47 protein-coding genes and 2 tRNA genes (2 of these 49 running past the window's edge) are annotated in these 57,671 nt (G+C 70.9%); 39 read left to right on the top strand and 10 right to left on the bottom strand.

Features of this window, described 5'->3' with window-relative positions; translation table 11 throughout:
• Nucleotides 1-906, top strand: partial view of a nucleotide sugar dehydrogenase gene (locus tag OG524_RS11965; RefSeq protein ID WP_361885189.1) — the 3' portion only. Its footprint begins 378 nt before the window's first position; 906 of the gene's 1,284 nt are visible here — the last part of the coding sequence; the start codon falls outside the window, past its left edge; the stop codon is at nt 904-906.
• 113 nt (nt 907-1,019) lie between these two features.
• On the opposite strand, the gene OG524_RS11960 is transcribed toward OG524_RS11965, so the two are convergent.
• Nucleotides 1,020-1,631, bottom strand: coding sequence for an acyltransferase (locus OG524_RS11960; RefSeq protein WP_405810149.1), 612 nt, complete (start codon nt 1,629-1,631; stop codon nt 1,020-1,022).
• Between the two features lie 341 nt (nt 1,632-1,972).
• On the opposite strand from OG524_RS11960, the gene rplU reads away from it, so the two are divergent.
• From rplU to OG524_RS11930, 6 genes are all read left to right on the top strand, one after another.
• A complete protein-coding gene (gene rplU / locus OG524_RS11955; RefSeq protein ID WP_405390868.1) occupies nt 1,973-2,293 on the top strand; it encodes a 50S ribosomal protein L21 in 321 nt (106 codons plus the stop codon).
• A 14-nt stretch (nt 2,294-2,307) separates the two neighbouring features.
• The gene (gene rpmA, locus OG524_RS11950) at nt 2,308-2,565 is read left to right on the top strand and encodes a 50S ribosomal protein L27 (RefSeq protein ID WP_056785490.1); all 258 of its coding nucleotides are present in this window, start codon (nt 2,308-2,310) and stop codon (nt 2,563-2,565) included.
• A gap of 140 nt (nt 2,566-2,705) precedes the next feature.
• Complete coding sequence (gene obgE, locus OG524_RS11945; RefSeq protein WP_405390869.1) at nt 2,706-4,142, top strand: GTPase ObgE; 1,437 nt, start codon at nt 2,706-2,708, stop codon at nt 4,140-4,142.
• Nucleotides 4,143-4,419: 277 nt separating this feature from the next.
• The gene (locus OG524_RS11940; protein WP_405390870.1) at nt 4,420-5,919 is read left to right on the top strand and encodes a D-ribitol-5-phosphate cytidylyltransferase; all 1,500 of its coding nucleotides are present in this window, start codon (nt 4,420-4,422) and stop codon (nt 5,917-5,919) included.
• A 226-nt stretch (nt 5,920-6,145) separates the two neighbouring features.
• Nucleotides 6,146-8,227: a hypothetical protein gene (locus tag OG524_RS11935; RefSeq protein ID WP_405810146.1), complete on the top strand. Its 2,082-nt coding sequence runs from the start codon at nt 6,146-6,148 to the stop codon at nt 8,225-8,227.
• A 198-nt stretch (nt 8,228-8,425) separates the two neighbouring features.
• A complete protein-coding gene (locus OG524_RS11930) occupies nt 8,426-9,652 on the top strand; it encodes a glycosyltransferase family 2 protein (RefSeq protein WP_405810144.1) in 1,227 nt (408 codons plus the stop codon).
• 33 nt (nt 9,653-9,685) lie between these two features.
• Here OG524_RS11930 and OG524_RS11925 read toward each other — a convergent pair whose 3' ends face one another.
• Nucleotides 9,686-11,110, bottom strand: a complete 1,425-nt coding sequence (locus OG524_RS11925) for a polysaccharide pyruvyl transferase family protein (protein ID WP_405390873.1) — start codon at nt 11,108-11,110, stop codon at nt 9,686-9,688.
• A gap of 332 nt (nt 11,111-11,442) precedes the next feature.
• Here OG524_RS11925 and proB point away from each other — a divergent pair, with 332 nt between their 5' ends.
• From proB to OG524_RS11900, 5 genes are all read left to right on the top strand, one after another.
• A complete protein-coding gene (gene proB / locus OG524_RS11920) occupies nt 11,443-12,561 on the top strand; it encodes a glutamate 5-kinase (RefSeq protein WP_405390874.1) in 1,119 nt (372 codons plus the stop codon).
• 129 nt (nt 12,562-12,690) lie between these two features.
• Nucleotides 12,691-13,176, top strand: a complete 486-nt coding sequence (locus OG524_RS11915; protein ID WP_405390875.1) for a hypothetical protein — start codon at nt 12,691-12,693, stop codon at nt 13,174-13,176.
• A gap of 69 nt (nt 13,177-13,245) precedes the next feature.
• On the top strand, nt 13,246-14,529 hold the full coding sequence (locus OG524_RS11910; protein ID WP_405390876.1) for a glutamate-5-semialdehyde dehydrogenase: 1,284 nt from the start codon (nt 13,246-13,248) through the stop codon (nt 14,527-14,529).
• 88 nt (nt 14,530-14,617) lie between these two features.
• Complete coding sequence (locus tag OG524_RS11905; RefSeq protein WP_405390877.1) at nt 14,618-15,211, top strand: hypothetical protein; 594 nt, start codon at nt 14,618-14,620, stop codon at nt 15,209-15,211.
• 652 nt (nt 15,212-15,863) lie between these two features.
• On the top strand, nt 15,864-16,988 hold the full coding sequence (locus OG524_RS11900) for a hypothetical protein (protein WP_405390878.1): 1,125 nt from the start codon (nt 15,864-15,866) through the stop codon (nt 16,986-16,988).
• Here the strand turns inward: OG524_RS11900 and OG524_RS11895 are convergent.
• Nucleotides 16,921-18,069, bottom strand: a complete 1,149-nt coding sequence (locus OG524_RS11895) for a M48 family metallopeptidase (RefSeq protein ID WP_405390879.1) — start codon at nt 18,067-18,069, stop codon at nt 16,921-16,923. The two genes, OG524_RS11900 and OG524_RS11895, sit on opposite strands and share 68 nt — an antisense overlap.
• Before the next feature lie 111 nt (nt 18,070-18,180).
• On the opposite strand from OG524_RS11895, the gene OG524_RS11890 reads away from it, so the two are divergent.
• The 9 genes from OG524_RS11890 (at nt 18,181) to OG524_RS11850 (ending at nt 23,236) form a co-directional block, all read left to right on the top strand.
• The gene (locus OG524_RS11890) at nt 18,181-18,333 is read left to right on the top strand and encodes a hypothetical protein (RefSeq protein WP_405390880.1); all 153 of its coding nucleotides are present in this window, start codon (nt 18,181-18,183) and stop codon (nt 18,331-18,333) included.
• Between the two features lie 84 nt (nt 18,334-18,417).
• Nucleotides 18,418-18,582 (top strand): hypothetical protein, encoded by a 165-nt coding sequence (locus OG524_RS11885; RefSeq protein WP_307127075.1) that lies wholly within the window; start codon nt 18,418-18,420, stop codon nt 18,580-18,582.
• Nucleotides 18,583-18,620: 38 nt separating this feature from the next.
• The gene (gene nadD / locus OG524_RS11880) at nt 18,621-19,238 is read left to right on the top strand and encodes a nicotinate-nucleotide adenylyltransferase (RefSeq protein ID WP_405390881.1); all 618 of its coding nucleotides are present in this window, start codon (nt 18,621-18,623) and stop codon (nt 19,236-19,238) included.
• A gap of 19 nt (nt 19,239-19,257) precedes the next feature.
• A complete protein-coding gene (locus tag OG524_RS11875; protein WP_405810139.1) occupies nt 19,258-21,027 on the top strand; it encodes an LCP family protein in 1,770 nt (589 codons plus the stop codon).
• Between the two features lie 83 nt (nt 21,028-21,110).
• Nucleotides 21,111-21,542, top strand: a complete 432-nt coding sequence (rsfS, locus tag OG524_RS11870; RefSeq protein ID WP_056785448.1) for a ribosome silencing factor — start codon at nt 21,111-21,113, stop codon at nt 21,540-21,542.
• Entirely contained in the window at nt 21,539-22,192 is a 654-nt protein-coding gene (locus OG524_RS11865; protein WP_384493013.1) for a histidine phosphatase family protein, read from the top strand. Before rsfS ends, OG524_RS11865 begins: the two co-directional genes overlap by 4 nt.
• 116 nt (nt 22,193-22,308) lie before the next feature.
• A tRNA-Ala gene (locus OG524_RS11860) sits at nt 22,309-22,381 on the top strand.
• A 405-nt stretch (nt 22,382-22,786) separates the two neighbouring features.
• Entirely contained in the window at nt 22,787-23,020 is a 234-nt protein-coding gene (locus OG524_RS11855) for a hypothetical protein (protein ID WP_033305681.1), read from the top strand.
• A 143-nt stretch (nt 23,021-23,163) separates the two neighbouring features.
• Nucleotides 23,164-23,236, top strand: a tRNA-Ala gene (locus tag OG524_RS11850).
• Nucleotides 23,237-23,299: 63 nt separating this feature from the next.
• Here OG524_RS11850 and OG524_RS11845 read toward each other — a convergent pair.
• Together OG524_RS11845 and OG524_RS11840 are read right to left on the bottom strand one after the other, a co-directional pair.
• Nucleotides 23,300-24,874, bottom strand: coding sequence for an NADH-ubiquinone oxidoreductase-F iron-sulfur binding region domain-containing protein (locus OG524_RS11845; protein WP_405390883.1), 1,575 nt, complete (start codon nt 24,872-24,874; stop codon nt 23,300-23,302).
• The gene (locus OG524_RS11840; protein ID WP_405810136.1) at nt 24,871-26,217 is read right to left on the bottom strand and encodes a hypothetical protein; all 1,347 of its coding nucleotides are present in this window, start codon (nt 26,215-26,217) and stop codon (nt 24,871-24,873) included. The genes OG524_RS11845 and OG524_RS11840 overlap by 4 nt, the downstream gene beginning before the upstream one ends.
• A 499-nt stretch (nt 26,218-26,716) precedes the next feature.
• Between OG524_RS11840 and leuS the strand changes: the two genes are divergently transcribed.
• The 7 genes from leuS to OG524_RS11805 all read left to right on the top strand — a co-directional run bounded on the left by leuS (nt 26,717) and on the right by OG524_RS11805 (nt 37,640).
• Nucleotides 26,717-29,590 (top strand): leucine--tRNA ligase, encoded by a 2,874-nt coding sequence (leuS, locus tag OG524_RS11835; RefSeq protein WP_405810134.1) that lies wholly within the window; start codon nt 26,717-26,719, stop codon nt 29,588-29,590.
• Between the two features lie 145 nt (nt 29,591-29,735).
• The gene (locus tag OG524_RS11830) at nt 29,736-30,428 is read left to right on the top strand and encodes a hypothetical protein (RefSeq protein WP_405390886.1); all 693 of its coding nucleotides are present in this window, start codon (nt 29,736-29,738) and stop codon (nt 30,426-30,428) included.
• Nucleotides 30,429-30,615: 187 nt separating this feature from the next.
• On the top strand, nt 30,616-31,461 hold the full coding sequence (locus OG524_RS11825) for a DegV family protein (protein WP_405810132.1): 846 nt from the start codon (nt 30,616-30,618) through the stop codon (nt 31,459-31,461).
• A 151-nt stretch (nt 31,462-31,612) separates the two neighbouring features.
• Complete coding sequence (locus tag OG524_RS11820; protein ID WP_405393230.1) at nt 31,613-32,821, top strand: helix-hairpin-helix domain-containing protein; 1,209 nt, start codon at nt 31,613-31,615, stop codon at nt 32,819-32,821.
• Nucleotides 32,818-35,346, top strand: a complete 2,529-nt coding sequence (locus tag OG524_RS11815) for a ComEC/Rec2 family competence protein (protein WP_405390888.1) — start codon at nt 32,818-32,820, stop codon at nt 35,344-35,346. Before OG524_RS11820 ends, OG524_RS11815 begins: the two co-directional genes overlap by 4 nt.
• 396 nt (nt 35,347-35,742) lie before the next feature.
• Entirely contained in the window at nt 35,743-36,537 is a 795-nt protein-coding gene (locus OG524_RS11810; RefSeq protein WP_405393232.1) for an arylamine N-acetyltransferase, read from the top strand.
• A gap of 218 nt (nt 36,538-36,755) precedes the next feature.
• Nucleotides 36,756-37,640, top strand: coding sequence for a YceI family protein (locus tag OG524_RS11805; protein ID WP_405390889.1), 885 nt, complete (start codon nt 36,756-36,758; stop codon nt 37,638-37,640).
• 84 nt (nt 37,641-37,724) lie between these two features.
• On the opposite strand, the gene OG524_RS11800 is transcribed toward OG524_RS11805, so the two are convergent.
• Nucleotides 37,725-37,970, bottom strand: coding sequence for a hypothetical protein (locus tag OG524_RS11800; protein ID WP_405390890.1), 246 nt, complete (start codon nt 37,968-37,970; stop codon nt 37,725-37,727).
• Between the two features lie 74 nt (nt 37,971-38,044).
• On the opposite strand from OG524_RS11800, the gene holA reads away from it, so the two are divergent.
• Complete coding sequence (gene holA, locus OG524_RS11795) at nt 38,045-39,034, top strand: DNA polymerase III subunit delta (RefSeq protein WP_405810130.1); 990 nt, start codon at nt 38,045-38,047, stop codon at nt 39,032-39,034.
• Nucleotides 39,035-39,353: 319 nt separating this feature from the next.
• Here holA and rpsT read toward each other — a convergent pair whose 3' ends face one another.
• Nucleotides 39,354-39,620, bottom strand: coding sequence for a 30S ribosomal protein S20 (gene rpsT, locus OG524_RS11790; protein ID WP_384492926.1), 267 nt, complete (start codon nt 39,618-39,620; stop codon nt 39,354-39,356).
• Between the two features lie 215 nt (nt 39,621-39,835).
• On the opposite strand from rpsT, the gene lepA reads away from it, so the two are divergent.
• The 4 genes from lepA to hemW all read left to right on the top strand — a co-directional run bounded on the left by lepA (nt 39,836) and on the right by hemW (nt 47,302).
• Nucleotides 39,836-41,710 carry a translation elongation factor 4 gene (gene lepA / locus OG524_RS11785; protein WP_384492925.1) on the top strand — a complete coding sequence of 625 codons (1,875 nt, stop codon included), beginning with the start codon at nt 39,836-39,838 and terminating at the stop codon, nt 41,708-41,710.
• A gap of 315 nt (nt 41,711-42,025) precedes the next feature.
• On the top strand, nt 42,026-43,915 hold the full coding sequence (locus OG524_RS11780; protein ID WP_405810128.1) for an AMP-dependent synthetase/ligase: 1,890 nt from the start codon (nt 42,026-42,028) through the stop codon (nt 43,913-43,915).
• 199 nt (nt 43,916-44,114) lie between these two features.
• Nucleotides 44,115-46,010 carry a SpoIIE family protein phosphatase gene (locus OG524_RS11775; RefSeq protein ID WP_405390893.1) on the top strand — a complete coding sequence of 632 codons (1,896 nt, stop codon included), beginning with the start codon at nt 44,115-44,117 and terminating at the stop codon, nt 46,008-46,010.
• 50 nt (nt 46,011-46,060) lie between these two features.
• Entirely contained in the window at nt 46,061-47,302 is a 1,242-nt protein-coding gene (gene hemW, locus OG524_RS11770) for a radical SAM family heme chaperone HemW (RefSeq protein ID WP_384492922.1), read from the top strand.
• 61 nt (nt 47,303-47,363) lie between these two features.
• Here the strand turns inward: hemW and OG524_RS11765 are convergent, their stop codons facing one another.
• The 3 genes from OG524_RS11765 to OG524_RS11755 all read right to left on the bottom strand — a co-directional run bounded on the left by OG524_RS11765 (nt 47,364) and on the right by OG524_RS11755 (nt 52,010).
• A complete protein-coding gene (locus OG524_RS11765; protein WP_405390894.1) occupies nt 47,364-50,255 on the bottom strand; it encodes a hypothetical protein in 2,892 nt (963 codons plus the stop codon).
• A 185-nt stretch (nt 50,256-50,440) separates the two neighbouring features.
• Nucleotides 50,441-51,259 carry a DUF3097 domain-containing protein gene (locus tag OG524_RS11760; RefSeq protein WP_405390895.1) on the bottom strand — a complete coding sequence of 273 codons (819 nt, stop codon included), beginning with the start codon at nt 51,257-51,259 and terminating at the stop codon, nt 50,441-50,443.
• Between the two features lie 25 nt (nt 51,260-51,284).
• Entirely contained in the window at nt 51,285-52,010 is a 726-nt protein-coding gene (locus OG524_RS11755; protein ID WP_405810125.1) for an MBL fold metallo-hydrolase, read from the bottom strand.
• Between the two features lie 165 nt (nt 52,011-52,175).
• Here OG524_RS11755 and hrcA point away from each other — a divergent pair, with 165 nt between their 5' ends.
• From hrcA to OG524_RS11725, 6 genes are all read left to right on the top strand, one after another.
• Complete coding sequence (hrcA, locus tag OG524_RS11750; RefSeq protein ID WP_405390897.1) at nt 52,176-53,192, top strand: heat-inducible transcriptional repressor HrcA; 1,017 nt, start codon at nt 52,176-52,178, stop codon at nt 53,190-53,192.
• Nucleotides 53,193-54,329 (top strand): molecular chaperone DnaJ, encoded by a 1,137-nt coding sequence (gene dnaJ, locus OG524_RS11745; protein WP_384492918.1) that lies wholly within the window; start codon nt 53,193-53,195, stop codon nt 54,327-54,329.
• A gap of 138 nt (nt 54,330-54,467) precedes the next feature.
• Nucleotides 54,468-55,541, top strand: a complete 1,074-nt coding sequence (locus OG524_RS11740; RefSeq protein WP_405390898.1) for a nitronate monooxygenase — start codon at nt 54,468-54,470, stop codon at nt 55,539-55,541.
• Nucleotides 55,538-56,284, top strand: a complete 747-nt coding sequence (locus tag OG524_RS11735) for a 16S rRNA (uracil(1498)-N(3))-methyltransferase (RefSeq protein WP_405390899.1) — start codon at nt 55,538-55,540, stop codon at nt 56,282-56,284. Before OG524_RS11740 ends, OG524_RS11735 begins: the two co-directional genes overlap by 4 nt.
• Nucleotides 56,285-56,779: 495 nt before the next feature.
• Nucleotides 56,780-57,139 (top strand): histidine triad nucleotide-binding protein, encoded by a 360-nt coding sequence (locus OG524_RS11730; RefSeq protein WP_405390900.1) that lies wholly within the window; start codon nt 56,780-56,782, stop codon nt 57,137-57,139.
• Between the two features lie 15 nt (nt 57,140-57,154).
• Nucleotides 57,155-57,671: the 5' portion of a ribonuclease Z gene (locus OG524_RS11725; protein WP_405810121.1), read on the top strand. 392 nt of this gene lie beyond the right edge of the window; only the first 517 of its 909 coding nucleotides appear in the window; it begins with the start codon at nt 57,155-57,157; its stop codon lies off the right edge, out of view.

Below are 57,671 nucleotides of genomic sequence, written 5' to 3'. Positions count from 1 at the left end.
ACCACCCGTACGCGCTGGGCGCCGATGCTCGCCGAGGGCTCCGGCCTGACCCCGGGCGTGGACTTCCACCTCGTCTTCTCCCCGGAGCGGGTGCTGACCGGCCGTGTCTTCGCGGACCTGCGCCGCTACCCCAAGCTCGTGGGCGGCATCGACGAGGCGTCCTCGCAGCGCGGTGTGGAGTTCTACGAGGCCGTGCTCGACTTCGACGACCGCGAGGACCTGCCGCGTCCGAACGGCGTCTGGGACCTCGGCACGGCGGAGGCCTCCGAGCTCGCCAAGCTCGCCGAGACCACCTACCGCGACGTCAACATCGGTCTGGCCAACCAGTTCGCCCGGTTCGCCGACAAGAACGACATCGACGTCAAGAAGGTCATCGAGGCCTGCAACAGCCAGCCGTACAGCCACATCCACCAGCCCGGCATCGCCGTCGGCGGCCACTGCATCCCGATCTACCCGCGGATGTACCTGTGGAACGACCCGGAGGCCACCGTCGTGCGCTCGGCCCGTGAGGCGAACGCCGCGATGCCGGAGTACGCCGTCGACCTGCTGGCCGCCGCCTACGGCGACCTGGACGGTGTCGGTGTGCTGGTGCTGGGTGCCGCCTACCGCGGCGGCGTCAAGGAGACCGCCTTCTCCGGAGTGTTCGGTGTGGTCGAGGCGCTGAAGGCGCGCGGCGCGGTGCCGTTCGTCTCCGACCCGATGTACACGGCCGACGAGCTGACCGCGCACGGCCTCGTGCCGCACGAGGGCCAGGCCGTCACCGCCGCGATCCTGCAGGCCGACCACGCCGAGTACCGCGAGCTGGCAGCCGCCGACCTGCCGGACGTCCGCGTCCTGGTCGACGGCCGTCGTACGACGGACCCGGCCAACTGGGCGGGCGTCCGCCGCGTCGTCATCGGCGGCTGACCGCTTCCGCGGCGCAGCCAGGAAGGCCCCGCCCGCGATGCGGGCGGGGCCTTCCTGGCTGCGCCAGGGGGCGCTGGGGGCTGTGGCAGGTACTCCCGGGGCCCGCGGGGCGGTCAGAGTGTCCCGGCGGCGCGTTCCATGAGGATGCCGTCGGTCTCGTCGTGCAGAGTGCCCGTCTGCGGGCACTCCCAGACCCCCGGCTCGCCCGCACGCTCGACGAGCTTCACCCCGGACCGGCCCACCCAGCCGATCCGGCGGGCCGGCACGCCCACGACCAGGCCGAAGTCCGGCACGTCCTTCGTCACGACGGCACCCGCCGCGACCATGGCCCAGGCCCCGATCCGTACCGGCGCGACGCAGACGGACCGTGCGCCGAGAGAGGCACCCTCGGCGACCTTCACACCCACGGCCTCCCAGTCGCCGCCGCGCTTCTGCTTGCCCTCGGGGTCGACGGAGCGCGGGTTGTGGTCGTTGGTGAGGACCACCGCGGGGCCGACGAAGACACCGTCGCCGAGCTCGGCCGGTTCGTACACCAGGGCGTAGTTCTGCAGCTTGACGTTGTTGCCGATCTGCACGCCGGTGCCGACGTAGGCGCCGCGGCCCACCACGCAGCCCTCGCCGAGCCGTGCCCCCTCACGGATCTGAGCGAGCTCCCAGACGCTGCTGCCGTCGCCGATCACGGCGCTCTCGTCGACCTGAGCGGTGGGCTGGACCCTGTAGTTCACGTGTTGCGCCTTCCGGAGAGCGGACTTGCCCGGCGAGCATACGATCCCGCGCCGCGTCCGTCCCCCGCGGTGTGCCGCGAGGGAGCGGAGCCCGCTCCCGGGGGTGCCGGCGGCCGGCCGGACACCGGTCATGACAGGGGAGGCGGGGCCCGGTTTGACCCCCCGGACACGGCCCCGTAGCCTTGACCCTCGGCGTGTTTCCATGCGCCTACCCCTGAGCACATCCCTCCCGGTGGATCCGTCCCCGGGGGAGGCCGCTCATCCTTCCGGACCGTCGCGGGCCTCGGCCTGCGCGAACGGCTGGCTTCAGGGGATCCGTTCCGAGTGAGAGAGAGATCCGCGTGTACGCCATCGTGCGCAGCGGTGGTCGCCAGCACAAGGTTGCTGTCGGCGACATCGTTGAGGTTGACAAGATTCCCACCGCCAAGGTTGGCGACACGGTCGAGCTCTCGACCCTGCTCGTTGTCGACGGCGACGCCGTGACCAGCGACCCCTGGGTCCTGGGCGGCATCAAGGTCCAGGCCGAGATCGTGGACCACCACAAGGGCGCGAAGATCGACATCCTTCGCTACAAGAACAAGACGGGCTACCGCCGTCGCCAGGGCCACCGCCAGCAGTACACGGCGATCAAGGTCACCGGTATCCCCGCGGCTGCGAAGTAAGGGACTGAGGAGACATGGCACATAAGAAGGGCGCATCGTCCACTCGGAACGGGCGCGATTCCAATTCCCAGCGGCTCGGCGTGAAGCGCTTCGGCGGTCAGGCCGTGAACGCCGGTGAGATCCTGGTCCGCCAGCGCGGCACCCACTTCCACCCGGGCACGGGCGTCGGCCGTGGCGGCGACGACACGCTGTTCGCGCTGACCGCCGGTGCGGTGGAGTTCGGTACCCACCGTGGCCGCAAGGTCGTGAACATCGTTCCCGTCGCTGCCTGAGTCAGGCAACGGCGAGGCGACACAGCACCTTCCGAGGGCGGATCTCAGCTTTCCCGGTAATCGGGGAAGCGGGTCCGCCCTCGGCGTGTTACGTCAAGAGACAATCCCGTATTTATCGGCAGTACCTGGAGGCACCAACCATGACCACCTTCGTGGACCGCGTCGAGCTGCATGCCGCCGCGGGTAACGGAGGCCACGGCGTGGCCTCCGTACACCGTGAGAAGTTCAAGCCGCTGGGCGGTCCCGACGGGGGCAACGGCGGGCGGGGCGGCGATGTGATCCTCGTCGTCGAGCAGGCTGTGACCACACTGCTCGACTACCACCACCACCCCCACCGCAAGGCCACGAACGGCCAGCCCGGCGCCGGTGACAACCGCTCCGGCAAGGACGGCCAGGACCTCGTGCTCCCCGTCCCGGACGGCACCGTCGTCCTCGACAAGGACGGCAACGTCCTGGCCGACCTGGTCGGCCAGGGGACCACCTTCATCGCGGGCCAGGGCGGCCGCGGCGGCCTCGGCAACGCCGCGCTGGCCTCGGCCCGCCGCAAGGCGCCCGGGTTCGCACTGCTGGGCGAGCCGGGGGAGAGCCGGGACATCGTCCTGGAGCTCAAGACCGTCGCCGACGTCGCGCTCGTCGGCTACCCGAGCGCCGGCAAGTCCTCGCTGATCTCGGTGCTCTCCGCGGCCAAGCCGAAGATCGCGGACTACCCCTTCACGACCCTCGTGCCCAACCTGGGTGTGGTCACCGCGGGCTCGACCGTCTACACCATCGCGGACGTCCCCGGGCTCATCCCGGGCGCCAGCCAGGGCAAGGGCCTCGGCCTGGAGTTCCTGCGGCACGTCGAGCGCTGCTCCGTCCTCGTGCACGTCCTGGACACCGCGACGCTGGAGTCGGACCGCGACCCGGTCTCCGACCTCGACATGATCGAGGAGGAGCTCCGGCTGTACGGCGGCCTGGAGAACCGGCCGCGCATCGTCGCCCTCAACAAGGTCGACATCCCGGACGGCCAGGACCTCGCCGACATGATCCGCCCCGACCTGGAGGCACGCGGCTACCGCGTCTTCGAGGTCTCCGCCATCGCGCACAAGGGCCTCAACGAGCTCTCGTACGCCCTCGGCGGGATCATCGCCGAGGCGCGCGCCACCAAGCCGAAGGAGGAGTCGACCCGGGTCGTCATCCGTCCCAGGGCCGTCGACGACGCGGGCTTCACGGTCCAGCGGGACGACGAGGGCATCTACCGCGTGCGCGGCGAGAAGCCCGAGCGCTGGATCCGCCAGACCGACTTCAACAACGACGAGGCCGTCGGCTACCTCGCGGACCGGCTCAACCGCCTCGGTGTCGAGGACGCACTGCGCAAGGCCGGCGCACAGGCCGGCGACGGCGTGGCCATCGGGCCCGAGGAGAACGCGGTCGTCTTCGACTGGGAGCCGAGCATGGCCGCCGGTGCGGAGATGCTCGGCCGTCGCGGCGAGGACCACCGCCTGGAGGCTCCGCGCCCCGCCGCGCAGCGCCGCCGGGAGCGGGAGTCCGAGCGCGACGACGCGCAGCGTGAGTACGACGAGTTCGACCCCTTCTAGACGCGGTGCCGGGCGCCCCTCCTCGCCGGGGGGCGCCCGGATTCACAGAGAACTGCCAGGTAGGGGGCAGTTCAGGGGCCGACGATGTGCGGATTGGGTAACACGTCTGTGGAGTCCGTCACTCCAGTTGCGGGCCCCACGGGGCCAACCTGCCTGGCCAGACAGTGAACTGCGGGTTTCCCGGAGGCGAGCAGCGGTATACGTCCGCCTTGCGAGACGGTCACGGAGAGTGCGACCATCACACTGTCTCCCCCTGTCGTCGCAAGGTAGGTCGTCTGTGTCTGTGCCGCATGAAGCCAAGCCCCGGACCACAGCGGTGGTGCTCGCCGGTGGTACCGGTCAGCGAGTGGGACTGTCGATCCCCAAGCAGCTGCTGAAGATCGCCGGTAAGGCAGTCATCGAGCACACGCTGACCATCTTCGAGAACGCCGAGGACATCGACGACGTAATCGTGCTGATGGCGCCCGGCTTCGTGCCCGACGTCGAGAAGATCGTCGCCAAGGCCGGACTGACCAAGGTCATCAAGGTCATCGAAGGCGGCAGCACCCGCAACGAGACCACCGAGCGCGCCATCGAGGCCCTCGGCGAAGGCCTCGCTGAGGGCGAGGACCGCAACGTCCTCTTCCACGACGCGGTCCGTCCGCTCCTGTCACAGCGCGTCATCAAGGACTGCGTGGATGCCCTCGACCGCTACCAGGCGGTGGACGTGGCCATCCCGTCCGCGGACACGATCATCGTGACCCGCACCCACGGCGAGGACGGCGAATTCATCACCGACGTCCCGGACCGGTCCCGGCTGCGCCGCGGCCAGACCCCGCAGGCGTTCAAGCTCTCCACGATCCGCAAGGCGTACGCGATCGCGGGCGGCGACCCCAACTTCCAGGCCACCGACGACTGTTCGGTCGTGCTGCGGTACCTCCCCGACGTACCGATCTACGTGGTCGCGGGCGACGAGTACAACATGAAGGTGACCCAGCCGGTCGACGTCTTCATCACCGACAAGCTCTTCCAGCTGGCCTCCACGGCTGCCCCACGCCAGGCCGGCGAGGCCGCCTACCGCGATCTGCTCTCGGGCAAGACCCTGGTCGTCTTCGGCGGTTCGTACGGCATCGGTGCCGACATCGCCACGCTCGCCGAGCAGTACGGCGCCAGCGTGTACGCGCTGGGCCGTTCCACGACCGGTACGCACGTCGAGAACCCGGAGCACGTCGACGACGCGCTGTCCAAGGCGTACGCGGACACCGGCCGCATCGACTACGTCATCAACACCGCGGGCGTGCTGCGCATCGGCAAGCTGGCCGAGACCGACAACACGACGATCCAGGAAGCGCTGAACGTCAATTACCTGGCGCCCGTCCAGATCGCCCGTGCCTCCTACAAGTACCTGGCGGAGACGCAGGGCCAGTTGCTGCTCTACACCTCCAGCAGCTACACCCGGGGGCGCGCCGAGTACAGCCTCTACTCGTCCACCAAGGCCGCCATGGTGAACCTCACGCAGGCACTCGCGGACGAGTGGGCCGGCGAGGGCATCCGGGTCAACTGTGTGAACCCGGAGCGCACCGCGACGCCCATGCGCACCAAGGCGTTCGGCCAGGAGCCGGACGGCTCCCTGCTCTCCTCCGAGGCCGTGGCGCGCACCTCGCTCGACGTGCTCCTCTCCGCGATGACCGGCCATGTCATCGACGTACGCCAGCAGGACCCGACGCGTGACGCCGCCGAATCCTCCGGATTCGAGCAGGCGTTGGCCTCGGTGTTGGACCGTCAGGAAGATGTGTAATAATTCTTGACAAATGGACTTTTTCGGGCCTCTGTGATCGCAGAAATGCGATCACAGAGGCCCGAGTGCGTGAAGCCGCATCTTCACATTTCCCTCCATACGTGAAACAACCGGCACCCCCTGGAGCAGGTCCTTCGTGATTTCGACAGCCATTCGCCTGGCCCGTGTGGGCAGTCGGTCAGAACTGGCGGCGGCGATACTGATGGCGCTGGGTTACCCCTGCGTCATGATTGCCGCGCTTCTCCCCGACATCTGGTTCTTCGCGGCGGCCACGGCTGTCACGTACGTCGCGGACTGGTATCTGCACCAGCGCGGCAGCTATCTGATCAACAGGCTCGGCAAGGTGCGGGCGGGGCTCTCCATCCGCTTCCTGCTCCGCCAGCTGATGATCATCCTGCTGCTGGCCCGGCTGGACCTCGCCGAGGAACCGCTGTTCTACGCGGCGGTCGCCTGCTTCCTCGTCTTCTACGGCCTGCAGGCCCCGCACGGCGCGCTGACGACCCTCATCCGGCTGCGCCGCACCATGCCGATCGTCACCCGCAACGTGGACCTGCACGCCGTCCGCATCCCCGACGCGCCGCCGCGCTCGCTGCTGCACCGCTCCGCCGAGAAGATGCTCCACCTCGACATTCCCGCGGTGGCCGGCATCCTGATCGCCGCGGGCACGGGCGAGGACCTCCTCGGGTACATCGGCGCCGGGGTCACCGTGCTCCTGGCCGTCGTCTACAACGCCCTGCTCGTCCCGTACCTGCGCAGGGCACGGCGGGTGCCGTCGGCCCCCGCCGTGCTCAAGGCCCTGGACACCTGGCTGCGTGAGTACCAGCCGACCGTCGTGCTCTACTTCTCCGGCTCGAACGAGTCCGCGTACCAGGGCAACATGTGGCTGGACACCATGGCGGCCGTCGAAGGACGCCCGCTGATCGTCATGCGCGAGCGCAACCTGGTCGCTCAGCTCGCCGACACCGCCGTACCCGTGCTCTGCATCCCCGCCGGGACGCACCTGATGAACCTGGACCTGTCCAGCGTCCGGGTCTGCCTGTATCCCGCCAACGTCGGCAAGAACATCCACATGCTGCGCGTCCCGACGATGAAGCACGTCTTCATCGGGCACGGCGACAGCGACAAGCTGGCCAGCGTCAACCCGTACTCCAAGGTGTACGACGAGGTGTGGACGGCCGGCCGTGCGGGCCGCGACCGGTACGCACTGGCTGATGTCGGCATCCGGGACGAGGACATCGTCGAGGTCGGACGCCCGCAGCTGGCGCCCATCGAGAGCTGGACCGGCACGACCAGGAACCCCATCCCGACGGTGCTGTACGCCCCCACCTGGGAGGGCTGGGACGACAACCCCGGCAACACCTCGCTGCTGCTCGCCGGTGAGAACATCGTCCGACGGCTGCTGGAGGCGGACAAGCCCGTCCGCGTCATCTACAAGCCGCACCCCTTCACCGGGATCCGCAGCGCCAAGGCCAAGGCCGTCCACGGCCGGATCAAGGCCCGGATCGCCAAGGCCACGCAGGAGCGCGCAGCCGACCCGCGCTGGGCGAAGGAGGCATCCTCGGCGGCGGCCGGACAGGGCGCTGCCAGGACCGAGCTGGCCAGGATCGAGTCGAGGCTGGCCGAGCTGGCACAGCCCGGCCGGTCCGGCGGCGACGAGTCGGAGGAGTCGCGCGTCGCGCTCGCCGACCCCGCACGCCAGGCCGCGATCGCCACGCTGCGGGCCGAGTGGAACGACGCCTACTGGCGCTCCTTCGGCTGGTGGGAGCACCGGACGGTGTCCGGCGCGCAGCCGAAGCTCTACGACTGCTTCAACCAGTCCGACGCCATGGTCTCGGACATCTCCAGCGTGGTCTCCGACTTCATCGCGAGCGGCAAGCCGTACGCGGTCACGGACTCGGGCGAGCTCGGCGTGGAGGAGTTCAAGCGCCAGAACACCGCCGTACGGGCCGCCGTCATCCTCTCCAACGGCGCCGAGGAGATCGGCGGGCTGCTGGACGCCGTCGCCGACGCGTCGGCGGACCCGCTGGCCGAGGCCCGCCACGAGCTGAAGAGCTACCTGCTGGGGCCGGACGAGCCGACCTCGATGGAACAGTTCAACGCCGCGGTGCGGGCGCTCGCGGCCAAGGCCGAGGCCCGCAACGCGGGCGTCGCCCAGCGGATCGGGGCGCAGGCCGCGCCCCTGCCCGACCCCGAGGCGGAGTCCAGCGGGGCCGGGGACGGGGTTGCGGAGGCGGTCGCGCAGGCCGAGGCCGCGGCCGATCCGGATGCCGATGCGGGAGTCGGCACAGGGCCTACCGTGGCTTGCTGACCGGCTGGTGTAATCCAGCCGTCATCCAGATGTTCGAAAGACGTCCCGATCGCGACGCAACCTACCTGACGGCCCGTCCGTCTCCTCTTGAGGAGGGGAACGAACGGGCCGTTCGGCGTATCTGTGACCGGAGCGCACGATGAGGCATCGAACTATCGTTTCTCCTGATTAGTGCGGATATGTGTGAACCGGGGAGCGATGACCACCAGCGAGCCAGATGTCAGCGTCGTCATAGGGGCCTACGAGGCGATGCCCTATCTGATCCGATGCCTGGAATCGGTCGAGGCGCAGACGCTTCCGGCCGGACGGATGGAGATCATCGCCGTCGATGACGGTTCGACGGACGGTACCGGGGAGTACCTCGAGGAATTCGCCGCCCGGACCGCGATACCGATGCGTGTCATCCGCCAGGAGAATTCCGGCGGGCCCAGCGGCCCGCGCAATGTCGGCCTCGGCCTCGCCCGCGGCCGGTACGTCTTCTTCCTCGACGCGGACGACTACTTCGGCGAGGAGGCCCTGGAACGAATGGTCTCCATGGGCGACCGGGCCGGCACGGACGTGGTGCTCGGAAAGGTCGTCGGGGTCAACCGCGGGGCGGCCAAGTCGATGTGGAAGGAAACCGTCGAACGGGCCGACCTCTATTCCTCCAACATCAAATTCACGCTGAGCGCCCAGAAGCTCTTCCGGCGGGAACTCCTCACGCGGCTCGGGATGACCTTCGACGAGGGCCTGAAGACGGGCGAGGACGCCCTCTTCACCATGGAGGCGTACCTGCGGGGCGACGGGGTCTCCGTCGTCGCCGACTACACCTGCTACTACCTGGTGGGCCGGGACGACGGCAAACACGTGACGAAGAGCGGCAGTTACCTGCTGCGCTTCGACTCGGCCCGGGCACTCATGGGGCTCATCGCCACTCACGTCCCGCCGGGGCCCGAGCGGGACGCGCTGATGGTCCGGCCCTTCGTCATCACCTTGCTCCCGCAGTTCGGGCCCGCTCTGCTGAAGCAGTCCGAGGCCGTACGGGAGGAGAAGATGCAGCTGGCGGCCCCGCTGCTGGACGCCTACTGGTCGGCGGGCCTGGGCCGTCGGCTCAAGGTCCACGAACGCCTTCGGCTGGCCTGTGTGTCGGCGGGCCGGCTCGACCTGCTCCTGGACGTCCTGCAGTTCATGCGGGACAAGCGCGAGCCCAAGGCCGTGTGCAAGGGCGTCCGGGGCCGGCTCTACCTGACCTACCCGCACTTCGGCGAGGAGGCGGTGCTGCCCGACGCCGCGTACGAGGTGACCGTGACCGAACGGATCGGCCGCCGGAGGATCGACGTGCCGGGGCGTCAGTCCACTGCCGTGTTCCTGCGGCGCCTGGCGCGCAAGGCGCGCAGGACGGCCCGGGCCACCCTGCACGTGCCACGCAGGACGCACAAGGTCTGAGCCCCGCGGAACGGCGGCAGTGGACGCGCGTCCTCACTGTTCGGGGCGCAGCAGCCTCCGGACGGGACGCCCGACCACACGCCTGGCGCGCCGGTAGGCCGAAGGCCACGCGGCGGCTCCGTCACCGGCCTGCACCTTGATGCTGACCGGGGAGGCCTTCTTGGCGAGCTGGCTCCGCAACTCGGTGTTCTGCTCGGTCAGTTCCTCCATCCGGCTCTGCATCCAGCTGAAGCGGCCGGCCAGAGACGCAGGGTCGCTGTCGATCCACGGGCTGACGCCGGGCGGGAGGGTGAGCTTGCTCATCTGCGCGTCGAACGCGGCACCGCCGTCACCGTGGGTGAAGGTGTTCTCCAGGCCGTTCTTCTCCATGAAACCGGTGAAGCGGAGGAAACGTTCCTTGTGGCCGTTCACGAGATCACCGAAGTCGGCCGCCGCGTACAGCTCGGCGGGGTCGATGTTCTTGGGGGTCTCGGAGATCTTGCGGTGCGGGATGCCGAAGTACCGGCACAGCTCCAGGGTCCGGGAGTCGCTGCAGAGCACGGTGCTCGGGACGCCCGCCAGCAGCGCCGCGATGTTGCCGTGGATGCGCGAACCGAAGGAGAAGTCGAACTCGCGCAGGTCGCTGATCCAGGTCGCCGGGTCGACGTAGAGCCGGACCTTGCCCTCGCGGTACATGGGGTGGGACGGGTGGGTCGGCATCGAGGTCAGCGCGCCGATCGGACTGGCCGTCTCCCGCCAGTGCAGCAGCTCGGCCTCAAGGAGGTTCTGCCCGACGAACCGCAGATGCGGATAGCGCTCGTGGGCCTGCCGGATGATGGCGTCGAGGCCGTGCGAACGGACGGCGCTGTGCGAGCCGTTCACCGAGACGCGGGACTCCGCGGTGAGCGTCTCGCTCTTCTTCTCCACCCGGAACGTGTCACCGTTCATGAACATGGAGGGGCAGCCGATGACCTCGACGTCCCGGAAGCCCATCTCCTTGAGGTACTGCTCCGTGAACTCGCCCCGCACGCCGATGGACGCGCTGCGGTTGAGCACCTCCGTGACGAATTCCCTGACCGTCGGCTCCATCGGCTTCAGCCGGGACGCGTTGTACTTGAGGTCGGCCTGGGCGCCGACCCCCAGCACGACGACCGGGATGCGCAGCTTCTTGATCAGCTGTGTCATCCGCTGCAGCGGGCGCTCGAACGTCGGGCGGAAGGCGTTCGCCAGGGGGACGACGAACGCGTCGTACTCCTCGTTGATCCGCGCGGCCTCGGACGCGACCGTGCGGATGCCGTTGGAGAAGACCTCTGCCCGCGGCGTCGTCAGGAGCTTGTGCGCCGCGTCGCTGAAGATCAGGTTGCCCGCGTTCGTCGCGAAGACATCTCTGTGGAGGGATTGTTCGAGTGAGGCCACATCGAAGGGGCTCTTGCCCGATCTGAGAAGAATGCGCTTTTTGCGGGTCGATTCATCAGTCACGCGTAAAGCCTAGCCCGATGAATGACCGGTGGAGATTACGTAAATGGCTCATTTCTGCGGTGTGCTGGAAGCCACCCGTGAGGGGCCCGATCCGGTAGGTGCGGCCGTTCGGGTGGGGCCGGGTGCGCGGAGGATGGTGCGGGCCGGTGCGGCGCGCGTTGTCCAGGTCCGTGCGGGTGCTGAGACGGTTCGGCACGTCCCCGGCGGCCTCGCGTAGATTGGGGGAGCCGAGCAGGACGACGTGATGGGGACGGGCGTACGTGTCAGGGGCAAGGGATTCCGAAGGCGCACTCCGCACACCCTCAGGGGACGGCGCGGGGCGGAGGCCGGGCGTGACCGACGCCCGCCGGATCGTGGTCAAGGTCGGATCCTCCTCGCTCACCACCGCGGCCGGCGGCCTGGACGCCGACCGGGTCGATGCCCTCGTCGACGTACTCGCCAAGGTCAGGAGCGGCGGGGAGCGTGAGATCGTCCTCGTCTCCAGCGGCGCGATCGCGGCCGGCCTGGCACCGCTCGGGCTCGTCCGCAGACCCAAGGACCTGGCCCGCCAGCAGGCCGCGGCCAGCGTCGGCCAGGGACTGCTCGTCGCCCGGTACACCGCCTCGTTCGCCCGCTACGGCGTACGCGTCGGCCAGGTGCTCCTCACCGCCGACGACACCAGCCGGCGGGCGCACTACCGCAACGCGTACAGCACCCTCGACCAGCTCCTGGAGATGGGCGCGCTCCCGGTCGTCAACGAGAACGACACCGTGGCCACCGACGAGATCCGGTTCGGCGACAACGACCGGCTGGCCGCACTCGTCGCCCACCTCGTCCACGCCGACCTCCTCGTCCTCCTCTCCGACGTCGACGGCCTCTACGACGGCGACCCCAGCACGCCCGGCACCTCCCGCGTCGCCGAGGTGGGCGGACCGGCGGACCTGGAAGGCGTCACGATCGGCAGCGCAGGCAAGGCCGGGGTCGGAACCGGCGGCATGGTCACCAAGGTCGAGGCGGCGCGGATCGCCACCGCCGCCGGAGTCCCCGTCGTCCTCACCTCGGCGAGCCGGGTCGCCGACGCCCTCGCGGGCCGCGACACCGGCACGTACTTCCACCGCACGGGGCGCCGTTCGGCCGACCGGCTGCTCTGGCTGGCCCACGCCTCGACCCCGCAGGGCGCGCTCACCCTCGACGACGGAGCCGTGAAAGCCGTCGTCGAACGCCGCACCTCGCTGCTGCCGGCCGGGATCAGCGCGGTCGAGGGCGAGTTCTCCGCGGGCGACCCGGTGGAACTGCGGGACCCGGCGGGCCGGGCCGTCGCCCGCGGACTCGTCAACTTCGACGCCAAGGAGATCCCCCAGCTGCTCGGCCGCTCCACCCGCGACCTGGCACGCGAACTGGGCCCCGCCTACGAGCGCGAGGTCGTACACAGGGACGATCTCGTCGTCCTCACGCCCCGCCTCTCCCCCTGAAACGGCCGAAAGTCCAGCCTTCGGGCGGAGACCTTCACCAAAACCGCCCCAAGCCCGGCCCCGGACTGGTCAACTTTGTCACGGGGACACAACGGGTCAGCACAGCTACACATTCACAGGAGGCCGCCGGTGAGACGAGCGCGCCCGGGGGCGCCGCCCCGCGGAACGGGCAGCCGTGCCCTGACCAGCGTCGGAGCAGGCGCCGACTTCGGCGGTCCGCCCACCGACCGGACCCTTGAGCAGGAACCGGTGGTGGTGAGCGAGGAACAGACCCGGTCCAAGCTGTGGCACATCACCCTCAGCGTCTCCGGCGGCGAGACTCCGCTGAAGGAGGTCAGACGCGGGCTGGAACAGCTGGCGCACGACCACCCGTTCCTGCTGACCAGCCGGTATGCCAACGACCACGCGGAAGTCCGCTACTGGGAAGAGGCGCGGGACCTCCACGACGCCGCTGCCGTCGCACTGCGGCTGTGGGGCGAACACCGTTCCAGTGCCGGACTCCCGCCCTGGGAGATCGTCGGCCTGGAGGTCATCGACCGTGAGACCTACCACCAGCGCGTCGCCGAGGGCTACGGTCCACCGCCGGCGGCCCCGGTCGGCGTGCACCCGTTCTGACGGCGGGCATCCGTCTCGCATCACGGGATACGTGACGGATGCCCGCAGTGTGCGCATTACCCTGCGGGCATGACCACGCTCTCGCCGTACGACAACATGTCCCCGGTCGTCCAGGCCGCCTACCGGGCACGCGCCGCCGCCGCCGACATCGCGCCACTCCCGCGCTCGGCGAAGGACGATGCGCTCCTGGCGATCGCGGACGCGCTCGAGGTGCGCACCGGCGAGATCGTCGAGGCCAACGCCGAGGACGTGGTGCGTGCCCGCGAGGCCGGGACGAGCGAGTCGATCGTCGACCGGCTGACGCTCACCCCCGAGCGGATCCGCGCGATCGCGGCCGACGTGCGCGATGTGGCGGCGCTGCCCGACCCGGTCGGCGAAGTCGTCCGCGGCTCCACCCTCCCCAACGGCATCGACCTGCGCCAGGTGCGCGTGCCGCTCGGGGTGGTCGGCATCATCTACGAGGCCCGGCCCAACGTGACGGTCGACGCCGCCGCCCTCTGCCTCAAGTCCGGCAACGCCGTGCTGCTGCGCGGATCGTCGTCGGCGTACGCCTCCAACAGCGCCCTCGTACGGGTTCTCCGCGACGCGGTGGGCGGCTCCGGCCTCCCGGCCGACGCGGTGCAGCTCGTCCCGGGCGAGAACCGCGACTCGGTCCGTGAACTCATGCGCGCCCGCGGCCTGGTGGACGTACTGATCCCGCGCGGCGGTGCCTCACTGATCCGCACCGTCGTGGAGGAGTCGACGGTCCCGGTCATCGAGACCGGCACCGGCAACTGCCATGTGTACGTGGACGCGCAGACCGATCTCGGCATGGCCGTCGACATCCTGATCAACTCCAAGGCACAGCGCCCGAGTGTCTGCAACGCCGCCGAGACCCTCCTGGTCCACAAGGACGTCGCCGCGGACTTCCTGCCGCGGGCGCTGGAGGCACTGGCCGAGGCCGGGGTGACCGTGCACGGCGACGAGCAGGTGCTGGAGTACGCCGAAGGGTCCAAGGCCACGGTCGTCGCGGCGACGGCGGAGGACTGGGAGACCGAATACCTCTCGTACGACATCGCGGCCGCGGTCGTGGAGTCGCTGGAGGCGGCCGTGGCGCACATCCGCCTCTGGTCGTCCGGCCACACCGAGGCGATCGTCACCACCTCGCAGGCAGCGGCACGCCGGTTCACCCAGTTGGTGGATTCCACGACGGTGGCCGTGAACGCGTCCACACGCTTCACGGACGGCGGGCAGTTCGGATTCGGTGCCGAGATCGGCATCTCCACGCAGAAGCTGCACGCCCGCGGCCCGATGGGACTGCCGGAGCTCACGTCGACGAAGTACATCGTCACGGGCGACGGTCACATCCGCTAGCACGGCGGCCCGGTGCGCCCGCGTGAGCCCTGGCGAGGAGTTTGCGGGCTCTCTGCCCAAAACGCCCCGCCGGGGCTACGCTGAAGCTGTGCCGGACGACGTGGGGGGCAGGCCGTTCCCGGACGGCTGGGAGCCCGACGACGACCGCGGGGGTGCGGACGAGGACTTCGCCTCCGTGGTGTTCGACGAGGACTTCGTACGGTCCGCCGAGATCCACGAACCCACCGCGGTGGAGCGGCTGCTCGCCGCCGCGGAGGCCCGCGCCGAGGCAGAGGCCGGCCGGGCACGCTCCGGCCGCGGCTCCATGGACGACGACCTCTACGGCTACGGGCCGGACGCCGTGTACGGCCACCAGAGGCCCTTCGGGGACGCCCATGGCCCCGACGGGGCCTACAGCGACGATGAGGACGACCAGGGTCCGTACGGGCGCCATGGCGGCGCTCTGCGCCCCTACCGGGGCACCGCGCGCTGGCACCGGCCGGTCGCCTGGCTGCTCGCCCTGCTGATGGGCATCGGCATGGTCGCGCTGGCGTTCAGTGCCGTCTACCGGGGTACCGCGGGGAACCGGCAGGACCAGGTCCCGCCCCCGGCTACGAGCGGCGTCGACGCACCGGGCGCCACCCCGTCCGCCTCGGCCGACCACTCACGCCCGGCGGTATCCGCAGTACCACGCACACCCTGAGCGCCTGGTGCCTGCTGCCCTGAGTGCCTGCCTGGTGGCTGTGCGGTCTGCGGTGGTGGGCAGGGGAGGTGGGACGCTGCGCAGCGGAACGGTGCGGGCCCTGGCTTCGGGGCGTGGGCGGCCGTCGGCCGGGCCGTCACCCTGGAGCGGCCCCCGAACCCATGCTTCGGGCGCAGGCGGGCAGGGGCCGGCCCCGCTCGGGCTCCGGCTCGTGCCCCTCCCGAGCACCCCGCACCCACCCACGTATGGCCCACCCTCCCCGCGCCGCCCACGGGATGGCGTAACGCGACGCACGCCGGTGAGACCCGGCGACGAGGCCGGGGGAGCGGCGCCGGGCAGGGGGCCCGGGCAGGCGCCGCAGCAGGCCGCGATCCCCTCCGCGCTCGCGGTCCTGCCATCACCGGTGCCCCGGGTCACGCCCCCACCCCGCACTCCCGACTGTGCTCCCGCCTGCGGCGCGTTTACCTTGATGACGATCGACCTAATCTGAAGGTATGACCCCGGCCCCTCCTCCCGTCCCCGTCCCCGGGGAGAGGGCCACTCATCTGTTCGTGTGTCGATCGAACCCGTGACGGACAGGTCCGCCCGAGCCCCCGCCCGAGGCGGATCCCAGCGCCCGCCCTGAACGGTGGCGCGGAGATCGGGAGAAGTTATGACAGGCCGCGGAGAACCGCCGGAAGGTCCGCCCGAGAACCCCTCGGGCAGCGAGGACGAGTACCGCTCCCTCGTCTTCGACGAATCGTTCGTGCGCGCTGCCCGGCTGCAGGAATTCTCGGCGCAGGAACGGATGGGCGAACACGCACGCGCCGTACGCTCCCTGCCGGGCGGCGGCCCCCGTCGGCGCTCCCGGGCCGCCATCGCCCTCGTCGTGCTGATCGCGCTGGCGTTCGCCACCGCCGTCTACATCGGCTTCCGCAACCCCTACCCGCAGCCCGTCGGCCGGCACGCCGAGCCGCTGCGGACCACCGTGATACCCCTAGCTCCGCGAGGTGCGGTCCCCGGCGGAACCCCTGAGGCACTCCTGGACGCGGGTCCCGCCGCGGAATTCCCGACCGGTGCGGCCGGAATCAACCTGCCTGGGGTCCGGCGGACCAAGAACTTCTCGGACAGCCAGGTGACCATTGCCCTGACCACGGTCAAGGACTACCTGGTGGAGTCCTCCCTCGACCCCGACGTACTCACCGGCGGTGTCGTCCGGCCGGTCGGAAGGCTGCTCGACCCGGAACAGGCGGCCCAGTTCGACCGGAGCGTGAACTCACCGGCCGACGACGGCGAGCACATCGCCACGGGCTGGCTGGTGCGCTTCGACCCGGCCGAGGTGGAACTCGCCGACCCCGAGATCCGGGTCCGCGGGACCCTCAGCTACGCGGAGGCGGGGGCGGGGGCGGACACCCTGGAGGTGGTGTCCGACCACACCTTCACGTACGCGCTGCGCCCCTCCACGCCCGGCCCCCACCGGACGGACGACGCCTCGCTGTTCACCGTGCGGCGAATCCTGCACTTCCTCCTCGACCGGGAAGACCTCCGGCTGCACCGGCTGGAGGTACGCAGCGCCCATGTCCAGGCCGGTCCGCAGTCGTGCTCGGCCGACCCGGCCGGTGCCCTGCGTCCGCTGCTCGCCGGCGAGCGGGCGGACCCCCGGGGACCGGCCGGCACCGACCCGTACGCCACGGGCCTGCCCATGGCGGGCATGTGCGGGACGCTGGAGGTCAGCTCCCCGTCCCCGGGCCCTCCTCAGGGTCCGGACGCCGCCAGGTCCCTTCCGAGCCGCCCGTAGCGTCGCCCGCCGGGGCGCCGCCCTTGCCGGTGGAACCACCGCTCCCGCCGGCCGCACCGGTCGCGCCGGTGAACTTGTCGCGGAGCTTGCCGCCCAGGTCGCCCGCACCGCCCGCGATGTCACCCACGAGCTTCATCAGCGGGTCCTTGCTGGTCCGCACCGTGTCCGCGTAGTGCGAGGCGGATTCCCGGAAGGAATCCGTCACCGAGGCGTCCTTGTCCCCGTCGCGCCTCGGGTAGTGGCCGTCCATGATCCGCTGGAAGTCCCGGGTCTCGGACCACTTCTTCAGCTCGGCGGCCCGCACGGTGGTGAAGGGGTGCGACCTCGGCAGCACATTGAGGATCTTGAGCACCGAGTCGCGGAGGTCACCCGCCTTCTCGTACTCGTCCGCCTGGGCGAGGAAGGCGTCCACATTCATCTCGTGGAGGTGATTGCCGCCCGAGATCTTCATCAGTCCGCGCATCGAGGCCTGCTGATCCTGCCCGACCAGCAGCCCGGCCCGGTCGGCGGACAGCTCCGACTTGCGGAACCACTCGCGCAGCGCCGTCACTATGGCCATGACCGTGACGTTGCCGAGCGGGATCCACGCCACCTTGACCGCGAGGCCGGTGAGGAAGAGCAATATCGTGCGGTACACCGAGTGACCGGAGAGCGCGTGGCCCACCTCGTGGCCCACGACGGCCCGCATCTCCTCCTCGTCGAGGAGCTCCACCAGCCCGGTCGTCACCACGATGATCGGCTCGTCCAGGCCGATACACATGGCGTTGGGCTGGGGGTCCTGCTTGACGTACATCGTCGGGACCTTCTCCAGGTCCAGGATGTAACACGCGTCGCGCAGCATGTCGTTGAGATGCGCGAACTGGGCGTCGCTCACCCGGACGGAGTCCGACAGGAAGAGCAGCCGCAGACTGCGCTCGGGGAGCAGCCCGCTGAGCGCCTTGAACACGGTGTCGAAACCGGTCAGCTTGCGCAGGGCCACCAGGGCCGAGCGGTCCGCCGGATGCTCGTAGGCACGCGAGGAGATGCCCGGGAATCGCTTGCGCTGCCTGCTCGGCACGCTCTCGTGACTGTTGTCGGTCATGGATGGCCCCCTGTTCGTACGAGACGTTGCTCGTCCCCCTGACACATGCCAGCGTATGTGCTGGCGCTACGGTGTGCGGGGGGCTGTGGATAACTTTGAGGAGCGCCCGAAATGCCGCACACCGCCGCACTGCTCGCCGCCGTGTCCGAGGACCAGGGGGCAGGCAGCACACTGCGCGTCGTGCTCGTCGTTTCGCTCCTCGGAGCTGCCCTGCTCGCCTGGTTCCTGCTACGTGGATACCGCAACGACGAGAACAACGACTGAGTCGGCGTGAGCGTGTCCGTGACGCCCGCATACGATGTGCGCGACGTCTTCCTTCCGACTCCCGATCGATAGGTCCTGCAGAAGATGAGCCTCACGAGCACCGCGCACCAGCTGGTCACCCTCGCCTCCGAGGGCGGCGAGCAAGGTGGTAACCACGAAAGCCTCAGCCCGTACCTCACCGGTGGCGGCGCGTTCGTCGTGCTGCTGCTCCTGCTGTGGATCACCACTCGCTTCAACCGGGACCGCTGAGACGCAGGCGAACAGCCGTACGAGTAGGGTCTGCACGCATGGGAGAGCAGGAAGTGCCTACCGGACGCGGCAAGCGCCGACTCGGCGTGATGGGCGGGACGTTCGACCCCATCCACCACGGACACCTGGTGGCGGCCAGCGAAGTGGCCGCCCAGTTCGACCTCGACGAGGTCGTGTTCGTCCCGACCGGGCAGCCGTGGCAGAAGAGCCACAAGCAGGTGTCCCCGGCCGAGGACCGCTACCTGATGACGGTCATCGCCACGGCGTCCAACCCGCAGTTCTCGGTCAGCCGCAGCGACATCGACCGCGGCGGACCGACGTACACCATCGATACGCTGCGGGATCTGCGGACGGCCAACGGTGACGCGGACCTCTTCTTCATCACCGGCGCCGACGCGCTGTCCCAGATCCTCACCTGGCGGGACGCGGAGGAGCTCTTCTCGCTCTCCCACTTCATCGGTGTGACCCGGCCGGGCCATGTACTGACTGACGACGGGCTGCCCAAGGGCGGCGTCTCGCTCGTCGAGGTGCCCGCGCTGGCGATCTCGTCCACGGACTGCCGCGCGAGGGTCGCACAGGGGGAGCCGGTCTGGTACCTGGTGCCGGACGGTGTGGTCCGCTACATCGACAAGCGCCAGCTGTACCGCGCCGAATGAGCCACGTAGAGGGGCACCGGTGAACGACCGACAGAACCCGTACGACCCGTACTACCAGCAGCAGCCGCAGATCATCGGCTACGACGAGTACGGGCAGCCGGTCTATCAGCAGCAAGGGCAGCAGTCGGGACAGCAGCAGTACGACCCGTATGCGCAGCAACAGCCCCAGCAGCCGCACCAGCAGGGCGGGCAGACGCAGCCGGGCTACGCGGACCAGGGATACGGCTACGACCCCTACACCGGCACCCAGCAGCAGTACGACCCGTACGCCGCCCAGCAGCAGGCGCAGCCGGCACAGCACCCCCAGCAGGCTCAGCCCGCACAGCAGGACTACGGATACGACGGCGCCTACGGCACGTACGGCTACGACACGGGCCCGCAGCCGGTCGTGGACGATTCCGCACAGCAGTGGAACACCGCTCAGAACCAGGTGGCCGCTCCGCCCGAGCGGGAGCCCGAACCGCAGCGGGAGCCCGAACCCCTTCCCGACGCCGTCGTCCCCGAACAGCGCCGCGCCGACCGGGACTACCGCACGGAACAGTTCTCCTTCATCGAGGAGCCCGACGAGGACTCCGAAGACGTCATCGACTGGCTGAAATTCACCGAGAGCCGCAGCGAGCGGCGCGAGGAAGCGCGGCGCCGCGGGCGCAACCGGATGGTCGCGCTCATAGTCGTGGTGGCCCTCGTCGTCGTCGGCGGCGCGGGCTACCTCTGGTTCGCCGGCAAGATCCCCGGCGTCTCGGGCCAGGACGGGCAGGAGTCCACGGCGACCGGCCCGCAGAAGCGTGACGTCATCGTCGTCCACCTGCACAACACCAAGAAGGACGGCACCTCCACGGTGCTGCTCGTCGACAACGTGACCACGGAGCAGGGGACCACCGTCCTGCTGCCCAACTCGCTCGCCGTGGCCACGGACGACGGTTCCACCACCACGCTCGGCAAGTCCGTCGACGACGACGGCTCAACCGGTACGCGCGAGGCCATCGACACCCTGCTCGGCACCAGGATCAGCGGCACCTGGCGGCTCGACACCCCGTACCTGGAGAACCTCGTCGAGCTCGTGGGCAACATCGAGGTCGACACCGACATCGCGGTGCCCGACGCCAAGAAGGGTGCGGCGCCGCTCGTGAACAAGGGGGAGGCGCAGACGCTGAGCGGCCAGATGGCCGTCGCGTACGCCACCTACCAGGCCCCGGGCGAGCCGCAGGCCAAGCAGCTGATGCGCTTCGGCGAGGTCTTGCGCAGCACGCTGCGCAAGATGTCCGAGGACCCCAAGGCCGCGACGGTCACCATCGAGACGCTGGCTCAGATCCTCGACCCGTCGCTGCCCGAGCAGGACCTGGGGGCCTCGCTGGCGAAACTCGCCGGGCACGCCAAGGTCGGCGACTACAAGACGGCGCTGCTCCCCGTCCAGGACGACGGAACGCTCACAGAGAAGGCCACCGAGAGTGTCGTCAAGGACGTCCTGGGCGGCGCGGTCAAGGCTCCGGACCCGGACGCGGCGGTACGCGTCGGGATCAAGAACGCCACGGGCGACACCAAGGGCTCGGAGTTCGCCAGGGTCCAGCTGGTCAACGGCGGATATGCCTTCGTCGACAGCGGCAAGGCGGACCCCGCGGCAACGTCCGAGGTGACCTACAGAACCGCTGAGGACAAGGCGAAGGCGGTCGAGGTCGCCAAGACCCTGGGCCTTCCCGAGGACGCGGCGAAGAAGGGCGAGCCCGCCGCGAACGCCGACGTGTCCGTCCTGCTCGGACAGAACTACAAGATGCCGGAACAGACGTCGTGAAGACGCCGGAACAGACGTCGTAAGGGCTGTCGGCGGTCCGTGAGACCCTAGAGGTTGATCTGACCGCCGACGAAAGCCTGCATGTGACCGCCACGGACCGCTCCATCGAGCTCATCAACGCTGCCGCCCAGGCGGCAGCCGACCGGCTCGCGCACGACATCATCGCCTACGACGTCAGCGACGTGCTGTCGATCACCGACGCCTTCCTGCTGGCCTCGGCTCCCAACGACCGCCAGGTCAAGTCGATCGTCGACGAGATCGAGGAGCGGCTGCAGAAGGAGCTCGGCGCCAAGCCGGTTCGCCGCGAGGGCGACCGCGACGCCCGCTGGATCCTCCTCGACTACGTCGACATCGTGATCCATGTCCAGCACAGCGAGGAGCGTGTGTTCTACGCGCTCGAGCGCCTGTGGAAGGACTGCCCGGAGATCGCGCTCCCCGAGGACGCGCTCAAGACCCGCGGCAAGGCCGAGGAGCACGCACAGCTCCACGGCGTCACGGAAGGTGAGCAGAGCTGAACGGCAGCAGGAGCGGCAGAGGCCGCAGGATCGTCCTCTGGCGGCACGGCCAGACGGCGTGGAATCTGGAACGCCGATTCCAGGGCTCCACGGACATCGAGCTGACCGAGGCCGGCGTCGGGCAGGCCCGCAGGGCCGCCCGGCTGCTCGCTTCGCTGAAGCCGGACGCGATCGTCGCCTCCGACCTGCGGCGGGCGGCGGCCACGGCCGGTGAGCTCGCCGCGGTCACCGGCCTCGACGTCGCACACGACTCCGCACTGCGTGAGACGTATGCCGGTGCCTGGCAAGGGCTCACCCACGAGGAGATCGTCGAGCAGTACGGCGAGCAGTACGCCTCGTGGAAGCGTGGCGAGCCCGTGCGCAGGGGCGGTGGCGAGCTGGAGACCGAGGTCGCCGACCGGGCTGCCCCGGTGGTCCTGGAGCACGCCGGCAAGCTTCCCGACGCGGGCACGCTCGTCGTGGTGAGCCACGGCGGCACGATCCGGACGACCATCGGCCGTCTTCTCGGGCTGGAATCGCAGCACTGGGAGGGGCTCGGCGGGCTTTCCAACTGCTGCTGGTCCGTCCTGGGCGAGGGCGCGCGCGGCTGGCGCCTGCTCGAGCACAACGCCGGGACGCTTCCCGAGCCGGTCCTCGGGGACGACGACTAGCGGGTGCCCGGAGGGCGTCTTCGGGCGGCGGGGGCCGGATTTCACTTTCCGGCCGGTCGCAGGCTAAAGTTCTTCTTGTTCGCAGCGCGGAAACGCAGGGAAACACGGCGAACAGCGGGGCTATAGCTCAGTTGGTAGAGCGCCTGCATGGCATGCAGGAGGTCAGGAGTTCAATTCTCCTTAGCTCCACAGTGAAGATCCCGTCCCCAGCAGGGGGCGGGATCTTTTTTCGTGCGGTTGTCCGGGGCGGGCGCCCAGGCCTTCGCGGCTCCGCCCAACTGCCTTGACCCGTTGGGGACAAGGGCCCGCGAGGTCCGTCGGCTCGGTCCGCGCCGGTGCGGCGACCGGTCCCGTGCGGCTCGTTTGCGACAAAGCCGGAGGCCTGGGCCGTCGGCGGGCTGACCCCCTTGCGGGGTCATGGCAGAATCGGAGCGCCGGAGGGGGCGACGGACCGATCGGGAGGGAGCGCGATGCCTGCGAGCCGCGTACAGGTCCCGGACCTGCTCCTTGTCCCCACCGAGAGTGCCGGCCCAGCCACCCCGCAAGAGGATTCCCGCGCGTGTACGGCCTGCGGCCGCAGTCGGAGCTGACCGGATGGGTGCACACAGGCGGAAGTGCGACTGGTGCGGCAGCGGTACGCCCATCGTCAGGGACATGGACCCGGTCAACGCGGAGTTCCAGTACTGGTGCGAGGAGTGCGCGCGGGCGCTGATCATAAAAGGCGACCCCATCGAGACCTACCGTGAGCTGGAGGGGGAACCCATCTACGGGAGGCTCCTGGAGGAGCACTGCACCCTCAAGCGGTTCTACTCCTTCGCCACCGCCTGACAAGGGCGGGACGGCCGGACCGCACACTGGTCAGGGCCTTGCGGGGCGGGCGTACCGGGTGGGAGTGGAAACGATTTTTGATGGGCCGGGGGGACCGTGTAATGTTCTCGATGTCGCCAGGGAAACCGGGCGATGAGCAACAAGGGGCTATAGCTCAGTTGGTAGAGCGCCTGCATGGCATGCAGGAGGTCAGGAGTTCAATTCTCCTTAGCTCCACAGTGAAGAAGCGGGCCATCCGAATCGGATGGCCCGCTTCTCGTCGTACCCGGCGGGTTCGGATCAACTACGTCCGCTGCCCAGGGCCTTGCGCCGGGCGCTCGGGAGCGCCGCTCGCTCGGCGGGCGCCTGTTCGATACGCAGTGCCAGTGCCGGGCACCTGCGGACCGCACGCTGGGCGCGGCCCCGCAGATGCATCGGAACGGCGGCGTCCGCGAGCGCCGGGTAGCCGTCGGGGCCCAGCCTGATCAGCTCGGGAACGATGTCGGCGCACAGCCCGTGGCCCTGGCAGAGCGTCCAGTCGACCGCCAGCTTCTCGCCGCTCGGAATGGACTCCTCCAGATCCTCGTAGCCGGCGGAGGGCAGCGGCAGGACGCCCAGCGTCTCCCGTCCGCAGCCGCCGTCCAGGACATGCGCGGCGAGATCGTCCGTGAACGCGGACAGCGTCGACGACAGGAAGCGCGCCGAGCCGTCCGGATGCTTGCACGCCCCCCGGCCCTTGACGGCCTGGGTGACCTCGCGCAGCGCCTCGAGTGCGGCCGGCCCGCCGCCGTTCAGCACGTCGGAGAGGCCGCCCGCCGCGGCGGGCAGCCCCAGCTTGCAGGGACCGCACTGGCCCGCGGTCTCGGCCGCCAGCCAGTTGGCGATCCTCAGCGACTCCCCGATCGGGCAGGTCTCCGGACCGATCGGCAGGATGGCACCCGCGCCGAGAGCGCCCCCCGCCGCCGCCAGGGACGCCCTGGAGACCACGGCGTCGTGCGCGGCGACCGCGTCGATCCAGTTGCCGTGGTAGCCGCCGGTCAGCACGCCCTGGGGAAGCGGTGGGGCACCGGCCAGCTGAAGGACGTACCGCAGGGGCACTCCGGTGGGCACTTCGATGACCATGGGGCGTGCCACTGCCCCGGAGACGGTGAGCAGGACCGTGCCGGGCTCGTCGGGTAGCCCGGTGTGTCCGTAGCGGCGGGAGCCGATCCGCGCGGCGACGGCGAGCTGGGCATAGGTCTCCGCGTTCGACAGCAGCGTCGGGGCACCGGCCACTCCGGACTCCGCCGCGCGCTCCCGGCGGCCCGGCGGCAGGGCGGGGCCGCCGTTCACCGCCCGGATGACCGCCGAGGCCTCCCCGGAGACCATGCGCTCCGGGGTGCGTACCACCCGGGCGCGCAGGTGCTGCCCGCGCCGGTCGGACAGCCCGCGCTCGGCCAGGGCGGCGCGGACGGACATCTCCGTGGAGTTGCGCGTGACGGCGACGACCAGGGTGCGTGCGCCGAGCGCCTCCGCCGCGAGCAGCGCACCGTCGAGGATCAGGTGCGGGGCACGGTTGAGCAGCACGGTGTCCTTGCGGCAGGCGGGCTCCCCCTCACTGCCGTTGATCACGACGACGGGGCGTACCCCCCGGCGTATGGATGCCTTCGCGACCGCGCGCAGCTTCTTCCCGAACGGGAAACCCGCACCGCCACGTCCCCGCAGGGAGATGGACTCGGCCAGTCCGGCGAGGCGCTCGCCGGTCATGGGTTCGAGCGGGCCGTGCACCTTCAGGTGCATGGCGAGGTCGATGCGCTCCACCAGGTCGAAACCGGTGGTCAGCTGGGGAAGGCCGACGACGCGAACCTCGGGAACATCGGGGAGGGGGACGTTCAAGGTCGGTCTCCTGCGGGTGCGTGCCAGGGTTCTCCGGCGGGGGGCGGGTAGAGCGGCCCCGGCATCTGTTCGGTCTCGGCGTCGCCGCCGTATCCGGTTTGGCCGACCGGAGGGGCGGGGGGTGCGTATGGGGAGGACGCACTCCCGGGTGCCTCGTACGCGGTCGGCTCCTGGGTGCGTGCGTACGCGTGCTCGGGGTCGTACAGGGGGTCCGGGTCGTACGCCGGCCTGTACGCCTGCGTAGGGGGCGCGGGCGACGGAGTGGGCCAGTGGTCGTCCGTCCGCTCGAACGGTGTCGCAGGGGACCGCGAGACGGCCCGGTAGGCCGCGGAGATGCCCTGCCCGAGACCCGGGGCGGGGGCGGGATCCGGGCCGAGCCGCTCGGAACTCCGCGGCGGGGGTTCATGGAGCGGGGACCCGTACGTCGGGGGCTCGTGCCGCGGCGCTTCGTACTGCGGCGACCCGGACGACGGCGTCTCGTAGAGGGACGCCCCGGACGGCGGTGCTTCGTAAAGAGGCGGCGAGGGGGCGGCGAGCGTCCGGGGGCGGACCGGGGTGCCGCGCAGGTCACGGTCGTCGTCCCCCCAGCCGGGCGCGTCCCGCGGCAGGCCCTGGCGCGGCTGCGGAGGCATGTGTTCCGCGCCGGGTAGCGGCGACGTGCGGATGACGGGAGCCGATTCGGCCGGCGGTGCGTCGGGGCTGACCAGAGCGGTGACCAGCTCGGTGATCAGGCGTTTGGCCGGACGTGGCAGCAAGCGGAGCCCCAGCGCCACGGCCACGGCCAGCAGGCAGAGCATGTACATCACGACGACCCAGGTCGCGGGCTGCCGTCCGGCATACAGGCCGTGCACCAGTGCGGAGCACCAGGCGGGGTAGGCCAGGGCGTGCAGCGCACGCCAGCGGCCGGCGGTCTTTCCCGGGGTGGCGAACGCGCTGCGAAGGGCGCCGGTCGCCGCGGCGACGATCATCAGCAGTCCGGCGAGCGAACCGAAGCCGATGAGGCCGGAGGTGCCGCTCACGCCCAGGCCGAACGGTACGAGGGCGCCGAGCAGTTCCACGTGCCCGAGCGCGACCTTCACGGTGCCGTGGAGCAGGAGGAACCCGAGCGAGGTGACAGCGGCTGCCCGGTGGACTCCCTGGGCGATCAGCCGGTGGCGGGTCGAGAGGAACAGGCGGTCGGTGGCCAGCAGGCCCCAGGCGACCGCCGCGGTGAGCGATACCAATGAGAGGACGCCGGTCGTGAAGTCCAGCGCCGCGCGCAAGTCGTCGCTCCCCGCGACGGCGAGCAGGGGTATGAGGACCAGCACTGCGACGGTCAGCCCGCCCTGCACCGGGCGGCTCATTCCTGGACTGCGGCTCATGGAGGGGGATGAGCGGGTCCTGCGATGAGGCTTCATGGGGGCAACTCCGAATGGCTCGGCAAAGCGGTCCCGTTGCCGCATGCTAGGTCGCCGCATACCGGCCGGTACGAGCTTTGAGTTGTTGCCCCGATAGAGGGCAGTACGCGGAGTAACCCCCGGAGTGTGTGGGTCCTGCGCAGAGCTGGTGACGATGCCGTGGGTGCGCGGGCTCGTGCGTGAGCGGGCCCGTCGGGGCGGACCGGCGGGTATATCCCGGACGGGGCCCCGGGCCCGTGCGGTACCCTGACGCCATGCGTGCCGTAGGCCTTCTGCTTAGCGAGCCGCGCTGATCACTCCCGACCGGTGAGAACGCCTGGTCGGACTCGGCGCGGCGTCCCCTCCTGTGCGAGGGGATTTTTCGTTTCCGTAGACGTATGTCCGTAGACGTGTGTCCGTGGACGTGGGCGCCCGGCAGATGACGATCGATGGAGCTTTGAGGATCATGAGCGAGACGAACACCGCGGCCGAGGCGGCCGCGCCGCACCGCTACACGGCAGCGATGGCCGCCGACATCGAGGCACGCTGGCAGGACTTCTGGGACGCCGAGGGGACGTACGAGGCGCCCAACCCGACCGGTGACCTGGCGGACGGCCCCGAACTGGCCGCCAAGCCGAAGAAGTTCATCATGGACATGTTCCCCTACCCCTCGGGGTCGGGCCTGCATGTCGGCCACCCGCTGGGTTACATCGCCACCGACGTGTACGCGCGCCACCAGAGGATGACCGGACACAACGTCCTGCACACCCTGGGCTTCGACGCCTTCGGTCTGCCCGCGGAGCAGTACGCCGTACAGACGGGCACCCACCCGCGGGTCTCCACCGAGGCCAACATGGAGAACATGAAGGTCCAGCTGCGCCGGCTGGGCCTGGGGCACGACAAGCGCCGCTCGTTCGCGACGATCGACGCGGACTACTACAGGTGGACCCAGTGGATCTTCCTGCAGATCTTCAACTCCTGGTACGACACCGAGGCCGACCGGGCCCGCCCGATCACCGAGCTGGTCGCCCGGTTCGAGAGCGGTGAGCGCCGGACCCCGGACGGCCGCGAGTGGGGCGCGCTGAACGCCGCCGAGCGCGCCGACGTCCTGGGGCAGTACCGCCTGGCGTACGCCTCGGACGCGCCCGTCAACTGGTCACCCGGGCTGGGTACCGTGCTGGCCAACGAAGAGGTGACGGCCGACGGCCGCTCCGAGCGTGGCAACTTCCCGGTCTTCAAGGCCAAGCTGCGCCAGTGGAACATGCGGATCACCGCGTACGCCGACCGGCTGCTGAACGACCTGGACGCCCTGGACTGGCCCGAGGCCATCAAGCTGCAGCAGCGCAACTGGATCGGCCGTTCCGAGGGTGCGCGCGTCGACTTCCCGGTCGACGGCGCCGGTGCGATCACCGTCTTCACCACCCGGCAGGACACGCTGTTCGGTGCCACCTACATGGTGCTGGCGCCCGAGCACGACCTGGTCGAGCGGATCATCCCCGCAGCCTGGCCGCAGGGCACCCACCCCGTGTGGACCGGCGGGCACGCGAGCCCGGCCGAGGCCGTCACCGCGTACCGCAAGCAGGCCGCGGCCAAGTCCGACGTGGAGCGGCAGGCCGAGGCCAAGGACAAGACCGGTGTCTTCACCGGCGCGTACGCGACCAACCCGGTCAGCGGCGACAAGGTCCCCGTCTTCATCGCCGACTACGTCCTGATGGGCTACGGCACCGGCGCGATCATGGCCGTACCGGCGCACGACCCGCGCGACTTCGCCTTCGCGCGCGCCTTCGAACTGCCGATGCGCTGTGTCGTTGAGCCGTCGGACGACCGCGGTACGGATGCATCCACCTGGGAGGACGCCTTCGGGTCGTACGACGCGAAGCTGGTCAACTCCGCGAACGACGAGATCTCCCTGGACGGCCTGGGTGTCGTCGACGCCAAGGTGAAGATCACCGAGTGGCTGCAGGCGCACGGTGTCGGCGAGGGCACCGTCAACTTCCGGCTGCGCGACTGGCTGTTCAGCCGCCAGCGCTACTGGGGCGAGCCCTTCCCGATCGTGTACGACGAGGAGGGCATCGCCCACCCGCTGCCCGAGTCGATGCTGCCGCTGGAGCTGCCCGAGGTCGAGGACTACTCGCCGCGCACCTTCGACCCGGAGGACGCCGACACCAAGCCGGAGACCCCGCTGTCCCGGAACGCCGACTGGGTCAACGTCACGCTGGACCTGGGCGACGGGGCTGGTCTGCGAAGTTACCGCCGCGAGACCAACACCATGCCGAACTGGGCCGGTTCCTGCTGGTACGAGCTGCGCTACCTGGACCCGGACAACGACCGGCGACTGGTCGACCCGGCGATCGAGCAGTACTGGATGGGGCCGCGCGAGGGCATGCCCACGGGCGGCGTCGACCTGTACGTCGGCGGCGCCGAGCACGCCGTGCTGCATCTGCTGTACGCGCGGTTCTGGTCCAAGGTGCTGCACGACCTGGGCCACATCTCGTCCGCCGAGCCGTTCCACAAGCTGTACAACCAGGGCATGATCCAGGCCTTCGTGTACCGGGACAGCCGTGGGATCGCGGTGCCGGCCACCGAGGTCGAGGAGCGCGACGGCGGGTACTACCACCAGGGCGAGAAGGTCAGCCGCGTCCTGGGCAAGATGGGCAAGTCCCTGAAGAACGCCGTGACGCCCGACGAGATCTGCGGCGAGTACGGTGCCGACACGCTGCGGCTGTACGAGATGGCCATGGGCCCGCTGGACGTCTCGCGACCGTGGGACACGCGTGCCGTGGTGGGGCAGTACCGCCTGCTGCAGCGGCTGTGGCGCAACGTCGTCGACGAGGAGACCGGTGAGGTCACCGTCGTCGACACGGAGGGCGACGAGGACACGCTGAGGGCGCTGCACAAGGCCATCGACGGCGTCGGTCAGGACATGGCCGGTATGCGTTTCAACACCGCCATCGCCAAGGTCACCGAGTTGAACAACCACCTGACGAAGGCGGGCGGCCCGCTGCCACGGTCGGTCGCCGAGCAGCTGGTGCTGCTGGTCGCGCCCCTGGCCCCGCACGTGGCGGAGGAGCTGTGGCGTCGGCTGGGTCACACCGAATCGGTCGTCCACCAGGCCTTCCCGGTCGCCGACCCGGCGTACGTCGTGGACGAGACCGTGACCTGCGTCGTGCAGATCAAGGGCAAGGTCAAGGCACGCCTGGAGATCTCCCCGTCCATCACGGACGAGGAACTGGAGGCGCTGGCCCTGGCCGACGAGGGCGTCGTCGCCGCACTGGGCGGGGCCGGTATCCGCAAGGTCATCGTGCGGGCGCCGAAGCTGGTCAACATCGTCCCCGCGTAACGGCTGAGGGCCGCCGGCCGGTCGAGGCCAGGGCTTTCCCCTACGGGCAGGTTGGGGGTTCCGGTGGAACCCCTGGCCTGCCTGTTCCGTTTACCGTAGAAGGGGCACCGCACACCGGGGCCGATTCGACCATCGAGGGGCGTTCATGGAATCCGTGATCCTGATCCTGACGCTGCTGTTCGTCGCGTTCATGGCGCTCGGGGTGTACGTCGGTGTCAAGGCCGTACGCGCGGCCAAGCGCGGGGTGGACCGCACGATCACGCAGGCCCGCCGCTCCGTGGAGGACACCACGCTGCGGGCCAAGAGCTACGGCCAGCCGGGCGTGGCGGGAGAGCTCGCGCAGCTGCGGCTGGCCCTGCGGACATCGATGCGGGCCACTCAGGACGCGTTGAACGCCGGGGCGGCGGAGGACGCGTCGCTGTCGGAGTCCCTGGGGCTCTTCGAGCGGCTGAGCGTGCACGGGCGTGAGCTCGACAACGACCTCAAGCGCCTGGAGCGCGAGCCGGACCGGGCGACGGTGGCCACACTGCTGCCGGCTCTGAAGGAGCGCACGGAACGCATCACGCACTCGGCCGAGTCGCTCCGCTGGGCGGCGCGTGACCGGGCGCGGCAGTTCGCCGACGACGACCTCGCGGCGCTGAACGCTCAGATCGACGTCGAGGCGGGTGCCCTGCGGCACTGGACGACGGAGGAGCCGGCCGACCGGGGCGGCACCACGGGCCGGAGCTGGAGCGGACCGGCCGACGAGGAGACACCGCAGGCGCTCACGCCTCCGGACCCCCGCCTGCAGACCGGCTACCCGTGGCAGAAGGCCGCCAGGCCGGAAAGCACGAACTGACACCGGCTGGCCGAGCACGAGACGGCCGAGCACGAGACGGCCGAGCGCGAGACGGCTGAGCGCGAGACGGTTGTGTAAGAGACGGTTGCGTACGAGACCGGTAGGACCTGTTCCGAACCGATCGGAAATGATCAGTAGGGCAGGCCCGGGCTGCCGTGTCACCGCCCCGGAAGGTAACCTCCGGCTCATGTCCCGCCATGTCGCGATCGTCACCGATTCAACGGCCTACCTGCCGCGCCAGACGATGGAACGGCACGGCATCACCGCGGTGCCGCTGACCGTCGTCCTGGGTGATCAGGCCCTGGAGGAGGGCACGGAGATCTCGGCCCGGTCGCTGGCCGTGGCCCTCCAGAAGCGCCGCTCCGTGACCACGTCCCGGCCCGGTCCGGAAGTCTTCGCCGCCGCCTACCGCGCGGCTGCCGGGGACGGGGCCACCGGTATCGTCTCCCTGCATCTCTCGGCCGAGTTCTCGGGCACGTACGACTCCGCGGTGCTCGCCGCGAAGGACGCGCCGGTGCCGGTGCGCGTGGTCGACACCGGCATGGTCGCCATGGCTCTCGGATTCTGTGCGCTGGCCGCCGCTGAGGCCGTCGAGGCGGGCGGCGGACTGGACGAGGCGGTCGCCGCGGCGGAGAAGCGGGCCGAAGGAACCTCGGCGTACTTCTATGTCGACACGCTGGACTATCTGCGCCGTGGGGGGCGCATAGGCGCGGCTCAGGCTCTGCTCGGTTCCGCCCTCGCGGTCAAGCCGCTGCTCCAACTGGACGGTGGACGCATCGAACTGCTGGAGAAGGTGCGGACGGCGTCGAAGGCGATCGCACGGCTCGAGGAGATTGTCGCCGAGCAGGCCGGATCGGGTGCGGTGGACATCGCCGTGCACCACCTCGCGGCGCCGGACAGGGCGGAGCGACTGGCGGAGCGGCTGCGTGAGCGGGTTCCCGGACTCGTCGACCTGCATGTGAGCGAAGTGGGTGCGGTGATCGGTGCCCATACCGGGCCGGGGCTGTTGGGAGCGGTGATCTCACCGCGCTGAAGTCCACCTCGGCGGGTGACGGAGATATCCACAACCGGGCAGTTATCCACCGGAATTGGGGCTCCTCGGCGGATTTTCGCGGAAGTGTCTAGCGTCGTGAGGCATGACCCTCCGATCGCTTCGTGCACCCAGTCGAGCAACTGTCCGGCCGATCAGCGGCTCCACACACCGAGGCGCGTCACATCGCGCGGTTCGGCGTGCCACGCGTGGCGGGCCGTCCGGCCACGCCGAGCCGGGTTTCCGGCACGGGCCCGGCGTCGGGCCCGCGGGAGCGGCGGGAACCGGGCCGGGCACCCGCCACGGGCGCCGGCGCCGGACCGAGCGTGGGCGCCGCGACGCCGAGGCCGCTGCGGCTTCACGGCTCAGGGCCGATGCGCTGCTGGCCGCCGGGCCTCGCCCGGCGACGGGGACCGTGACACCGGCTTCCCGCCGACCCGGGCCCACCCGCGCGGCACCTTCCTGGGCCGTGGCCCCGGAGCCGGTCGCTTCGGAGCGGGACAGCTGCGGGCGGGGCAGTTCCGCAGTGGCTTCCGCTGCTCCGGCCGCCACTGCTTCCGCCGATCTCACCACTCCCACCGACCTCACCACTCCCACCGTTTCGCCGGGCTCGGCTGCCGGACTGCCGTGGTGGCGGACGGCCGGCCCGGCTCTGCGGGAACGTTTACCGCTGTGGGTGCACCTCAGATGCGGTCTGGAGCCGCGCTCGCTCGCAGCGCTCGCTGTCGTCCTGGTCGGGGCCGCGGTCCTCGCCGCGACACACTTCTGGTCGGGACGTCCTCAGCCCGTACAGGCCCCCGAGAAGGTGAAGGAGGCCGCGGCAGCCCGCCCGGCCGCACCCGCACCCTCAGGTCCTTCCGGCACGGGCTTCCTTCCCGGGCCGTCCGACGGATCTCCGCCCACCCCCGCACCCGGTGGCCGGATCGTCGTCGACGTGAGCGGCAAGGTGCGCCGGCCGGGGATCCAGCACCTGCCGTCCGGCTCTCGCGTCGCCGACGCCCTGCGCGCAGCGGGAGGAGTGCGTACGGGCGCGGATGTCACCGGGCTCAACCGGGCGCGCGTTCTGACGGACGGCGAACAGGTCCTGGTGGGCCTGCCCGGCGTCCAGGCCGCCGCAGGAGGCACAGCGGGAGGGGGCGGCGGGTCCGGGCAGGTCCAGGACGGTCCGGCCGCACCGGTGAGTCTCAGCACGGCCACGGTGGAACAGCTCGACACGCTGCCCGGGGTCGGACCGGTGCTCGCCCAGCACATCATCGACTACCGCACCGAGCACGGGGGTTACCGGTCCGTCGACGAACTCCGAGAGGTCAACGGCATCGGCGACCGGCGGTTCGCGGACCTTCGGCCGCTGGTCCGGCCATGAGCGGCCCCGACGTTCACACGGCCTCGGGCAGGCGACTGGGCTCCGCCGACCCGCACCAGGAAGGTCCTGTCGACCTCCGGCTCGTCCCGCCTGCCCTCGCGGCGTGGGCCGCCGCCGGACTCGCACTCGGCGCGCCGGGCCGGTGGGCGGCCGTGGGAGCCGCCCTCTGTGCCGGTACAGCCCTGGTGCTCCTGGCAGGGCCCCGAGTGAGGGCAGCGGTCCGTGCGGGGCGCACAGGGGCTTTCCGGCGTACCACCGGAGCCCCGTCGTACGCACGGCTGCGCACCACCGCCGCCGGTGTACTGCTCTGCGCGGCGGCCGGGGCAGCGGCCGCCGGACTCCACGGCGCGGACAGCCGGAGCGGTCCCGTTCCCGGACTGGCGGAGGACTACACCCGGGTCGAGGCGGAGGTGACCGTCACGTCCGACCCCCGGCAGACCCGGCCGCGGGTCCGGGGCGACCACAGCACCCCGGTATCCCTGCTGCTCGACGCCGAGGCCGACCGGCTGACCGGCCCCGACGGCACGGTCATCAGGCTCCGCACCCCGGTCCTCGTCATGGTCTCGCCGGGTGCCGCCTCCGCACAGTGGCAACGGCTGCTCCCCTCCACCGGGCTGCGGATCAGCGGTCGCCTGGCACCACCACGCCATGAGGGGGAGCGCATCGCCGCCGTGCTCGGTACGGACGCGGACGATCCGCCGCCGGTCATCTCGGCGCCGACCCTCCTCCAGCGGACGGCAGGACAGCTGCGCTCCGGCCTGCGGGAAGCCACCGACGGGCTCGACGCCGATGCGCGGGCACTCCTGCCGGGCCTGGTGGTCGGCGACACCTCCAGGGTCACACCCGAACTGCACGACGCCTTCAAGGCCACCGATCTCACCCACCTGCTCGCCGTGTCGGGTGCCAACCTGTCGATCCTCCTCTTCCTCCTCATCGGCCCGCCCGGAACGGCCCTGCGCAGCGAACGCCGCGGCCTGGCACCCCGGCTGGGGATCTCTCTGCGCATGACCGCACTGATCGGTGGCGGGATCGCGCTCGCCTTCGTGATCGTCTGCCGCCCGGAACCGAGCGTCCTACGTGCGGCGGCGTGCGGGCTGATCACGCTTCTCGCCATCGGCACGGGCCGGCGCAGATCGCTGATTCCCGCACTGGCCGCGGCCGTTCTGCTGCTGGTGCTGTACGACCCGTGGCTGGCCCGCAGTTACGGGTTCCTGCTGTCCGTGCTGGCCACCGGGGCGCTCCTGACCCTCGCGCCACGGTGGAGCAGCGCCCTGCAACGGCACCGGGTGCCGCCGAGGGTTGCCGAGGTGCTGGCTGCGGCGGGCGCCGCGCAGGCGGCGTGCGCCCCGGTCGTCGTGGTCCTCGCCTCACGGGTCAGTCTGGTGGCGGTCCCCTGTAATCTGTTGGCCGAATTCGCCGTGGCGCCCGCCACGGTCCTCGGATTCGCGGCGCTCGCCGTGGCCCCGGTGTCGATGGCGGCGGCCGAGGCCCTGGCCCTGGTCGCCGGCTGGCCGGTCGGATGGATCGCGTCCGTGGCCCGCACCGGATCGGCCCTTCCCGGAGCCGAGGTCGACTGGCCCGGCGGCTGGAGGGGCGCGGCTCTGCTGGCCGTCCTCACGCTGGTGCTGGTGTTGTCCGCACGCCGTCTCTCCCGCCACCCCTGGGTCTGTTCCGCCGCCGCGCTCGCCCTGGTCCTGGCGGTGCTGAGACCGGTGCCGCTCACCAGGATCATGACCGGATGGCCGCCGCCCGACTGGGCGTTCGCGATGTGTGACGTGGGGCAGGGGGATGCCATGGTGCTCGCTGCGGGGGAGGGCACGGGGGTGGTCGTCGACACCGGCCCGGACCCGCGCCTCGTCGACCGGTGCCTGCGCGACCTCGGCATCACCCGTGTGCCGCTCCTGCTTCTCACCCACTTCCACGCCGACCATGTGCGCGGCCTGCCGGGTGCCCTGCGGGGAAGGGAGGTCGCCGCGATCCAGACGACGAGTCTCGACGAGCCGGCGGAGCAGGCCGCCTTCGTGAAGCGGACGGCGGCCACGGCGGACGTCCCGGTGGTCCCGGCCGTTCCGGGGGAGCGTCGGCGGTTCGGCCCGCTCGACTGGCGGGTTCTCTGGCCGGCGGCCGATGCGCGGGGCGCGGTACCGGCCTTCGTGACGGAGGAGCCGAACGACTCCAGCGTCACCCTCTTCGTACGATCGGGCGGGTTGACACTGCTGCTCCTCGGCGATCTCGAACCCCCGGCCCAACGAGGGGTGCTGCGCAGCTACCCGGCGCTGCCCCGGGTGGACGTGCTCAAGGTGGCGCACCACGGCTCCGCCTACCAGGACACCGCTCTCCTGCGCAGCGTGCGCCCGAGGCTGGCGCTCATCAGCTGCGGTACGGACAACCCGTACGGGCATCCGGCAGCCCGTACGGTCGAGGCGCTCAGAGCCGGGGGCGCGAAGGTTCTCCGGACGGACGTCGACGGTGCCGTCGCCGTGACCGGGGCCGGTACGGGACTGCGTGCGGCAGGCCGCTCATGAGCGCGGGGACGGAGGCCGGTTGCGGGCTCAGGAGCGGAAGCGGGCCGCCGGACCGGCCGGGTGCCCGAAGCGGCGGGAAGGGCCGCCCCTTCCGTGATCTCGTCCCCGTCCCACACGAGCGACAACGGCACCGGACACGGCACACCGTTCGCGGCGGAGGTCGCCACCCAGGCGTCGTGGTTCTCCTCGATGTGGGCAGTCACGTCCTGTTTGCGCTGGTCCGGGCCGCGTGCCGGCACCTTTTCCGTCCTGGCCGACAGACCGGCCGTCTGCGGTCTTCCGGGCCCCCGTCGGCGAACCCAGGACCTGGGGCTCATGGCGTGGTGCGGTGCACCGGGACAGACTGCCGCCATGAAGCCGACGAACCGCATCAACCGCATCAACAGCATGAACGGAATGAACAGCGCGGCGGGTGTGGCGGACGCCTATCTGGAGCGCATCGGCGCCGTCCGTCCCACGCGTGCCGATGCGGCCGCCCTGCGCGAACTCCAGCTCCGACACCTGATGACCGTGCCCTTCGAGAACCTCTCGATCCATTTCGGCGAGGACATCGTCCTGGAGGAGGAGAAGCTCCTCGACAAGATCGTGACGGACCGCAGGGGCGGCTTCTGCTACGAACTCAACGGCGCCTTCGCCGCGTTGCTGCGAGAGCTCGGCTTCCGCGTCGCCCTCCTCCAGGCGCGGGTCTTCGGCGACGGAGGGCGCCTCGGTATTCCGTACGACCACATGGCGCTGCGCGTGGAGACCGACGACGGCACGGGGCCGTGGCTGGCCGATGTCGGGTTCGGCGACCACGCCCTCCACCCGCTCGCGCTGGACGACCGCACCGGGCAGGACGACCCGTGCGGTGTGTTCCGCTTCCGGGAGGCCCCGCAAGGGGACCTCGATCTGCTGCGCGGCGGCTCGCGGGAGTTCCGTCTGGACCTGCGGCCACGGGTGCTGGCGGACTTCCGGGCCGGCTCCTGGTACCACCGGACGTCGCCGGATTCGCACTTCACCCGATCCCTGGTCTGCTCGCTGCGTACCGAGGCAGGGCGATCGACGCTCAGTGGCCGCACCCTGGTCACGACGGTGCGCGGTGAGCGGCACAGGACGGAGCTGGGCACCGACGTCGAGGTCCTCGCCGCCTACCACGAACACTTCGGGTTGCGTCTCTCCGAGCTGCCCGAGGTGCGACAGATCCTGGCGTGAGCCATGGGTGTCCTGCGTGGCACGCACAAGCGGAACGGTCAATTCGGACCTTCGCTAATACCTCGTAACACCTCGGCACAACCCCCTCCGAGCCGCTGTGTTTGCCTCGAACATTGCAACGGTGATCGAATATGTATTCGTCGGCGGACCGCTGCTCCGACAACGACGTCCAGCCGCCAGGGGTCCGAGATGAGAACCGCCCCTGGGAGTACGTGCATATGTTCGGTCGTTGGCTAGGCAACAAGGCGAAGTCCGGCACCGCACTCAGCAGCGCCGTCGCAGGGCTACCGGTACCGAGTACCGCAGGTCTGGTCAGCTGCCGGGTGCTGGATCCCGTCAGTGAGCCGGTGCGGCAGGCCGAGTTCGTCGTCACGGACAGTGCGGGCCGCAAGGTCGTCGGCGGGGAGACGGACCCCTTCGGGAGCGTCGTCGCCACGATTCCGGCAGGCGACTACCGCCTGGGTGTCACGGCCGAGGGCTTCAGCCCGTTCCACGGACCGGTCGTCGTCACGGAGAGCGGTCACGCGAGCCTCGGCGACGTGGTGCTCCAGGTGGTGCAGCCTCCACAGCTTCCCGAGCCCGGGGACTGGGAGATCGAGCCGATGCACTCGCGGATCGGCTTCACGGCACGTCACATCGGGATGGCCCGCATCCACGGCCGGTTCAACAGCTTCGCCGGTGCCGTCCGGATCGCCGACCGCATGGAGGACTCCGCCATGCACGTCATCATCGACGCCTCGTCGATCGACACGAACGTCCAGATGCGCGACGACCACCTGCGCTCCGGCGACTTCCTGGACGTCGGGCGCTATCCGACCCTCGAGTTCTACAGCGAGCGCTTCGTCCACCGCGGCGGCAGCCGCTGGGGCGTCAGTGGTGCGCTCACGCTGCACGGTGTGAGCCGCACCGTCACGCTGGACACCCAGTACCTCGGTCTGGGCAACGGCCTGGAGGGTGAGACCCGCGCGGCCTGCCGTGCCACCACCGAACTGCACCGCGAGGACTTCACCCTCACCTGGCAGACGATGCTGGCCCGCGGTATCGCGGCGGTCGGCTCCAGCATCGAGATCGACATGGACATCCAGATCGTCCCCAAGGGCTGAACGGGCTGAACGGGCCGAACCCAGGGCCCACCCCGGGGAACAAGGGCCGGACCCGCCGGGGGCGGCCAGTTCCGGCCGCCCCCGCTACGGCGCCTCCAGCCACCCCTCGTACTCCGCGGCGAACGCATCGAGAGCCGCGGAGTCCAGGCGCCCGGCCGGATCCTCCACGACCACCAGCCACTGGGCGTCCTCCGCGTCGTCCTCGCCGGCCAGGGCGTCCCGTACGAGCTGGGGCTCCTCCGTGACGCCGAACCGGTCGGCGAGTTCCTCGGCCGCGTCCTGGGCCGTGTCGCGGTCGGGCAGCACCAGTACATGTCTCACATCGCTCACCCGGTCATTCTCCGGTATGCCCGGGGCAGGCGGCCCCGCCGCCCTGTCACCGGGGCGTGGGATGCTGGACCGCGATGGCCACCAGAAGCAGTTCCACCGACAATCCGCTCGCCCCCGTGACGCTCGCCGTGGGCCAGGAGGACCTGCTCCTGGACCGGGCCGTGCAGCACGTCGTGGCAGCCGCCCGTGCCTCCGACGCCGACACGGACGTCCGCGACCTCTCCTCCGACCAGCTGCAGCCGGGCACGCTCGCCGAGCTGACCAGCCCGTCGCTCTTCGCCGAGCGCAAGGTCGTGATCGTGCGCAACGCCCACGATCTCTCGGCCGACACGGTCAAGGACGTCAAGGCGTACCTCTCCGCGCCCGCCGAGGAGATCACCCTCGTGCTCCTCCACGCCGGCGGGGCCAAGGGCAAGGGCCTGCTGGACGCGGTCCGGAAGGCGGGTGCGCGCGAGGTCGCCTGCCCGAAGACGACCAAGTCGGCCGAGCGGCTCTCCTTCGTCAGGTCGGAATTCCGGACCCTCGGGCGCTCCGCGACCCCCGAGGCGTGCCAGGCACTCGTGGACTCCATCGGCAGCGATCTGCGCGAGCTGGCGAGCGCCGTCTCCCAGCTGACCGCGGACGTCGAGGGCACCATCGACGAGGCCGTCGTCGGCCGCTACTACACCGGCCGCGCCGAGGCCTCCTCCTTCACGGTCGCCGACCGTGCGGTCGAGGGAAGGGCGGCGGAGGCGCTGGAGGCGCTGCGGTGGTCGCTGTCGACCGGTGTCGCGCCCGTCCTGATCACCAGCGCCCTCGCCCAGGGCGTCCGGGCGATCGGCAAGCTGTCGTCGGCCCGGGGCGGACGCCCCGCGGACCTCGCACGCGAGCTCGGCATGCCACCCTGGAAGATCGACCGGGTGCGCCAGCAGATGCGCGGCTGGACGCCCGACGGGGTCTCGGCCGCGCTGCGCGCGGTCGCGGCGGCCGACGCGGGGGTCAAGGGCGGCGGTGACGATCCGGAGTACGCCCTGGAGAAGGCCGTCGTCGCGATCGCGCGAGCCGCACGGTCCGGCGGACGCTAGCGGCTGCCCGGTCCCTCCCGAGGTACGCGAGCCCGGGCGGCACAAGCCCGGGCAGCACGGAGCCCGGGCGCCGCGAGCCCGAGCAGCACCGAGCCCGAGCAGCACGGAGCCCGGGCGGCACCCCGCCCGAGCAGCACCGTGCCCCGACAGCACAAAGGCCCCGGTCGCCGTCCTGGGGAGGACGGTGACCGGGGCCTTCGGTTCACGCTGTGTGCGCCGCACCCGCGTGGCGAACGCAGGTTCGGTGTGCGGCACGGGGTGCCGGTCAGGAGCGGGAGAGAGGGCCCGCTGAGTCCGTTCCGGCTTTCACATCAGTAGCTCAGCCCTGGAGGGCGACAACCTTGAGCGCCAGCGCCGACTTCTTGTTGGCGGCGGCGTTCTTGTGGATGACACCCTTCGAGACAGCCTTGTCGAGCTGGCGGGACGCGTCACGGACGGCCACAGTGGCCTTCTCGACGTCACCGGAAGCGGCAGCCTCACGGGCCTTGCGGATCGAGGTCTTGAGCGAGGACTTGACGGCCTTGTTACGCAGGCGCGCCTTCTCGTTCGTCTTGTTCCGCTTGATCTGGGACTTGATGTTCGCCACGAAAGAGCCTTTTCAGGTTCGTTGGATCTTCTATGTGCGTCACATGGCTTCTGAGGGCCAGGAGACACAGCTGCCCACGGTACCAGTCACCCTCGGACCGGCCCAAACCGGTCCCAGCCCCGCAGGCGTGGGACGATGGAGCCTGCGTATTGATCCGACCGACCCGACATCGACCCGAGACACGGCGTTCGGCGTCTCAAGAATCAGGACCCTGCGTGCCCGCGACTCCTACCAACGTGCCCGAGCCGAGCCGTACCGACCCGGCGCTGATCCGCAACTTCTGCATCATCGCGCACATCGACCACGGCAAGTCGACGCTTGCCGACCGGATGCTTCAGCTGACGGGCGTGGTCGATGTGCGGCAGATGCGCGCTCAGTACCTCGACCGGATGGACATCGAGCGCGAGCGCGGCATCACCATCAAGTCCCAGGCGGTCCGTCTGCCGTGGGCGCCCACCGAGGGCGAGGACACGGGCGCGACCCACATCCTCAACATGATCGACACCCCCGGCCACGTGGACTTCACCTACGAGGTCTCCCGTTCCCTCGCCGCATGCGAGGGCACGGTCCTGCTCGTCGACGCGGCACAGGGGATCGAGGCGCAGACCCTCGCCAACCTCTACCTGGCGATGGAGAACGACCTCACCATCATCCCGGTGCTCAACAAGATCGACCTGCCTGCCGCGCAGCCCGAGAAGTTCTCCGAGGAGCTGGCCAACCTCATCGGCTGCCAGCCCGAGGACGTGCTCAAGGTCTCGGCGAAGACCGGTATCGGCGTGGACGCACTGCTCAACCGGGTGGTCCGCGACGTTCCCGCCCCCGTCGGCAAGGCGGACGAAGCCGCCCGCGCGATGATCTTCGACTCGGTCTACGACCCCTACCGCGGCGTCGTCACCTACGTCAGGGTCATCGACGGTCAGCTCAGCAAGCGCGAGCGCATCCGGATGATGTCCACGGGCGCCACCCACGAGCTGCTGGAGATCGGTGTCTCCTCCCCGGAGATGACCCCGGCCGACGGCATCGGCGTCGGTGAGGTCGGCTACATCATCACCGGTGTGAAGGACGTCCGGCAGTCCAAGGTCGGCGACACCATCACCTCCCTGCACAACGGGGCGACCGAGGCGCTGGGCGGCTACAAGGACCCCAAGCCGATGGTGTTCTCCGGCCTGTACCCGCTGGACGGCTCGGACTACCCGGACCTGCGCGAGGCCCTGGACAAGCTCCAGCTCAACGACGCCGCCCTCGTGTACGAGCCGGAGACCTCCGCCGCGCTCGGCTTCGGCTTCCGCGTCGGCTTCCTCGGCCTGCTCCACCTCGACGTGGTCCGCGAGCGTCTGGAGCGCGAGTTCGGTCTCGAGCTCATCGCCACCGCCCCGAACGTGGTCTACCGCGTCGAGATGGAGGACGGCACCGAGCACATCGTCACCAACCCGAGCGAGTTCCCCGAGGGCAAGATCGACAAGGTGCACGAGCCGGTCGTCCGGGCCACGGTCCTGGCCCCGAGCGAGTTCATCGGCGCGATCATGGAGCTGTGCCAGAACCGGCGCGGCACCCTGCTCGGCATGGACTACCTCTCCGAGGACCGCGTCGAGATCCGCTACACCCTGCCGCTCGCCGAGATCGTCTTCGACTTCTTCGACCAGCTGAAGTCCAAGACCCGCGGTTACGCCTCGCTCGACTACGAGCCCACCGGTGAGCAGTCCGCCCAGCTCGTCAAGGTCGACATCCTGCTGCACGGCGACAAGGTCGACGCGTTCTCCGCGGTCACGCACAAGGACAAGGCGTACGCGTACGGGGTGCGGCTCGTCGCCAAGCTGCAGAAGCTCATCCCCCGGCAGAACTTCGAGGTGCCGATCCAGGCGGCCATCGGTGCCCGGGTCATCGCGCGTGAGACCGTTCGGGCCATCCGCAAGGACGTCCTCGCCAAGTGCTACGGCGGTGACATCTCCCGTAAGCGGAAGCTGCTGGAGAAGCAGAAGGAAGGCAAGAAGCGGATGAAGATGGTCGGCAACGTGGAGGTGCCGCAGGACGCGTTCATCTCCGTCCTGTCGACCGACGAGTCGGCCGGCGAGGGCAAGGCCAAGAAGTAGCCGTGCCCTCCTCCTCCCGGGGACCGGTCCCCGGGAGGAGCCAGACGGGCCCCCGAGTCGCGCAGACATCTGTGCGGCGCGGGGGCCCGTTCGTCATGAGGCGTGCGGGCCGTTCGTTATGAAGCGGCGGCCTGTTGCCTCTTACGTCGCGGACCCGTGCGCTCTACTCTGATCACCACCCGTTAGTTACTCGCCAGTTAAGCAAGCAGGTCGAGCGGGCACGAGAACCAGGAACACAGGCAGCAGCAGCCCCCAAACATCCCGCACCAGTACCCAGCAGCCGGTCGTAGCAATGCCGCAGGCCCGGAGGACGTCGTGAGCGACACACAGACCTTGATCGATAGCCGACCGCCCTCCGTGGCGGCCCTCTTCGTCGACCGCGTGGCGGCCACCCCGGACGGTGAGGCTTACCGCTATCCCGTGCCGTCGGCCTCCGGCCAGGGCCCGGACGACTGGAAGTCGCTGACCTGGGCGCAGGCGGCGACCCGGGTGTACGCGATCGCGGCCGGCCTGATCGGTCTCGGCGTCCGGCCTGAGGAGCGGGTGGCGCTCGCCTCGTCCACCCGTGTCGAGTGGATCCTCGCCGACCTCGGCGTGATGTGCGCGGGTGCCGCGACCACGACGATCTACCCGTCCACGAACACCGAGGAGTCCGCCTTCATCCTGGCCGACTCCGAGAGTCGTGTCCTGATCGCCGAGGACGCCGCACAGCTGGCGAAGGCACGGGAGAACCGGGCCGGGCTGCCCTCCCTCGCCCATGTCGTCGTCATCGACCCGGCCGGTGCCGAGCCCGTGGAGGGCGACCCGGAGGGCTGGATCCTCACGCTGGCCGAGCTCGAGGCGCGGGGTGCCGAACACCTGGCGAAGAACCCGGACGCGGTCACCGACCGGGTCGCGGCGATCACCGCCGACCAGCTGGCGACCCTGATCTACACCTCGGGCACCACCGGCCGCCCCAAGGGAGTGCGCCTGCCGCACGACAACTGGTCGTACATGGCCAAGGCGACCGTGGCGACCGGCCTGATCAACGCGGACGACGTCCAGTACCTCTGGCTGCCGCTCGCCCATGTCTTCGGCAAGGTCCTCACCTCCGGCCAGATCGAGGTCGGCCACGTCACGGCGGTCGACGGCCGCGTCGACAAGATCATCGAGAACCTTCCGGTGGTCCAGCCGACCTACATGGCAGCCGTCCCCCGGATCTTCGAGAAGGTCTACAACGGGGTCGCGGCCAAGGCGCGGGCCGGCGGCGGTGCGAAGTACAAGATCTTCCAGTGGGCGGCGGGCGTGGGCCGCGAGTACGCGAAGGTGTCGCAGGACAACTTCCGCCGTACCGGCAAGGCGTCCGTGCCGTTCGCACTCGGCGCCAAGCACAAGGTCGCCGACACCCTCGTCTTCGCCAAGATCCGGGAGGCCTTCGGCGGCCGGCTCCGCGCCTGCATCTCCGGCTCCGCCGCGCTCGCCCCCGACATCGGCTTCTTCTTCGCCGGCGCCGGGATCCACATCCTGGAGGGCTACGGCCTCACCGAGTCCAGTGCCGCCTCCTTCGTCAACCCGGGCGAGGCCTACCGCACCGGAACCGTCGGCAAGCCGCTCCCCGGCACCGAGGTCCGGATCGCGGACGACGGCGAGATCCTGCTGCGCGGCCCCGGCCTGATGGAGGGCTACCACCGGCTGCCCGAGAAGACCGCCGAGGTCCTGGAGTCCGACGGCTGGTTCCACACCGGCGACATCGGCGAGCTGTCCGAGGACGGCTATCTGCGGATCACCGACCGCAAGAAGGACCTGATCAAGACGTCGGGCGGCAAGTACATCGCCCCGGCCGAGGTCGAGGGACAGTTCAAGGCGGTCTGCCCGTTCGTCTCCAACATCCTGGTGCACGGCGCGGACCGTAACTTCTGCACCGCCCTCATCTCCCTCGACGAGCCGACCATCCTCTCCTGGGCCCAGGAGAACGGGCTGGGTGGCAAGCCGTACGCCGACGTGGTGGCCTCCCCGCAGGCCGTGGAGCTCATCGAAGGCTACGTGAAGCGGCTCAACGAAGGCCTGCAGCGCTGGCAGACCATCAAGAAGTTCCGGCTGCTGCCGCGCGACCTCGACATCGAGCACGGCGAGCTGACCCCCAGCCTCAAGCTGAAGCGGCCGGTCGTCGAGCGCGAGTACAAGGACCTCATCGACGACATGTACGCGGGCTCCCGCGAGGCGTGACAACCGCCGGTACGGAGCGGAGGAGCAGGTCACAGGCGGGGCAGGTGGGTGCGCAGGCACCGGCCGGCCCCGTCCGCCGTCCCGCCCGCCCCGTCCGGCCCCGCCCACTTCGGTCACTCGGTGCTTATGGACCCGCCCGGTCTGTCACTCTGTCGTAGAACGTCAGCGGTGTATCGCGAGAACCGTCAGGAGCCGCACCGTGGGGCCCATCCCAATCCAGCGGGACATCGTTCACCGTCCCGAAGGCGTCGTCGCAGGTCAGGGCAACGACGCGCATACGGTCGCCCGTACCAGCCTGCCCGGAATCCCGCTGGCCCCCTCCGCGGCCCGCCGGTTCGTCCGGGCCGCGCTCGTCGACTGGACCGCCGTCGGCCTGCCGTCCGCCGGGGCTTTCGGCGACCGCCTCACCGACGACGCGGTGACCGTGGCCAACGAACTGGTCACCAACGCGGTCGTGCACGCCGGCACCACGGTCGAGCTGCTCCTCAGGCTGGAGGACACGGCCGGGGCCGAGCCCGCCGCGCTGGTGCTGGAGATCACCGACCACCACCCCGCCCGTTCGGTGCGTGACGGCCGGACCGAGCGGCCCGATCCCGCCGAGCACGGCCGGGGTCTGCAGCTCGTCGCCACCCTCGCCGAATCGTGGGGCATCACCTACCGCACCGGGCTCAAGACCGTCTGGGCCCGGCTCCAGGCCGACGACTGGGACGGCCTCCCCGGTCCCGAACCGACCGAGGACGCGGTCCACCGGCGGGGCAGGCGCACCGAGATCCCCGCCCCCACCGTCCGGCCGGCCGAACGCGATGACACGGACTGGGCCGGGCGCGGGGCGCTCTCCTTCCTCGCCGAGGCGTCCGACCTGCTCGCCGGCCAGCTCGACGAGGACCTGGTGGCGTCCATAGCGGGTCAGCTGATGGTGCCCAGGCTCGCCGACTGGTGCGCGATCTGGCTGGAGAGCGAGGGCGGCGGCCCCGCGGCCGCCCCACGCCTCGCCGGCGTCTGGCACAGCGACAAGGGAGCCACCGAGACGCTCCGCCCGGCACTGGAGAAGGAGCCCCTCCGCTTACCCGGCAGCGTCGGCAGCGGCCCCGTACCCATCCCGTGGCCCGCCGACGCCGTCGCGGGGCACGGTGACGGCGGCGCCGCGCTCGCCCACCGCATCACCTCGGGCGGCCGCACCCTCGGCGCGGTGCTCGTGGGCCGGGAAGGGGTCGCGCTCTTCCCCGGCGAGGTGGCCGCGCTCATCGCCGACTTCGTACGCCGCGTCGGCCTCGCCGTGGGCGCCGCCCGCGCCTACACCCGGCAGGCCACCATCAGCCGCATCCTGCAGCGCGGCCTGCTGCCCAGCAAGGTCGCCGAGATACCCGGCGTCACCAGCGCCCTGGTGTACGAGCCCGGTGACGACGGTGTCGTCGGCGGCGACTTCTACGACCTCTTCCCGTGCCCCGGCGGACGCTGGTGCTTCGTCCTCGGCGACGTCCAGGGCAGCGGCCCCGAAGCCGCCGTCGTCACCGGCCTCGCCCGCCCCTGGCTCCGGCTGCTGTCCCGGGAGGGCTTCCGCGTCGGCGAGGTGCTCGACCGGCTCAACCGGCTCCTCCTCGACGACGCCATGGAGGCGGCCGAGGCCGCCGCCCTGATGGTCGCCGCGGCGGGCGGCCGGCAGATCCAGGACGGCACGGAGTCCCGCTTCCTCTCCCTGCTCTACGGCGACATCGTGCCGCTCCCGGGCGGAGGTGTCCGCTGCACCGTGGCCAGCGCGGGCCACCCCCTCCCGCTGCTGCTGCGCCCCGACGGATCCGTACGCCCGGCCGCCGAGCCGCAGGTCCTGCTCGGGGTCGTCGAGGACGTGGCGTACGAGAGCCAGAGCTTCGACCTCGCGCCGGGCGACAGCCTCCTCTGCGTCACCGACGGGGTGACGGAGCGGCGGTCCGGCCGGCTGATGTTCGACGACGGCGACGGACTCGCACACGCCCTGTCCGGTTGCGCCGGGCTGTCGGCCGACCGGATCGCCCACCGGATCAAGCACGCAGTCCACGCCTTCGCGGAGCGCCCGCCCGACGACGACCTGGCCCTGCTCGTCCTCCAGGTCGACTGAACCGGAGGGCGGCGGGAGCGTGGGAGGGAAAGCTCCGGCGGCGAGTGACAATGGACGGTATGCCTTCCGTACTGCCCGATGGTGAGCCCGTGCCCGACGACGGGGCGCTGCCCCGCCATGCCCTGGAAGGCGCCGCCGGCCGGCCGCTCGGTTTCTACCTGCACGTGCCCTACTGCGCCACCCGCTGCGGCTACTGCGACTTCAACACGTACACCGCGACCGAGCTGCGCGGCTCCGGTGGTGCGCTGGCCTCCCGCGACAACTACGCGGCGCATCTGGTCGAGGAGGTCCGCCAGGCCCGCAAGGTGCTCGGCGACGACCCACGCCCCGTCCGCACGGTCTTCGTCGGCGGCGGTACGCCCACCCTGCTGCCCGCCGCCGACCTCGTCAGGATGCTCGGGGCGATCCGCGAGGAGTTCGGGCTGGCGGACGACGCGGAGATCACCACGGAGGCCAACCCGGAGTCCGTCGACCCGGCCTATCTGGCGGCGCTGCGGGAAGGCGGCTTCAACCGCGTCTCCTTCGGGATGCAGAGCGCCAGGCAGCACGTCCTGAAGATCCTGGACCGCACCCACACCCCCGGCAGGCCCGAGGCCTGTGTCGCCGAGGCCCGCGCGGCCGGCTTCGAGCACGTCAACCTCGACCTGATCTACGGCACCCCGGGGGAGTCCGACGACGACTGGCGGGCCTCCCTCGACGCGGCGATCGGCGCGGGCCCCGACCATGTGTCGGCCTACGCGCTCATCGTCGAGGAGGGCACCCGGCTGGCCCGCCGCATCCGCCGCGGCGAGGTCCCGATGACCGACGACGACACCCACGCCGACCGCTATCTGATCGCCGACGAGGCGATGGCCGCGGCGGGCTTCTCCTGGTACGAGGTATCGAACTGGTCCCGCACGCCCGAGGGCCGCTGCCTGCACAACGAGCTGTACTGGCGCGGCGCCGACTGGTGGGGCGCCGGTCCCGGAGCGCACAGCCACGTCGGCGGGGTGCGCTGGTGGAACGTCAAGCACCCCGGGGCGTACGCGCAGGCGCTCGCGGAGGGCCGCTCGCCCGGGGCCGGGCGCGAGATCCTGACCGAGGAGGACCGGCGCGTCGAGCGGATCCTGCTGGAGCTGAGGCTCGTCGAGGGATGCCCCCTGTCGCTGCTCGCCCCCGCCGGGCTCGCGGCGGCCGGCCGGGCCGTCACGGACGGGCTGCTGGAGCCCGGACCGTATGCCGGTGGCCACGCGGTCCTCACCCTGCGCGGGCGCCTGCTGGCCGACGCCGTGGTGCGCGACCTGGTCGACTGAGGTCCCGCGCGGCCGGGACGAGCGGGCAGCCCCGGCCGACCGAGGCCCCGCCCCCCCACGGCTACCCCAGCGGGCAGGTCCCGCTGGTGAGGACCACCGGATCGCCCGCCGCCCGGCCGCACACGATGTCGGTCCTCGCGTCCGGACCGGGCCGGGTGACCTTCATGATGTTGAGGCCGTGCACCTTCTGGTCCGCGTACGGGATCGTCCCGCGGAAGGTGACCGTCCCGGTCGGCATGTCATGAAGCGCCACCGAATAGAGCGTCGCCCAGGTCTCCGCGGCGCTCTGCGCGTTGTCGCTCCTGGTCGCGGCGGCGTAGAGGGCCGCCGTCGCCTGGTACGAGATGACGCTCTGGCCACTGGAGAACAGCTTGTCCTCGTACGGCGGGACGCCCTTCGGCAGCGGTTCCAGACGTCTGCCCTCCGGGAGCAGCGACTCCAGGGCCTTGCGCGACTCTTCGTAGAACGTCCGGCCGCCGCCCCGGCTCATGGGAGCCGGCGAGCCGTAGTAGAGCGTGACCTTCTCCGCGAGCTTCGTCGCGTCGTCGAAGCGCGCCTTGGTCATGTCGTCCCCGGTGAAGACCGTGATCCTCTTCTCCGAACAGCCCGCGATCTGGCCGAGGCCGGACATCAGGGTGTTGACGTCCTCGACCCGGCCGGCGAAGTACAGGGCGTCGGGCACGCGTTCCGCTCCGCAGACGTCGTGCAGCGGGCCGTCGAGGTTGGCCGACCCGCCGTCCTTGGAGAGGGAGTACTGGGTGCTGTCGGGATCCGCCGCCAGCGCGAAGCCGGACTTCGTCAGCATCTGCTCGCCCACCCTGCGCTGCTCGGTGGTGTAGCGGTCCTTGTCCTCGTTGCCGACCTTCCTGGACAGGACGACGGCCTGCGGGTCCTCCAGCGAGTCCGCGAGCTGCCCCGCTATCAGCCCGAGGGCGTTCGCCTGCTCCTCGTCGGTCGCCGCGAGGCCGAAGTAGTTCGGGTACGCGCGGGCGAGACCGCTGTCGGAGTTGGTGGTGTCCACGACGGGGAGCCCGGCGGCCTGCAGTTTCCCGGTGGCCTCCGCGCTCTCGGTGGTGTTGCGGCCCAGACCGACCACACCGACCACGGAGGGGTCCCGCTCGGCGACCTCGACGATCTTCTCGACCGCCGTCGTCTGCCGGAGCATGTCCTGACCGCCGTTGGCCATGAGGACCCGGAGCTTGACCGTACGGTCGGCGTTGACGGACCGCTGGTGGAGAAAGACGCCGGTCAGCTCCTCCAGGCCCTTGCGGGTGTCCTCCTTGCTCTTGAGCGTTCCGGTGAGGGGACCGGCGTAGACGATGGTCACGTGGTCGGTGCCGGGCCCGATGCTCGTGTTCTGCTCCCGGACCGCCTGCTCGATCCGCTCGAAGGTGACGCCCTGGCCCACGCCGCCCAGCTGCAGACCGTTGCCCTCGGCGAAGCGCACCTCGGGGGCCGTCGCCACCCCGACGCACTCCCTGACACCCCCCGGGCCGGACAGCCTGACCGCATCCGTGCTGCGGCCGACGAGCGGGCCGTGGCAGTAGGTCTCCTTCCAGTGCCCGCTCCACAGGAACGTCCCCAGCAGGGCGCCCACCAGCACGAAGGCGATGGTCGTCCGCGACATCACCCACCAGGCCCAGGTCCGCCGGACCCGATGCGTGGCCAGCTGGGCATGGGCGTGCTCATGGGTCAGCTTGCCGGTGGACAGGGGCAGCCGGAGCACCCAGGCCAGTGTCACGGCCGCCGCGGGCGCCTGCCCCACGCTCAGGTCGTCGACCCAGGCCTCGTAGCGTGCACGCGCCCCCGATCTGGCGCCGGTGTGCGGGAGCGGCTCCACAGGCAGCGGCGGGGTACGCCGCATGATCTGGGCGGCCGGCAGGGACGCCAGGAGCAGCAGCGGATCCACCTCGCTGCGCCGGGAGCGCACGTTGTTGATCGCGTTGATCAGCAGGACCCCGCCGTTGTCATGCGTGGCGGTCGGCAGGAGCACCACCGGCGGCACGGTGCGCTTGCTGCGTCGCCAGTCCAGGGCGTGCGGCCGGTAGTTGTGCAGCAGGTCCTCCAGCAGGGCCTGGACCCGCAGCTCCAGATGGAACTGGCGCGCGTGCTCGTCACCCGCCCCCGCGTCCGCCACCCGCTCCGCCACGGCGGCGGCCCGGGCCCGGATCACCCGCCACGAACCGCTCGGCGAGAACCACGACCAGCCGTCGGACGGATACCCGGTGCTGGACGCGGCCAGCGAGGAGGTGGTCGCGAGCCATCTGCTGGCCCGGCGCAGCCACAACAGCGGCGGCGCGGCCGTCGTCACCAGCCGCACGACCGCCAGGCCCAGCAGGGCCACGGCGGCGACCAAGGCGGTCAGCAGCCAGCCGATCTCGCCCAGGAGCACGCTCAGTACGGCGATGAAGACGGCGCCCAGGAAGGTCTCCGGCCGTATCGACGCGCGCAGCGAGTCCCACCAGGTGCGGGGCCCCGCCCGCCGCGCCCGCCACCGCAGGCTGCCCAGCTGCTCCAGAATCCGTGTCTCACGCCCACCCGCCGAGCCCTGGTCCGGCTGTGAGACGACCGTCGCGGTGGCCTGCTCGATGGCGTCCAGGAGACGGGAGCGGGGGAAGACGAAGGGCTTGTACTGCGAGGTGCTCCGGGTCTCCCAGGGGCGCTCGGTCAGCGTGCGCACCATGGACAGCGCCGCCTCGTACGAGCTGTCGCCGTGACCGGCGAGCAGCTTCACCGGGACACGGCGCAGCTGGTTCGCCCGGTGGACCTGCAGGACGATCTGCTGCACCCTGTCGTCGATGTCCGGTCCGGCGCCCGCGTCCGCGGCCTGCGCCACGATCAGAGGCATCACCGGCCGGTTGACCCGGTACTGGTCGATCAGTTCCTGGACGAGGTGGAAGACGGCGGAAGCCGCCTCGTTCTCCGCACTGTCCCGCCACACTTCGCGTGCCATCCGCTGCCCCCGGCTTCCCCCTGGGCCCGCGGAACACGCGGGCCCGTCCGCGCCCGCCGGGCCCGCCGAAGCCATCGAGGACGCCGGGCCCGCCGAACCCCTCACCTCTCAATAACCGATGGTCCGTGTGCGGCGCAGAGATTCACAGGGATCGGTACGGGATCCTCCCAAACCGTGCCGGGACATCAGGCCGGAAGGGTGACGAAATCGATCAATTCCTCTACGCGGCCCAGGAGTTGCGGTTCCAGGTCCTTGTAGGAGCCGACCCTGGACAGGATGTGCTGCCAGGCCGCGCCCGTGTTCTCCGGCCACCCCAGCGCCCGGCACACCCCTGTCTTCCAGTCCTGGCCGCGCGGCACCACCGGCCACCCGGGGATTCCCACGGACGACGGCTTCACCGCTTCCCAGACGTCGATGTACGGATGCCCGACGACCAGCACGTCCGCGTCCGTGACCTCGGCGGCGATACGGGACTCCTTGGAGCCCGGCACCAGATGGTCGACCAGGACGCCGAGCCGGGCGTCCGGGCCCGGGGAGAACGCGCGCACGATCGCCGGGAGGTCGTCGATGCCCTCCAGGTACTCCACGACCACGCCCTCGATGCGCAGGTCGTCCCCCCAGACCCGCTCGACCAGCTCGGCGTCGTGCCGCCCCTCGACGTAGATCCGCCCGGCCCGTGCCACCCGCGCCCGCGCCCCGGGGACCGCCACCGAACCGGAGGCGGTACGGACAGGGCGCGCGGGTCCGCCGGCCGACGGCCGCACGAGGGTGACCACCCGGCCCTCCAGCAGGAAGCCGCGCGGCTCCATCGGGAACACCCGGTGCTTGCCGAAACGGTCCTCCAGCGTGACCGTGGGCCCCTGGGCCGTCTTCTCGCACCGGATCACCGCACCGCAGAAGCCGCTGACCGCCTCCTCCACGACCAGATCGGGCTCGGCGGGTACCTCGGGGGCGGGGGCGGACCTCTTCCACGGCGGAGTCAGGTCCGGCTGGTAGCTGCGCATGGCACGACGATAGAGGGCGACCCGCTCAGGACACGCCGAAGCGGGCCGCCAGCCGGTCGCGCTGCGCCCGTACGAACGCGGCGTCCACCACCGCCCCGTGCCCCGGCACGTACGACGCGTCCTCGCCGCCCAGCTCCAGCAGCCGGTCCAGCGCGGCCGGCCAGTGGGAAGGGACCGCGTCCGGGCCGGCCTGCGGCTCGCCGGACTCCTCGACCAGATCACCGCAGAGGACCACGACGGGGGAGCCCGGCACCAGCACCGCGAGGTCGTGGCCGGTGTGCCCGGGACCCACGTTGGCCAGCAGCACCTGGAGGCCGCCGCCCAGGTCGAGCGTCCACTCCCCGCTCACCTGGTGGTGCGGCGCCACGAGCACGTCCGTCGCCGCCGTGGCTTCCTCCTCGCTCATCCCGTGCCGCATCGCGTCCGCGCGCAGCCCCGCCGCCCCGTGCCGCCCCAGCAGCTCGGCCGTGCCGACCGCCCCGTAGACCTCCGCCCCGGCGAACGCGGCGGTGCCCAGCACATGGTCGAAATGGGGGTGGCTCAGTGCGACATGCGTCACCCTCCGGCCGAACAGGGCCTCCGCCTGAGTCCTCAGCGCGGCCCCCTCGCGGAGCGTCGAACCGGTGTCGTAGAGCAGCACGCCGTCCGCCCCGGCCACCAGCGCGGCGGTCGCGTCCCAGACGGGAAGGCGTCGGCGTCCCGTACCGTTGCCCAACCGCTCCCAGCCGAAGTCTTCCCAAGAGACGTCCATACGGTGACGCTATCGGCATCGGCCTGCGCACTCCCGCCACGGCATGGCCGGTCGCCCTTGCCCCGGCCCCACCCCGCCCCCGTACACTGACCGGGGGGATTGCTGGCACTCGAACACACAGAGTGCCAGGCAGACACCGGAGAACCACAGCTGGAGGTGTGCGCGATGCTCAGCGAACGCAGACTCGAAGTGCTGCGCGCCATCGTCCAGGACTATGTCGGCACCGAGGAGCCCGTCGGCTCCAAGGCGCTCACGGAGCGGCACAGGCTCGGGGTCTCCCCGGCCACCGTCCGCAACGACATGGCGGTGCTGGAGGACGAGGGCTTCATCGCCCAGCCGCACACCAGTGCGGGGCGCATCCCGACGGACAAGGGATACCGGCTCTTCGTCGACAAGCTCGCGGGCGTCAAGCCCCTGTCGTCGCCGGAGCGCCGGGCCATTCAGAATTTCCTCGACGGCGCGGTCGACCTCGACGACGTCGTGGGCCGCACGGTCCGGCTGCTCGCGCAGCTGACCCGGCAGGTCGCCGTCGTGCAGTACCCCTCGCTGACCCGTTCCACGGTGCGGCACGTGGAACTGCTCTCGCTCGCTCCGGCCCGTCTGATGCTCGTACTGATCACGGATACGGGCCGGGTCGAACAGCGTATGATCGACTGCCCCGCCCCGTTCGGCGAGACCTCTCTCGCCGATCTGCGGGCCCGGCTCAACAGCCGGGTCGTCGGACGCCGCTTCGCGGACGTTCCGCAACTGGTGCAGGACCTGCCGGAGTCCTTCGAGAACGAGGACCGGGGAACCGTCTCGACGGTGCTCTCCGTCCTTCTCGAAACTCTGGTCGAAGAGACGGAGGAGCGGCTGATGATCGGCGGCACCTCCAACCTCACCCGCTTCGGGCACGACTTCCCTGTGATGATCCGGCCGGTGCTGGAAGCACTGGAGGAACAGGTCGTCCTGCTGAAGCTGCTCGGTGAGGCCACGGACTCAGCCATGACCGTACGGATCGGGCACGAGAACGCCCACGAGGGCCTCAACTCCACGTCCGTCGTCGCGGTCGGCTACGGTTCGGGCGACGAGGCAGTCGCCAAACTCGGCGTGGTCGGACCGACCCGCATGGACTACCCCGGAACGATGGGAGCGGTACGCGCAGTGGCACGTTACGTCGGACAGATCCTGGCGGAGTCGTAAGTGGCCACGGACTACTACGCCGTACTCGGCGTGCGCCGCGACGCATCTCAGGACGAGATCAAGAAGGCATTCCGCAGGCTCGCCCGCGAGCTGCACCCGGATGTCAACCCGGACCCGAAGACCCAGGAGCGGTTCAAGGAGATCAACGCCGCTTACGAGGTGCTGTCGGACCCGCAGAAGAAGCAGGTCTACGACCTCGGTGGCGACCCGCTGTCCGCCTCCGGCGGTGGCGGCGCGGGCGGTTTCGGAGCCGGCGGCTTCGGCAACTTCAGCGACATCATGGACGCGTTCTTCGGCAACGCCGCCCAGCGCGGGCCCCGTTCGCGGACCCGGCGCGGCCAGGACGCCATGATCCGGCTGGAGATCGACCTCAACGAGGCGGCCTTCGGCACGACCAAGGACATCCAGGTCGACACGGCGGTCGTCTGTACGACCTGCAGTGGCGAGGGCGCCGCACCCGGCACCTCCGCGCAGACCTGTGACATGTGCCGCGGCCGCGGCGAGGTCTCCCAGGTCACCCGGTCCTTCCTCGGCCAGGTCATGACCTCACGACCCTGCCCGCAGTGCCAGGGCTTCGGCACCGTCGTGCCGACCCCCTGCCCCGAGTGCGCCGGCGACGGCCGCATCCGCTCGCGGCGCACCCTCACCGTGAAGATCCCCGCAGGTGTCGACAACGGCACCCGCATCCAGCTCGCGGGCGAGGGAGAGGTCGGCCCCGGCGGCGGCCCGGCCGGCGATCTGTACGTCGAGATCCACGAGTTGGCGCACGCGGTGTTCCAACGGCGCGGCGACGACCTGCACTGCACCGTCACCATCCCGATGACGGCCGGCGCGCTCGGCACCCAGGTGCCGCTGGAGACACTGGACGGGCTGGAGGAGATCGACATCCGGCCGGGCACCCAGTCCGGCCAGTCGGTCCCGCTGCACGGGCGCGGCATCACGCATCTGCGCGGCGGCGGGCGCGGTGACCTGATCGTCCACGTCGAGGTCATGACCCCGACGAAGATGGACCCCGAACAGGAGCGCCTCCTGCGGGAGCTGTCGAAGCTGCGTGGCGAGGAACGGCCCACCGGCCAGTTCCAGCCGGGCCAGCAGGGACTGTTCTCCCGGCTGAAGGACGCCTTCAACGGCCGCTGAACCCCGCACGACGACGACGTCCACGCCGCACCGCCCGCCGGTCCCGTACCGGCGGGCGGTGCGGCGTGTGGCGACCCGCCCCTCGGCGGCCGGATCGGCTGATTCGGCGCCCCGCACGGGACGTGGCACGATGCCGTCATGTCCTTGGCGCTGACCGATCTCTGCCGGTATCCGATCGTGCAGGCCCCGATGGCGGGCGGTGTCTCCTCCCCGCAGCTGGTCGGGGCCGTCGCCGACGCCGGAGGGCTCGGCTTCCTGGCCGCCGGCTACAAGACGGCGGACGGGATGTACCACGAGATCGAACAGCTGCGCCGGCTGACCGGCCGGCCCTTCGGCGTCAACCTCTTCATGCCGCAGCCACTGCTCGCCGACCCGAGCGCCGTGGAGGTCTACCGGCACCAGCTCGCCGGTGAGACGTCCTGGTACGAGACCCCGCTGGGCGACCCCGACTCCAGCGGCGACGACGGCTACGAGGCCAAGGTCGCGATCCTCCTGGAGGACCCCGTCCCCGTGGTCTCCTTCACCTTCGGCTGCCCCACCCGCGAGGTCCTCGACGCGTTCGCCGCGGCCGGCACCTTCACCGTCGTCACGGTCACCACACCCCAGGAGGCGCGGAACGCCCAGTGGGCGGGCGCCCACGCGGTCTGCGCCCAGGGCGCGGAGGCGGGCGGCCACCAGTCCACGCACCGCGACGACCCGCAGGGCGGCCTCACCGGCACCGGCCTGCTCACCCTCGTCGCCGAGGTCCGCGAGAGCGTGCGGCTGCCGGTCGTCGCGGCCGGCGGGCTGATGCGCGGCTCCCAGATCACGGCGGTGCTGGCTGCGGGCGCGGACGCGGCGCAGCTCGGCACCGCCTTCCTGGCCTGCCCCGAGTCCGGGGCGCACCCCCTGCACAAGCGGGCCCTGACCGACCCGTTGTTCGTGACGACGGCCCTGACCCGGGCGTTCTCCGGCCGCCCCGCGCGCGGGCTGGTCAACCGCTTCGTACGCGAGCACGGCAGATACGCCCCCGCCGCCTACCCCCAGGTCCACCAGATGACCAGCGGGCTGCGCACGGCGGCGGCCAAGGCCGGCGACGCGCAGGGCATGGCCCTGTGGGCGGGCCAGGGGCACCGGATGGCACGCGAGCTGCCCGCCGGGGAACTCGTGGAACTGCTCGCCGCCGAAACGGAAGCCGCGCGTGCGGCAGTGAGCGGGAGGAGTGCCCAGTGACGGCACCGGTCTTCGTCGTCGAACACATGCCCAGCGGGCCGGAGTTCGTCCTGGAAGGATCCGAGGGGCGGCACGCCGTGTCCGTGAAGCGGCTGAACCCGGGGGAGGACGTCGTCCTGACCGACGGGCGGGGCCGCTGGGCCGAAGGCGTCGTACGGGCGGCCGACGGCAAGGACCGGCTCGTCGTCACCGGCCTCGCCCCGATCCACGAGGAACCGGCGCCCGCGCCCCGGATCACCGTCGTGCAGGCGCTGCCCAAGGGCGACCGCGGGGAGGTGGCCGTCGAGACGATGACCGAGACGGGCGTCGACGCGATCGTGCCCTGGCAGGCGGCACGCTGCATCACCCAGTGGAAGGGCGACCGCGGGCTCAAGTCCCTGGCGAAGTGGCGCAGCACCGCCCGGGAGGCGGGGAAGCAGTCCCGCCGGGTGCGGTTCCCGGAGGTCGCGGACGCGATGACGACGAAGCAGGTCGCCGCACTGCTGGCCTCGGCGGACTTCGCGGGGGTCCTGCACGAGGACCGGGAGACCGGAAGCGCGCCGCTCGCCACCGCCGAACTCCCCGCCACTGGCTCGATCGTGCTGGTCGTGGGCCCCGAGGGCGGAGTCTCCCCGCAGGAGCTCGCCGCCTTCGCCGAGGCGGGCGCGCCGCCGTACCGGCTCGGCCCCAGCGTGCTGCGGACCTCGACCGCGGGGACGGCCGCGGCGGCGCTCCTGATGGGCCGCACGGGACGCTGGAGCTAGCCACCTGCCGCGCCGGGGACGGCTGCTCGGGGGCTGTCACCCGGGGTGGTTGCTCGGGGGCTGGCTGTCACCCGGGGCCGTCGTCCCGGTAGGCCGTCCCGGGTCCGCCGCTTCCGGGGTTCTGTCCGAGGCCGCCAAGGCGGAGGCCGTCACCTCGGAGGCCGTCACGCCCGGGCCCCCGTCCCGGGAGATGCCACCCGGGCCGCCCCGTCCCGTCACCCGGCCCGTCCCGTCAGCCGTCCCGGGCCGCCCCGTCCCGTCCCCCGGGCTCGTCCCGTCACCCGGGCCCGTCCCGTCACCCGGGCCACCCCGTCCCGGGAGATGCCGCCCCGGCCGGCCCCCGGGCCGCCGCGTCCCCCGTCAACCGCCCCTCCCGGGGCGCCCCACCCCCGCCCCGGACGGACCCCGGCGCGCGGACCGGCCGTCCTGCGGGCGCGGGCGGATAGCATGCCGGTGTACTGATCACGATCACCAAACGACCGAGGAGGCCGGGCCATGGCGGGAGAGCCGCAGACCGACTGCCTGTTCTGCAAGATCGTCACGGGCGACATCCCGGCGACCATCGTCCGGCAGAGCGCCACGACCGTCGCCTTCCGTGACATAAACCCGCAGGCCCCCACGCACGTGCTCGTCATCCCGAAGGCGCACTACCCGGACGGTGCCTCGCTCGCCGCCGCCGAACCGCAGATCGCCGCGGACGTGCTGCGCGAGGCCGGCCTGGTCGCCGCCGACGAGGGCATCACCGGGAGCGGCTACCGCATCGTGTTCAACACCGGTGCCGGTGCCGGCCAGACCGTCTTCCACGCGCACGCCCACGTCCTGGGCGGACGCGGGATGCAGTGGCCCCCCGGCTAGACAGGTCCGCACACCGTGTCCGTACGCGAACTCGTGGTCCTCGGCACCGCCAGCCAGGTCCCGACCCGTCACCGCAACCACAACGGCTACCTGCTGCGCTGGGACGGCGAGGGCATCCTCTTCGACCCCGGCGAGGGCACCCAGCGCCAGATGCTGCGCGCAGGCGTCGCCGCGCACGACATCAACCGGATCTGCGTCACGCACTTCCACGGGGACCACTCGCTGGGACTGGCCGGGGTGATCCAGCGGATCAACCTGGACCAGGTCCCGCACCCCGTCACCGCCCACTTCCCGGCGAGCGGACAGCACTTCTTCGACCGGCTGCGGTACGCGACGGCCTACCGCCAGTCCGTCGACCTGGCCGAGGTCCCGGTCGCCGCCGACGGGATCCTCGCCACCACGGACGCGTACACCCTCGACAGCCACCGCCTCTCGCACCCCGTCGAGTCCTACGGCTACCGCCTCACCGAACCCGACCGTCGGCGTATGCTCCCCGAGAAGCTCGCCGAGCACGGTATCCGTGGTCCGGACA

The organism is Streptomyces sp. NBC_01520, assembly GCF_045040375.1.
GTDB lineage: Bacteria > Actinomycetota > Actinomycetes > Streptomycetales > Streptomycetaceae > Streptomyces.
Note: the sequence above shows the minus strand (reverse complement) of the source record. Positions and strands in the feature narration are given on the sequence as shown.

What these genes read in the sequence shown, in the direction of transcription:
- OG524_RS11910 (WP_405390876.1), top strand. Translation starts at nt 13,246, where the DNA reads ATGACCACGCTCTCGCCGTACGACAACATGTCCCCGGTCGTCCAGGCC.
- leuS (WP_405810134.1), top strand. Translation starts at nt 26,717, where the DNA reads ATGAGCGAGACGAACACCGCGGCCGAGGCGGCCGCGCCGCACCGCTAC.
- OG524_RS11825 (WP_405810132.1), top strand. Translation starts at nt 30,616, where the DNA reads ATGTCCCGCCATGTCGCGATCGTCACCGATTCAACGGCCTACCTGCCG.
- OG524_RS11890 (WP_405390880.1), top strand. Translation starts at nt 18,181, where the DNA reads ATGCCGCACACCGCCGCACTGCTCGCCGCCGTGTCCGAGGACCAGGGG.
- hrcA (WP_405390897.1), top strand. Translation starts at nt 52,176, where the DNA reads ATGCTCAGCGAACGCAGACTCGAAGTGCTGCGCGCCATCGTCCAGGAC.
- OG524_RS11935 (WP_405810146.1), top strand. Translation starts at nt 6,146, where the DNA reads ATGATTGCCGCGCTTCTCCCCGACATCTGGTTCTTCGCGGCGGCCACG.
- OG524_RS11805 (WP_405390889.1), top strand. Translation starts at nt 36,756, where the DNA reads ATGTTCGGTCGTTGGCTAGGCAACAAGGCGAAGTCCGGCACCGCACTC.
- OG524_RS11765 (WP_405390894.1), bottom strand. Translation starts at nt 50,255, where the DNA reads ATGGCACGCGAAGTGTGGCGGGACAGTGCGGAGAACGAGGCGGCTTCC.
- OG524_RS11895 (WP_405390879.1), bottom strand. Translation starts at nt 18,069, where the DNA reads ATGACCGACAACAGTCACGAGAGCGTGCCGAGCAGGCAGCGCAAGCGA.
- OG524_RS11930 (WP_405810144.1), top strand. Translation starts at nt 8,426, where the DNA reads ATGACCACCAGCGAGCCAGATGTCAGCGTCGTCATAGGGGCCTACGAG.
- OG524_RS11815 (WP_405390888.1), top strand. Translation starts at nt 32,818, where the DNA reads ATGAGCGGCCCCGACGTTCACACGGCCTCGGGCAGGCGACTGGGCTCC.
- OG524_RS11760 (WP_405390895.1), bottom strand. Translation starts at nt 51,259, where the DNA reads ATGCGCAGCTACCAGCCGGACCTGACTCCGCCGTGGAAGAGGTCCGCC.
- hemW (WP_384492922.1), top strand. Translation starts at nt 46,061, where the DNA reads ATGGACGGTATGCCTTCCGTACTGCCCGATGGTGAGCCCGTGCCCGAC.
- OG524_RS11755 (WP_405810125.1), bottom strand. Translation starts at nt 52,010, where the DNA reads ATGGACGTCTCTTGGGAAGACTTCGGCTGGGAGCGGTTGGGCAACGGT.
- OG524_RS11810 (WP_405393232.1), top strand. Translation starts at nt 35,743, where the DNA reads ATGAACAGCGCGGCGGGTGTGGCGGACGCCTATCTGGAGCGCATCGGC.
- OG524_RS11885 (WP_307127075.1), top strand. Translation starts at nt 18,418, where the DNA reads ATGAGCCTCACGAGCACCGCGCACCAGCTGGTCACCCTCGCCTCCGAG.
- OG524_RS11830 (WP_405390886.1), top strand. Translation starts at nt 29,736, where the DNA reads ATGGAATCCGTGATCCTGATCCTGACGCTGCTGTTCGTCGCGTTCATG.
- OG524_RS11840 (WP_405810136.1), bottom strand. Translation starts at nt 26,217, where the DNA reads ATGAGCCGCCCGGTGCAGGGCGGGCTGACCGTCGCAGTGCTGGTCCTC.
- OG524_RS11900 (WP_405390878.1), top strand. Translation starts at nt 15,864, where the DNA reads ATGACAGGCCGCGGAGAACCGCCGGAAGGTCCGCCCGAGAACCCCTCG.
- OG524_RS11855 (WP_033305681.1), top strand. Translation starts at nt 22,787, where the DNA reads ATGGGTGCACACAGGCGGAAGTGCGACTGGTGCGGCAGCGGTACGCCC.
- OG524_RS11730 (WP_405390900.1), top strand. Translation starts at nt 56,780, where the DNA reads ATGGCGGGAGAGCCGCAGACCGACTGCCTGTTCTGCAAGATCGTCACG.
- rpmA (WP_056785490.1), top strand. Translation starts at nt 2,308, where the DNA reads ATGGCACATAAGAAGGGCGCATCGTCCACTCGGAACGGGCGCGATTCC.
- nadD (WP_405390881.1), top strand. Translation starts at nt 18,621, where the DNA reads ATGGGAGAGCAGGAAGTGCCTACCGGACGCGGCAAGCGCCGACTCGGC.
- OG524_RS11740 (WP_405390898.1), top strand. Translation starts at nt 54,468, where the DNA reads ATGTCCTTGGCGCTGACCGATCTCTGCCGGTATCCGATCGTGCAGGCC.
- obgE (WP_405390869.1), top strand. Translation starts at nt 2,706, where the DNA reads ATGACCACCTTCGTGGACCGCGTCGAGCTGCATGCCGCCGCGGGTAAC.
- holA (WP_405810130.1), top strand. Translation starts at nt 38,045, where the DNA reads ATGGCCACCAGAAGCAGTTCCACCGACAATCCGCTCGCCCCCGTGACG.